General features: G+C 68.1%; 54 protein-coding genes, 3 tRNA genes and 1 pseudogene (1 of these 58 only partly in view). 45 read left to right on the top strand and 13 right to left on the bottom strand.

Features of this window, described 5'->3' with window-relative positions:
* Positions 1-190, bottom strand: a pseudogene (locus tag G554_RS0106465) (ISL3 family transposase); the annotation flags it as partial.
* A 220-nt stretch (positions 191-410) separates the two neighbouring features.
* Between G554_RS0106465 and G554_RS15080 the strand changes: the two are divergent.
* The 15 genes from G554_RS15080 (at position 411) to G554_RS15085 (ending at position 14542) form a co-directional block, all read left to right on the top strand.
* Complete coding sequence (locus G554_RS15080; RefSeq protein ID WP_245569978.1) at positions 411-1415, top strand: tetratricopeptide repeat protein; 1005 nt, start codon at positions 411-413, stop codon at positions 1413-1415.
* Complete coding sequence (locus G554_RS0106475) at positions 1412-2410, top strand: HAD-IIA family hydrolase (protein ID WP_027587276.1); 999 nt, start codon at positions 1412-1414, stop codon at positions 2408-2410. Before G554_RS15080 ends, G554_RS0106475 begins: the two co-directional genes overlap by 4 nt.
* Positions 2411-2490: 80 nt before the next feature.
* Positions 2491-3162: a biotin transporter BioY gene (locus tag G554_RS0106480; RefSeq protein WP_084648365.1), complete on the top strand. Its 672-nt coding sequence runs from the start codon at positions 2491-2493 to the stop codon at positions 3160-3162.
* Complete coding sequence (locus tag G554_RS0106485; protein WP_027587278.1) at positions 3159-3887, top strand: energy-coupling factor ABC transporter ATP-binding protein; 729 nt, start codon at positions 3159-3161, stop codon at positions 3885-3887. Before G554_RS0106480 ends, G554_RS0106485 begins: the two co-directional genes overlap by 4 nt.
* Positions 3884-4543 (top strand): energy-coupling factor transporter transmembrane component T family protein, encoded by a 660-nt coding sequence (locus G554_RS0106490; RefSeq protein ID WP_425393343.1) that lies wholly within the window; start codon positions 3884-3886, stop codon positions 4541-4543. Before G554_RS0106485 ends, G554_RS0106490 begins: the two co-directional genes overlap by 4 nt.
* Complete coding sequence (locus G554_RS0106495) at positions 4540-5268, top strand: TlyA family RNA methyltransferase (RefSeq protein ID WP_027587280.1); 729 nt, start codon at positions 4540-4542, stop codon at positions 5266-5268. The genes G554_RS0106490 and G554_RS0106495 overlap by 4 nt, the downstream gene beginning before the upstream one ends.
* A 59-nt stretch (positions 5269-5327) precedes the next feature.
* Positions 5328-6290: an NAD kinase gene (locus G554_RS0106500; RefSeq protein WP_051232616.1), complete on the top strand. Its 963-nt coding sequence runs from the start codon at positions 5328-5330 to the stop codon at positions 6288-6290.
* Positions 6287-8005, top strand: coding sequence for a DNA repair protein RecN (recN, locus tag G554_RS0106505; protein ID WP_027587282.1), 1719 nt, complete (start codon positions 6287-6289; stop codon positions 8003-8005). Before G554_RS0106500 ends, recN begins: the two co-directional genes overlap by 4 nt.
* 35 nt (positions 8006-8040) lie before the next feature.
* Positions 8041-9717 (top strand): CTP synthase, encoded by a 1677-nt coding sequence (locus tag G554_RS0106510; RefSeq protein WP_027587283.1) that lies wholly within the window; start codon positions 8041-8043, stop codon positions 9715-9717.
* An 11-nt stretch (positions 9718-9728) separates the two neighbouring features.
* Positions 9729-10409, top strand: coding sequence for an NUDIX domain-containing protein (locus G554_RS0106515; protein WP_027587284.1), 681 nt, complete (start codon positions 9729-9731; stop codon positions 10407-10409).
* Positions 10406-11341 carry a site-specific tyrosine recombinase XerD gene (gene xerD / locus G554_RS0106520; RefSeq protein WP_027587285.1) on the top strand — a complete coding sequence of 312 codons (936 nt, stop codon included), beginning with the start codon at positions 10406-10408 and terminating at the stop codon, positions 11339-11341. Before G554_RS0106515 ends, xerD begins: the two co-directional genes overlap by 4 nt.
* 34 nt (positions 11342-11375) lie before the next feature.
* Positions 11376-12317 carry a ParA family protein gene (locus G554_RS0106525; protein WP_036924911.1) on the top strand — a complete coding sequence of 314 codons (942 nt, stop codon included), beginning with the start codon at positions 11376-11378 and terminating at the stop codon, positions 12315-12317.
* Positions 12302-12673 (top strand): hypothetical protein, encoded by a 372-nt coding sequence (locus G554_RS0106530; protein WP_027587287.1) that lies wholly within the window; start codon positions 12302-12304, stop codon positions 12671-12673. Before G554_RS0106525 ends, G554_RS0106530 begins: the two co-directional genes overlap by 16 nt.
* Positions 12670-13413 carry a pseudouridine synthase gene (locus tag G554_RS0106535; RefSeq protein ID WP_027587288.1) on the top strand — a complete coding sequence of 248 codons (744 nt, stop codon included), beginning with the start codon at positions 12670-12672 and terminating at the stop codon, positions 13411-13413. The genes G554_RS0106530 and G554_RS0106535 overlap by 4 nt, the downstream gene beginning before the upstream one ends.
* Before the next feature lie 73 nt (positions 13414-13486).
* Positions 13487-14542: an FKBP-type peptidyl-prolyl cis-trans isomerase gene (locus tag G554_RS15085; protein ID WP_084648371.1), complete on the top strand. Its 1056-nt coding sequence runs from the start codon at positions 13487-13489 to the stop codon at positions 14540-14542.
* Between the two features lie 14 nt (positions 14543-14556).
* Here G554_RS15085 and gluQRS read toward each other — a convergent pair whose 3' ends face one another.
* A complete protein-coding gene (gene gluQRS / locus G554_RS0106545; protein ID WP_084648366.1) occupies positions 14557-15582 on the bottom strand; it encodes a tRNA glutamyl-Q(34) synthetase GluQRS in 1026 nt (341 codons plus the stop codon).
* 86 nt (positions 15583-15668) lie between these two features.
* On the opposite strand from gluQRS, the gene G554_RS15090 reads away from it, so the two are divergent.
* From G554_RS15090 to ilvC, 13 genes are all read left to right on the top strand, one after another.
* Positions 15669-16697 carry a helix-turn-helix transcriptional regulator gene (locus tag G554_RS15090; RefSeq protein ID WP_051232592.1) on the top strand — a complete coding sequence of 343 codons (1029 nt, stop codon included), beginning with the start codon at positions 15669-15671 and terminating at the stop codon, positions 16695-16697.
* Positions 16691-17662, top strand: coding sequence for a helix-turn-helix transcriptional regulator (locus G554_RS0106555; RefSeq protein ID WP_036924913.1), 972 nt, complete (start codon positions 16691-16693; stop codon positions 17660-17662). The genes G554_RS15090 and G554_RS0106555 overlap by 7 nt, the downstream gene beginning before the upstream one ends.
* Positions 17662-17883: a hypothetical protein gene (locus G554_RS15095; protein WP_245569979.1), complete on the top strand. Its 222-nt coding sequence runs from the start codon at positions 17662-17664 to the stop codon at positions 17881-17883. The genes G554_RS0106555 and G554_RS15095 overlap by 1 nt, the downstream gene beginning before the upstream one ends.
* A 75-nt stretch (positions 17884-17958) precedes the next feature.
* Positions 17959-18222 carry a twin-arginine translocase TatA/TatE family subunit gene (locus G554_RS15100; protein ID WP_071162164.1) on the top strand — a complete coding sequence of 88 codons (264 nt, stop codon included), beginning with the start codon at positions 17959-17961 and terminating at the stop codon, positions 18220-18222.
* A 29-nt stretch (positions 18223-18251) separates the two neighbouring features.
* The gene (tatC, locus tag G554_RS0106570) at positions 18252-19157 is read left to right on the top strand and encodes a twin-arginine translocase subunit TatC (protein WP_051232595.1); all 906 of its coding nucleotides are present in this window, start codon (positions 18252-18254) and stop codon (positions 19155-19157) included.
* Positions 19154-19516, top strand: coding sequence for a diacylglycerol/lipid kinase family protein (locus G554_RS18330; RefSeq protein ID WP_245569980.1), 363 nt, complete (start codon positions 19154-19156; stop codon positions 19514-19516). The genes tatC and G554_RS18330 overlap by 4 nt, the downstream gene beginning before the upstream one ends.
* A gap of 18 nt (positions 19517-19534) precedes the next feature.
* The gene (locus tag G554_RS18335) at positions 19535-20152 is read left to right on the top strand and encodes a hypothetical protein (protein WP_245569981.1); all 618 of its coding nucleotides are present in this window, start codon (positions 19535-19537) and stop codon (positions 20150-20152) included.
* A gap of 29 nt (positions 20153-20181) precedes the next feature.
* A complete protein-coding gene (locus G554_RS0106580; protein WP_027587293.1) occupies positions 20182-23010 on the top strand; it encodes a DEAD/DEAH box helicase in 2829 nt (942 codons plus the stop codon).
* A gap of 28 nt (positions 23011-23038) precedes the next feature.
* A complete protein-coding gene (hisF, locus tag G554_RS0106585; protein ID WP_027587294.1) occupies positions 23039-23800 on the top strand; it encodes an imidazole glycerol phosphate synthase subunit HisF in 762 nt (253 codons plus the stop codon).
* A 51-nt stretch (positions 23801-23851) separates the two neighbouring features.
* The gene (locus G554_RS0106590) at positions 23852-24247 is read left to right on the top strand and encodes an HIT family protein (RefSeq protein ID WP_027587295.1); all 396 of its coding nucleotides are present in this window, start codon (positions 23852-23854) and stop codon (positions 24245-24247) included.
* A 306-nt stretch (positions 24248-24553) separates the two neighbouring features.
* Positions 24554-26368 carry an acetolactate synthase large subunit gene (locus G554_RS15110; protein ID WP_051232597.1) on the top strand — a complete coding sequence of 605 codons (1815 nt, stop codon included), beginning with the start codon at positions 24554-24556 and terminating at the stop codon, positions 26366-26368.
* 3 nt (positions 26369-26371) lie between these two features.
* Complete coding sequence (ilvN, locus tag G554_RS0106600; protein ID WP_027587296.1) at positions 26372-26890, top strand: acetolactate synthase small subunit; 519 nt, start codon at positions 26372-26374, stop codon at positions 26888-26890.
* Between the two features lie 47 nt (positions 26891-26937).
* The gene (ilvC, locus tag G554_RS0106605; RefSeq protein WP_027587297.1) at positions 26938-27966 is read left to right on the top strand and encodes a ketol-acid reductoisomerase; all 1029 of its coding nucleotides are present in this window, start codon (positions 26938-26940) and stop codon (positions 27964-27966) included.
* A 107-nt stretch (positions 27967-28073) separates the two neighbouring features.
* On the opposite strand, the gene G554_RS0106610 is transcribed toward ilvC, so the two are convergent.
* A complete protein-coding gene (locus G554_RS0106610; RefSeq protein WP_027587298.1) occupies positions 28074-28640 on the bottom strand; it encodes an O-methyltransferase in 567 nt (188 codons plus the stop codon).
* 39 nt (positions 28641-28679) lie between these two features.
* Positions 28680-29753: a 3-isopropylmalate dehydrogenase gene (locus G554_RS0106615; RefSeq protein ID WP_027587299.1), complete on the bottom strand. Its 1074-nt coding sequence runs from the start codon at positions 29751-29753 to the stop codon at positions 28680-28682.
* Between the two features lie 88 nt (positions 29754-29841).
* Here G554_RS0106615 and G554_RS0106620 point away from each other — a divergent pair, with 88 nt between their 5' ends.
* A complete protein-coding gene (locus G554_RS0106620; RefSeq protein ID WP_027587300.1) occupies positions 29842-30933 on the top strand; it encodes a branched-chain amino acid aminotransferase in 1092 nt (363 codons plus the stop codon).
* A 9-nt stretch (positions 30934-30942) separates the two neighbouring features.
* Positions 30943-32577, top strand: coding sequence for a citramalate synthase (cimA, locus tag G554_RS0106625; protein ID WP_036924919.1), 1635 nt, complete (start codon positions 30943-30945; stop codon positions 32575-32577).
* Here the strand turns inward: cimA and G554_RS0106630 are convergent.
* Complete coding sequence (locus G554_RS0106630; protein ID WP_027587302.1) at positions 32564-33844, bottom strand: thymidine phosphorylase; 1281 nt, start codon at positions 33842-33844, stop codon at positions 32564-32566. The two genes, cimA and G554_RS0106630, sit on opposite strands and share 14 nt — an antisense overlap.
* A 35-nt stretch (positions 33845-33879) precedes the next feature.
* On the opposite strand from G554_RS0106630, the gene G554_RS0106635 reads away from it, so the two are divergent.
* From G554_RS0106635 to G554_RS0106650, 4 genes are all read left to right on the top strand, one after another.
* Positions 33880-34680, top strand: a complete 801-nt coding sequence (locus G554_RS0106635; protein WP_027587303.1) for a fumarylacetoacetate hydrolase family protein — start codon at positions 33880-33882, stop codon at positions 34678-34680.
* 80 nt (positions 34681-34760) lie between these two features.
* Positions 34761-35681 carry a CPBP family intramembrane glutamic endopeptidase gene (locus G554_RS0106640; RefSeq protein WP_027587304.1) on the top strand — a complete coding sequence of 307 codons (921 nt, stop codon included), beginning with the start codon at positions 34761-34763 and terminating at the stop codon, positions 35679-35681.
* A gap of 90 nt (positions 35682-35771) precedes the next feature.
* Positions 35772-35843, top strand: a tRNA-Gln gene (locus tag G554_RS0106645).
* Positions 35844-36015: 172 nt separating this feature from the next.
* Positions 36016-36091: transfer RNA gene (locus G554_RS0106650), tRNA-Glu, on the top strand.
* Positions 36092-36137: 46 nt separating this feature from the next.
* On the opposite strand, the gene G554_RS0106655 is transcribed toward G554_RS0106650, so the two are convergent.
* Positions 36138-36857: an IclR family transcriptional regulator gene (locus tag G554_RS0106655; protein ID WP_027587305.1), complete on the bottom strand. Its 720-nt coding sequence runs from the start codon at positions 36855-36857 to the stop codon at positions 36138-36140.
* 90 nt (positions 36858-36947) lie between these two features.
* Between G554_RS0106655 and leuC the strand changes: the two genes are divergently transcribed.
* The 4 genes from leuC (at position 36948) to G554_RS0106675 (ending at position 41031) form a co-directional block, all read left to right on the top strand.
* Positions 36948-38363 (top strand): 3-isopropylmalate dehydratase large subunit, encoded by a 1416-nt coding sequence (gene leuC / locus G554_RS0106660; RefSeq protein ID WP_027587306.1) that lies wholly within the window; start codon positions 36948-36950, stop codon positions 38361-38363.
* Between the two features lie 3 nt (positions 38364-38366).
* On the top strand, positions 38367-38972 hold the full coding sequence (gene leuD / locus G554_RS0106665) for a 3-isopropylmalate dehydratase small subunit (protein ID WP_027587307.1): 606 nt from the start codon (positions 38367-38369) through the stop codon (positions 38970-38972).
* 130 nt (positions 38973-39102) lie between these two features.
* Positions 39103-39849, top strand: a complete 747-nt coding sequence (locus G554_RS0106670; protein WP_373887154.1) for a lysophospholipid acyltransferase family protein — start codon at positions 39103-39105, stop codon at positions 39847-39849.
* A gap of 30 nt (positions 39850-39879) precedes the next feature.
* On the top strand, positions 39880-41031 hold the full coding sequence (locus tag G554_RS0106675) for a D-alanine--D-alanine ligase family protein (protein ID WP_051232599.1): 1152 nt from the start codon (positions 39880-39882) through the stop codon (positions 41029-41031).
* 25 nt (positions 41032-41056) lie between these two features.
* Here G554_RS0106675 and G554_RS0106680 read toward each other — a convergent pair whose 3' ends face one another.
* The gene (locus G554_RS0106680) at positions 41057-41530 is read right to left on the bottom strand and encodes a DUF3515 domain-containing protein (protein ID WP_084648368.1); all 474 of its coding nucleotides are present in this window, start codon (positions 41528-41530) and stop codon (positions 41057-41059) included.
* A gap of 52 nt (positions 41531-41582) precedes the next feature.
* Here G554_RS0106680 and G554_RS0106685 point away from each other — a divergent pair, with 52 nt between their 5' ends.
* Entirely contained in the window at positions 41583-42542 is a 960-nt protein-coding gene (locus tag G554_RS0106685; RefSeq protein WP_027587311.1) for a thiamine-phosphate kinase, read from the top strand.
* A 102-nt stretch (positions 42543-42644) separates the two neighbouring features.
* Entirely contained in the window at positions 42645-45152 is a 2508-nt protein-coding gene (locus G554_RS0106695; RefSeq protein WP_425393344.1) for an FtsK/SpoIIIE family DNA translocase, read from the top strand.
* A 7-nt stretch (positions 45153-45159) separates the two neighbouring features.
* Here G554_RS0106695 and G554_RS18505 read toward each other — a convergent pair whose 3' ends face one another.
* From G554_RS18505 to G554_RS0106735, 6 genes are all read right to left on the bottom strand, one after another.
* Positions 45160-45960, bottom strand: a complete 801-nt coding sequence (locus tag G554_RS18505; protein WP_051232603.1) for a DUF805 domain-containing protein — start codon at positions 45958-45960, stop codon at positions 45160-45162.
* A gap of 158 nt (positions 45961-46118) precedes the next feature.
* Positions 46119-46784, bottom strand: coding sequence for a DUF805 domain-containing protein (locus tag G554_RS15120; protein ID WP_051232606.1), 666 nt, complete (start codon positions 46782-46784; stop codon positions 46119-46121).
* Positions 46785-47626: 842 nt separating this feature from the next.
* Positions 47627-50323: a hypothetical protein gene (locus G554_RS0106715; protein WP_027587315.1), complete on the bottom strand. Its 2697-nt coding sequence runs from the start codon at positions 50321-50323 to the stop codon at positions 47627-47629.
* 15 nt (positions 50324-50338) lie between these two features.
* Positions 50339-50908, bottom strand: coding sequence for a hypothetical protein (locus G554_RS0106720; protein ID WP_154654205.1), 570 nt, complete (start codon positions 50906-50908; stop codon positions 50339-50341).
* A 13-nt stretch (positions 50909-50921) separates the two neighbouring features.
* Positions 50922-52913, bottom strand: a complete 1992-nt coding sequence (locus tag G554_RS15125; protein WP_245569983.1) for an AAA family ATPase — start codon at positions 52911-52913, stop codon at positions 50922-50924.
* A gap of 252 nt (positions 52914-53165) precedes the next feature.
* A tRNA-Val gene (locus tag G554_RS0106735) sits at positions 53166-53239 on the bottom strand.
* Between the two features lie 74 nt (positions 53240-53313).
* Between G554_RS0106735 and prfB the strand changes: the two genes are divergently transcribed.
* The 5 genes from prfB to argC all read left to right on the top strand — a co-directional run.
* Positions 53314-54420 carry a peptide chain release factor 2 gene (gene prfB / locus G554_RS0106740; protein WP_027587317.1) on the top strand — a complete coding sequence of 369 codons (1107 nt, stop codon included), beginning with the start codon at positions 53314-53316 and terminating at the stop codon, positions 54418-54420.
* A gap of 123 nt (positions 54421-54543) precedes the next feature.
* Complete coding sequence (ftsE, locus tag G554_RS0106745) at positions 54544-55230, top strand: cell division ATP-binding protein FtsE (RefSeq protein ID WP_027587318.1); 687 nt, start codon at positions 54544-54546, stop codon at positions 55228-55230.
* 66 nt (positions 55231-55296) lie between these two features.
* Positions 55297-56199, top strand: coding sequence for a permease-like cell division protein FtsX (gene ftsX / locus G554_RS0106750; protein WP_211220413.1), 903 nt, complete (start codon positions 55297-55299; stop codon positions 56197-56199).
* A 64-nt stretch (positions 56200-56263) separates the two neighbouring features.
* On the top strand, positions 56264-56746 hold the full coding sequence (smpB, locus tag G554_RS0106755) for an SsrA-binding protein SmpB (protein WP_027587320.1): 483 nt from the start codon (positions 56264-56266) through the stop codon (positions 56744-56746).
* A 100-nt stretch (positions 56747-56846) separates the two neighbouring features.
* A protein-coding gene (gene argC / locus G554_RS0106760) for an N-acetyl-gamma-glutamyl-phosphate reductase (RefSeq protein ID WP_027587321.1) crosses the window boundary here: on the top strand, positions 56847-57369 show its start. 575 nt of this gene lie beyond the right edge of the window; the window shows 523 of its 1098 coding nt (coding positions 1-523); the start codon lies at positions 56847-56849; its stop codon lies off the right edge, out of view.

Consider the following 57369-nt stretch of genomic DNA (forward strand, 5'->3'; position numbering starts at 1 on the left):
GTGGTCTCCCTTCGCAGCCGCAGCGCCGGCACCACTGGTCGGGCTCGACCACCTGGCAGGCCAATACGGCACGATCCGGCTCGAGTCGCTGCCCGGTGACAACGAGGCCGAGTTCGTCGAGGCGGCAGAAGGCAGTCAGGTCGGGGCTGGCGAACGCATCAGCGCGCCCGCCGACGGAAGCGTCGTGCACGTCGAGGTCTTTCGGGCTGAGTGTGTAGGAGCTCTCATCCTCGGGAGACCTCGACCCCTACCCGGCCACCGACGCGCCGGCCCGCCGCGCGACGTGCGCTACACCCTCATCTGGGAAGAGCCTGTATACCGACCCGTCTGTATACCCGCACACCACGAGGGGCCACGCGTCGGGGTATCCGCATTGGTGCCGGGGCTCCTGCTGCGGGAGACTGTTCCACATGGCAGATTCCACACATCGCGGCGGCTCGGGCCGCGGATTCTCGGGCGACCGTCGCCGTGGCGGTTCGGGGCGCTCGGGCGGCTACGGCAACAACTCGTCGCATCGAGGCGCAGGCCCGCGTGGCGCAGGAGACGGTGGCCGCAGAGGGGCCTGGAGCGGGCCCCGTCATCGCGATGACGATGATCAGGGTCGCGAGCACGACCGTCGGGGCGGTCGGCGCAATGACAGGTCGGACCGGCCCGGTTCCCGGCAGTCTGGTCGTGACCGCGGGCAGGATCACGATGTCGTGGACCGGCGCGGCTACGGCAAGTACGCCGATGAGCCGGTGGCACCGTTGGACTTCGACGAGGACGCCCTGCCGCCTGCGATCAAGGCCGAGCTGCGCAGTGTGCCGACCGATGTCGCCCATATCATCGAGGGTCACGTGGTTGCTGCTGCCGAACTGCTCGAGGAGGACCCCAAGCTGGCCCATCAGCACGCCCAGGCGGCACTGCGGCGGGCCGCTCGGCTGCCCGTGTTGCGCGAGGTCGCTGCGGAGACGGCCTATGCGGCCGGGGAGTACGCCTCGGCCCTCAATGAGTACCGGGCGCTACGAAGGATGACCGGCAACGACAATCTGTTGCCGGTGATGGCCGACTGCGAACGTGCTCTGGGTCGCCCGCAGGCGGCTCTGAAACTGATCCGCGAGGGTGAGGAGAGTGAGCGGCTCAGTTCCTCCCAGCGGGTGGAGCTGGTGCTGGTGAAGGCCGGGGCCCGGGAGGACATGGGGCAACAGGCCGAGGCCCGCAGGCTGCTGCGTGGCGCGATCGCCACCGTCAAGGCCTCCGACGAGGCCGAGGCGCGGCTGCACTACGCCTACGCCGAGTTGATGCTGACCTCCGGTGATGTCTCGACAGCCAGGAAGTACTTCGCGACCGCGGACTCCCTGGATGCCTCCGAACTGTTGGACGCCGCTGACCGGCTCAAGGAGCTGGAGGCCGGCGAGAAGGGTGATGACAAGTGAGTAGAGCGCTGATTGACGGTTTCGATGCGGCACTGTTCGACCTGGACGGCGTCATCTACCTGGGCCCCGAGCCGGTGCCCGCCGCCCCTGCCACCATTGCAGCCCTTCGGGCCGGCGGGGTGAAGGTGGGCTTCGTCACCAACAATGCGGCCCGCAGCACCACCACGGTTGCCGGGGTCCTGCAGGGAATGGGGATCCAGGTCGGTGCTGCCGACGTGGTCTCCTCCGCCCAGGCCATCACCGACCTGGCTGCCGCTCAGTTGCCGGCCGGAGCCAAGGTGCTCATCGTGGGCACCGAGGCGCTGGCGCAGGAGGCCAGGATCCGTGGTCTGGAGCCGGTGGCGGGGGCCGATGACGAGCCGGCCGCAGTGATCCAGGGATACCACCCGCAGATGCCCTGGTCGCTGCTGGTGGAGGCCGGGATCGCGGTACAGCACGGGGCCCGATGGTACGGCGCGAATCCCGACATGACCCGTCCCACCGACCGCGGCCTGGTCCCGGGTATCGGGGTGCAGCTGGCCGCGGTGGGTGCCACCGTGAACGTCAAGCCGGTGATTGCCGGCAAGCCGCACCGTCCGTTGCTGGACGCCACCGTCGCCCGGCTGGGCTGCACCTCGCCGATCTTCGTGGGGGACCGGCTCGACACCGACGTTCTCGGCGCCAACGGGGCCGGGATGGGGTCGCTGTTCGTCCTCTCGGGTGCCCACGGCAAGGATGACCTGCTGGACGCCGGACCGCAGTCCCGGCCGCAGTTCATCGCCAATGATGTCTCGGGCCTGCTGGCCGAGCCACGCCGGGCGGTCATCGACGGCGATCGTGCCCTCTGCCGAGCCGGTGAGGCGGTGGTCCGCGACGGGATCGCCCGGATCAGCAGTCCGGTGGTGTCGGATCTGGACGCTCAGCTGGACTGCCTGGCGGCTCTGCTGGCACTGGTCTGGAGCGGTCGCGGAACAGCCCCGCATCGGGACCTGGAGGTCCTGGACCTGGTCCACTGAACACTGTTCAAGGGAACTCGCTATGATTCGGATCGGTCCTGTCGGGTCGACTGGACCTCGATAGCGCCCAGGAGAGCATCATGGCTGAGACATCCACATCCGGATCGGCACCTGCCGGCATCGCCGAGCACAGCGTCGGCCCTTCCCCCAGCGCCGGCAGGCCGGCCAGGTCGGGCCTCGGGGCCACCGACCTGGCCCTCATCGCGGTCTTCGCGGCCCTCATCGCGGTCCTGGCGATCATTCCGCCGTTGTTCATGGTCGGGGCGGTGCCATTCGCACTGCAGATGATCGGGGTGATGGTCGCCCCGATGCTGCTGGGCTCGGTTCGCGGCGGCCTCTCGGTCGGGCTGTACATCCTGGTCGGGGTGCTCGGGCTGCCGGTCTTCGCCGGACAGGCCAGCGGTCCCGGGATCCTGCTCGGGGCGACCGGCGGGTTCCTCATCGGCTACCTGCTGGGCGCCTTCGCCGCCGGGGCGGTGGCCACCGCCGTGCTGCGGGCTCGTCCGAGGCGTCAGCTGCTGCCGGTGCTGCTGTTCGCCGTGGCACTGCTCGACATGGTGGTCATCTACGCTCTGGGAATCGCCGGCATGATGATCAACGCCGGGATGTCGCTGCGGGCGGCACTGGTCGGCAATGGCATCTTCTTCGCGATCGATCTCATCAAGGCCTGCCTGGTGGTGGCGATCGCGCTGGCCGTCCTCCGGGCCTTCCCGCGGATGCTGCCGGCCCCGGCAGCACGGGTTCGGGCGTGATCGAGTTCCGGGGTGCCGGCCTGAGGGTCGACGAGTACGACATCGACGGTGCCCACCGGCAGGTGACGATCCTGGACGGCATCGATCTGGTGCTGTCCGAGCGCAGGGTGGCGGTGATCGGACCCAATGGCGCCGGCAAGTCCACCCTGCTGCAGATGGTCAACGGGCTCGTGGAGCCGACATCCGGCGAGGTGATCGCCGACGGCGTCAACCCTGTCCAGGATCCTCGCCGAGCCCGTCGGCAGGCCGGCTACATCTTCACCGACCCGCGGTCGCAGCTGGTGATGTCCACCCCGCTGGCCGACGTCGAGCTGAGCCTGAGGCAACGGATCCGCAATCGCGCGCAGCGCCATCAGTGCGCCCTGGACCTGCTCACCCGACGAGGGCTGGGGGATATCGCGGCCCGCAGTGTCCATGACCTGTCGGGTGGTGAACGCCAGCTGGTGGCGCTGACGAGCGTGCTGGCCGTCGAACCCACCATCATCCTCGCCGACGAACCCACCACTCTGCTGGATCTGCGCAACCGGGAGCAGCTGCGACGGGCCTTCGAGGAGCTGGACCAGCAGATCCTGTGCTCGACCCACGACCTGGAACTGGCCGCCTCGATGGATCGGGCGATCGCCGTGGAGAGCGGTCAGATCGTCGATGACGGGCCGGCCGGCGAGGTCGTGTCGCGCTACCGCGAACGGATGACCCGCCAGGCCGACGCCGGGGCGTCCCGGTGAGCAGGGCGGCACGGGTCCAGGACTACCTGGGTGTCTACCTGCCGGGAGACACCCCGGCGCACCGGCTGCCGGTGGGTGCGAAGTACCTGATGCTGATGGCTTTGGGGGTGCTGCCCTTCCTGCTGCGGATCTGGTGGTTCTCGCTGGTCTGCCTGGCGGCCTCGGTGCTGGTCGCCCTGGTGGTGGCCAGGCTGCCGCCACGGCTCGGGCTGAGGATCGGTGCCCCGCTGTGGATCATGAACGGGCTGGTTCTCGGCTATCACCTGGTGCTGGGCGACTGGCGGCGAGGGGTGATCTACGTCGCCTCCCTGATGGCCTGTCTCTACGTCTCCCGGGTGCTCACCTGTACCACCTCCCCCGATGCGTTGATGGACGCCATTGCCGGTTCTGCGCGGATCCTCCGGCCGTTGGGGGCCAGCCCGGAGAAGTTCGCCCTGGCGGTCACCCTGATGTGGGCGACCATCCCCTATCTGCTCGGATCGGTGCTGTCGATCCGTCAGGCGGCCCGGGCGCGTGGACTGGAGAGGTCCTCGTGGCGGTTCGTCATCCCGGTGATGGTGGGCGTCGTCGGCCACGCCCTGGAGGTCGGGGACGCACTGCGGGCCCGGGGGCTCGGCGATGAGCCCGAGATCGAGGAGCAGGGACGGCTGCGGTGAGCGCGCAGCGACTCGACGTGGCGATGGTGACCCGCGGCCTGGCCCGGTCGCGCACACTGGCTGCCAGACTGGTACGCCAGGGCAGGGTGAGGGTGGATGGACAACCGGTCACCAGGCCCTCCCGGCGCATCGAGGACGCGCAGCTGGTGGAGGCCGAGGTCGAGCACTGGGTCTCCCGGGGAGCCGGCAAGCTGCTGGGGGCCCTCCAGGATCTCGACGTGACCGTTCCGCCGAGAGTTCTGGACGCCGGGGCCTCCACCGGCGGGTTCACCCAGGTGGTGCTGGAGAAGGGCGCAGAGCTGGTCTTCGCCGTCGACGTCGGCCATCACCAGCTCGCCGCCCAGATCGCCGACGATCCGAGGGTGCAGGTCCGCGAGGGGCTCAACCTGCGCGATCTCACCCTGGCCGATCTGGATGGCCGACCGGTGGATCTGGTGGTCGGCGACGTCTCCTTCATCTCTCTGACCCTGCTGCTGGCCCCGCTCACGTCGGTGTGCTCGACCACCGCCACGATGCTGCTGCTGGTCAAACCTCAGTTCGAGGTGGGCCGCCATGATCTGGGAGCCCATGGCGTGGTCGGCGACCAGGGTCTGCGCGACCGGGCGGTGCAGAAGGTGATGGACGCCGCAACCGGCTGCGGCTGGCGGGTCAGCGACCGGGCACCCGCCAGGATCACCGGCCAGGACGGCAACCAGGAGTACTTCATCCGGCTGGAGCGCGGCTGAGCCCCGGCCGTCCGGAAAGCTACGCTGGGTTCGTGACTTCCCCGATGGGCACAGCCCAGATGAGCTCCCCCGATCTCAGCGGTACCGAGCGGGCCGGCCGGTCGCGTGCCGTCGTGGTGCTCTCCCACGCCTACCGCCCCGATGCCTTCGACGCCGCGGCCGAGTTCATCGAGGCGATGGATGAACGCGGGATCACCTGCCTGGTCACCGAGGGGCAACTGGGTCAGCTCGGTTCCAGGCTGCCCGGGATCACCCTGGTGAGTCTGAGCCGGGCAGATCCCCAGCCGGATCGCTTTGACATCGAGGTGGTCGTCGTCTTCGGCGGGGACGGCACCATCCTGCGGGCAGCGGAGTGGTCCCTTCCCCATCAGGTGCCGATGCTGGGGGTGAATCTGGGCCATGTCGGTTTCCTGGCCGAGCTGGAGAGATCGGACATGGCCTCCCTGGTGCGTCAGGTCTGCACCCGTGACTACACGGTGGAGGATCGGTTGGTGCTCGACGTGCGGGTCCTCGACCACCATGGGAACCAGATGTGGCGCTCCTTCGCCGTCAACGAGCTCAGCCTGGAGAAAGCCGCTCGGCGCCGGATGCTGGACGTGCTGGCCTCGGTGGACGAGTTGCCGGTCCAGCGCTGGAGCTGCGACGGGATCCTGGTCTCCACACCCACCGGCTCCACCGCCTACGCCTTCTCGGCCGGCGGTCCGGTGATGTGGCCGGACCTGGACGCCATGCTGATGGTCCCGTTGTGCGCCCACGCACTGTTCGCCCGCCCGATGGTGCTCAGCCCGGAGGCCCGCGTCGACCTCGACATCCAGCCGGCCGGATCCGACTCCGGGGTGCTGTGGTGCGACGGACGGCGCAGCTACGATGTGCGCCCCGGACGCCGGGTCACCATCACCCGGCACGCCCAGCGGCTGCGGATCGCCCGACTGGCCGAACAGCCCTTCACCTCCCGGCTGGTGAAGAAGTTCGCCCTGCCGGTCGAGGGGTGGCGCCAGTCCGAGGGCGACCTGGACTCATGATCCGCGATTTCCTGATCCGCGACCTGGGCGTCATCGAGGACGCCCAGGTCGAGTTCGCACCGGGACTGACCGCCGTCACCGGGGAGACCGGCGCCGGAAAGACCATGGTGGTCAGTGGCCTGGGGCTGCTACTGGGGGCCAGGGCCGATCCGGGCCTGGTCCGGCAGGGGGCGTCCCGGGCCGTGGTGGAGGCCACCATCGGGACCGATGCCCGGATGGCCGAACAGATCGAGGAGCTGGGCGGTGAGACCGAGGACGGTGAGGTGATCTGCTCACGGTCGGTGCTGGCCTCCCACCGGTCGCGCTCGGCGATCGGGGGAGTCCAGGTGACCGCCGGGCGGCTGGGTCGGCTGACCGGCTCGACGATCACCATCCACGGGCAGTCCGAGCAGCTGCGACTCACCTCGGCCGATCACCAGCTCGACGTCCTGGACCGTGCCGCCGGCCCCCAGATGGCGCGACTGCTGGCGGCCCATCAGGAGATCTGGTCGGCTCACCGCAGGCTGGCGGAACGGCTCGTGGAGTTGCGCACCGGTGAGCAGGACCGCGCCGTGGAGATCGAGGTGCTGCGCCGTCGGCTGGCCGAGGTCCAGGCCGTCGACCCGCAACCCGGCGAGGACCAGGAGCTCATCGCCGAGGCGCGCCGGCTCGCCCGGGCCCAGGACTCCCGGGCCGGGCTGCTGCGCGCCGACAGATACCTCAACGGCGCCGAGACCGAGACCGGCCTGGAACCGGGGGCGGTCTCGCTGCTGGAACTGGCCCGTCGCGAGCTGGACGGGCTGGGCGGCGGAACCGGGGCGGACCGGAACGAGGAGGACCGCCGGGAGCTGGCCGCCCTGGCCGACGCCGCCCGCCGGATCGGCTACGACCTGGCCGAACTGGCCACCGACCTGGCGGCCCGCGCTGAGCACGCATGGGCCGATCCGGCCCGGATTGAACAGGTCAACTCCCGGCTGGCGGCCATCCAGCGGCTGCTGAGGGCACGGTCCACCACCCTGGAGAGGTTGCTGGAGGCCACCGCGAGGGACAGTCGGCGGCTCGATGAGCTGGCCGGCGACGCCGCCGATCCCGCCGAGCTGGAACAGCGGGTGGCGCAGCTGGCGGCCGAACTGGCCGACAGTGCCGAGCGGATCTCGGCGCTGCGCCGCTCCACGGCCGAGCGGCTGGCTACGGCCATCGAGCCCGAGCTGGCCGCCCTGGCGATGCCGACCGCCCGGCTGAGGTTTCAGCTCGAGTCCGCCTCGATGGGTCCCAGAGGAGCCGATCAGGTGGTCATCATGCTGGCCGCCAACCCGGGCGCCGACCCCGCCCCGCTGGCCTCGGCGGCATCCGGGGGCGAGCTGTCACGGGTCAGGCTGGCCCTGGAGGTCGTGCTGGCCGGCAGCGAGCAGGCCCGGACCTTCGTCTTCGACGAGATCGATGCCGGGGTGGGCGGTGCCGTCGGCATCGAGATCGGACGCCGACTGGCCCGGCTGGCACGGCGTCACCAGGTCATCGTGGTGACCCACCTGCCCCAGGTCGCCGCCTTCGCGGACTGCCACCTGGTGGTCACCAAGACCTCCGACGGCAGAATCACCCGATCCGGCGTCCACGCCGTCAGCGGCGCGGACAGGCGCAGCGAGCTGGCGCGCATGATGACCGGGATGTCCGGCTCCGAGCTGGCCGTCGAACATGCCCAGGAACTGCTCGATCTGGGAGAGGGTGTCCGCGGCTAGAGCAGAACCGCTCCCACCGGATAGGCTGGAACTCCGTGAGCACCGACAATCACTGCACCAAGCACGTATTCGTCACCGGCGGAGTCGTCTCGTCGCTGGGGAAGGGGCTCACCGCTTCTTCTCTGGGTTCCCTCCTGAAGAGCCGTGGCCTCAAGGTCACCATGCAGAAGCTCGATCCCTATCTCAATGTGGACCCGGGCACCATGAACCCCTTCCAGCACGGTGAGGTGTTCGTCACCGAGGACGGCGCCGAGACCGATCTGGACATCGGCCACTACGAGCGGTTCCTCAATGAGAACCTGTCGGGCGAGGCCAATGTCACCACCGGCAAGGTGTACTCCACGGTGATCGCCAAGGAGCGTCGCGGCGACTTCCTGGGCGATACCGTCCAGGTGATCCCTCACATCACCAACGAGATCAAGGCCCAGATGCTGGCGATGGAGGCCGGTGACCCCGACGTCGTCATCCACGAGATCGGCGGCACCGTCGGTGACATCGAGTCGCTGCCCTTCCTGGAGGCCGCCCGCCAGGTGCGCCACGAGATCGGCCGGGAGAACGTCTTCTTCCTGCACGTCTCGCTGGTGCCCTACATCCGCCCCGCCGGTGAGATGAAGACCAAGCCCACCCAGCACTCGGTGGCCGCGCTGCGCGAGGTCGGTATCCAGCCCGACGCCATCGTCTGCCGCTCCGAGCGGGCCCTGGCCAAGGGGATCAAGTCCAAGATCGCCCTGATGTGCGATGTCGAGGAGCAGGCGGTGGTCTCCTGCCCCGATGCCCCCTCCATCTACCTGATCCCCAAGGTGCTGCACCGTGAGGGGTTGGACGCCTATGTCGTCCAGCGACTGAGCCTGTTCTTCCGCGACGTCGACTGGACCACCTGGGATGATCTGCTCAACCGCGTCCAGCACCCCACCGAGGAGCTCACCGTCGGGCTGGTCGGCAAGTACATCGACCTGCCCGATGCCTACCTGTCGGTGACCGAGGCGTTGCACGCCGGTGGCTACGCCAACCGGGTGAAGGTCAACGTCAAGTGGATCGCCTCCGACACCTGCGCCACCCTCGACGGTGCTCGTCATGCCCTCGAGGGGGTCGACGCCATCTGCGTTCCCGGCGGATTCGGCATCCGTGGTGTGGAGGGCAAGGTCGGCGCCATCAGGTATGCCCGCGAGACCGGGCTGCCCTTCCTGGGGCTGTGCCTGGGCCTGCAGTGCGCGGTCATCGAGGTGGCCCGCGACCTGGCCGGGATCGAGGACGCCGCCTCCAGCGAGTTCGACCCCGACTCCGCCAACCCGGTGATTGCCACGATGGCGGAGCAGATCGAGATCGTCTCGGGCCACGCCGACCTGGGTGGCACCATGAGGCTGGGGGCCTACCCGGCCAAGCTGGACAAGGACAGCCAGGTGGCCAAGCTGTACGGCACCACCACCATCTCCGAGCGGCACCGCCACCGCTACGAGGTCAACAACGCCTACCGGGACGCACTGGAGGGCGCCGGACTGCACATCAGCGGCACCTCGCCCGACGGCTCCCTGGTGGAGTTCGTCGAACTGGACCAGGACCTGCACCCCTACTTCGTGGCCACCCAGGCCCACCCCGAGCTGAAGTCCCGGCCGACCCACGCGCATCCGCTGTTCCGAGGACTGGTCGCCGCCGCGGTGGCCCATCACCGCGGCGAGGACCGCTCGGCGCCGCTTCCCCAGGATGCCGAATGACCCAGCCGCCAATGAGCACACGATGGGACCACGACGAGAGCTGGCAGATCGACTCCCACCAGGTGCTGGCCACCGGGCGGGTCTGCGACTTCGTCAACGACACCGTGGTCACCCCGACCGGGGAACAGATCTCACGGCAGTACATCACCCATCCCGGTGCGGTCGGCATCATCGCCCTCGATGACCAGGACCGGGTGGCGGTGGTGCGCCAGTACCGTCAGCCGGTCCGGATGATCCTCGTGGAACCGCCGGCCGGGCTGCTGGACGTCGAGGGCGAGAACTATCTGCACGCGGCCCAGCGAGAGCTGGCCGAGGAGGCCCAGCTGGCCGCCGATGACTGGCGGATCCTGGTCGACATCCTCACCTCCCCCGGCGGCTCCCAGGAGTCCCTCCGGATCTTCCTGGCCCGAGGGCTGCATCCGGCAGAGCGGCCACAGGGTTTCGTCCTGGAGGGCGAGGAGGCCGCCATGAGCCACGACTGGGAACCTCTGGACGATCTGATCGACGCCGTCCTCGACGGATCCTGCCAGTCGCCCACCCTGGTGGCGGGACTGATGGCCCTGGAGGTGGCCCGGAGCCAGGACCGTATCGACCGGCTCCGGCCGGCAGACGCCGGCTGGCCGATCCGGGAACGCCCCGGCGGTCTGACCGGAGTACCCGCGGGGATCATCGGCCATCCGGAGCAGGATTGAGCGCTTCGCGGCTCGAGGATCTGGTGGCCGACTACCTGTCGCACCTGGCGGTGGAGCGGGGACTGTCGGGCAACACCATCGCCGCGTACCGGCGCGACCTGGCCAGGTACACCGATTTCCTGGCCGGACGCGGGCTCGAGGAGTTGTCCCAGGTCAGCGCCGTCGACATCTCCGAGTTCTCCCGGCAACTGACCGACAACCACCTCGCGCAGGCCTCGGTGGCCCGAGCGGTGGTGGCGGTGCGCAATCTGCACTCCTTCGCCCTGGCCGAGGGCAGGGTGGCCGCCGATGTGGCCCACGACGTCTCGCCGGGCAACCGGCCCCGCCGACTGCCCAAGGCGCTGTCGGTGGAGGCGGTCGAGGCACTGCTGAAGTCCTGCGACACCACGACCACCGAGGGGCTGCGGGACCGGGCCCTGCTGGAGCTGCTCTACGGAACCGGTGGCCGCGTCTCGGAGATCTGTGACCTGGACGTCGACGATCTCCATGGGGTGCTGGCCGATCCTCAGATCGGCCTGCGGCTGGTCGGCAAGGGGAACAAGGAGAGGGTCGTCCCATTGGGCAGCTATGCCGCCCGGGCCGTGACGGCCTGGCTGGTGCGGGGCCGACCGCAGTGGGCCGGACGCGGCGTCGTCACCCCCGCCCTGCTGCTCAACCAGCGCGGCGGCCGGCTCTCGCGGCAGAGTGCCTGGGCGGTGATGCAGCGCGCCGGCAAGCGGGCCGGACTCACCGAGAAGCTGTCCCCGCACAGTCTTCGGCACTCATTCGCCACCCATCTGCTCGATGGCGGAGCCGATGTCCGCGTGGTCCAGGAGCTGCTCGGCCACTCCTCGGTGACCACCACTCAGATCTACACCCTCGTCACCGCCGAGCACCTGCGCGAGGTGTACCGGTCGGCCCATCCACGGGCTCTTCGAGGTGGGAGCAGCTAGGGTTGTGCCAGCCCGGCCGTACCGGGCTCGACAGATGCGAGAGGAAGGGTTCCAGGTGCCCGAGGCGACCGATCAGGAGGAGCTCATCCACGTGCCGGCTCCCGGCAGGGAGGCCGCCGACGCCGCTGAGCACGACATCGGGCCCACCGGTCGGCCGTGGCCGGTGCTGCCCGAACCGGCACCGGTCCCCGATGGTCCCAAGCAGGCCATCGTCATCTCGATGTGCAACCAGAAGGGCGGGGTCGGCAAGACGACCACCACCATCAATCTCGGTGCCGCCCTGGCCGAGTGCGGCCGCAAGGTGCTGCTGGTCGACTTCGACCCGCAGGGCTCGCTGTCGGTCGGGCTCGGTATCAACCCCCACAATCTCCAGGTCAGCATCTACAACCTGCTGCTGTCGCGCCGCGACAAGGTCGAGGACGTCATCCAGCAGACCGTGATCAACGGGATGGACCTGCTGCCGGCCAATATCGACCTGTCGGCCGCCGAGGTCCAGCTGGTCTCCGAGGTGGCCCGCGAGCAGACCCTCAAGAGGGTCATCGACAAGGTGCGCGACCAGTACGACATGATCCTCATCGACTGCGCCCCCTCGCTGGGACTGCTCACCATCAACGCGCTGACCGCCTCGGACTACGTCATCATGCCGCTGGAGTGCGAGTTCTTCGCGCTGCGCGGGGTCGCCCTGCTGACCGACACCATCGAGAAGGTCCAGGACCGGCTCAATCCCGACCTCAAGATCATGGGCATCCTGGGCACCATGTTCGACCCGCGCACCCTGCATGCCCGGGAGGTGATGGAGAGGGTCGTCCAAGCCTTCGGTGAGGTGGTCTTCCACACTGTCATCAAGCGCACCGTCAAGTTCCCCGAGACCACCGTGGCCGGGGAGCCGATCACCACCTACGCCCCCTCCTCACCAGGGGCCAAGGCCTACCGCGACCTCGCCAAGGAGGTGCTGGTCAGATGTCACGCCGGGTGAGGCTCCCGGGCGCCGATGAGTTGTTCCGGCCCACCGCGGACCAGCCCCATCCCGGCCCCGAACGTGACCGGCCGGCCGCCGGCGGCGCAGGGTCGCAGCCCGCCAGCCCGGTGACCGGGCGGGTGCGTCACGACCAGAAGATCACCGTCTATGTCAGCACCGATGAGCTGATCTCCCTGGAGACCGCCCGGGTGACCCTGCGGGCCCACGGTGTCAACGCCGATCGCGGCCGCATCGTGCGGGAGGCGATCGCGCTGGCACTGGCCGATCTGGACTCCGCAGGCCCGGACTCGGCGCTGCTGGCCCGGTTGCGCGGCCGATCCAAGACCATCAGGACGACAGGAGAACAGCGATGAGCGACGAGCTGCACGAGGGCATACGACTTCAGAAGGTGCTCGCCCAGGCGGGAGTGGCCTCCCGGCGGGCGGCCGAGGAGATGATCGACGAGGGCCGGGTCGAGGTCAATGGCGAGATCATCATCACCCAGGGCCGCCGTGTCGACCCCGAGCACGATGAGATCCGCGTCGACGGGTCGCGGATCCCCACCGCACGGCGTCACCTCTACTACGTGCTCAACAAGCCCCGTGGTGTCGTCTCCACGATGGATGACCCCGACGGACGGCCCTGTCTGGCCGATCTGGAGGGGGTACCCCACAATGAGCGACTGTTCCATGTCGGGAGGCTGGACACCGAGACCGAGGGTCTCATCCTGCTCACCAATGACGGCGAGTTCGGCCATCGGATGTCCCACCCCTCCTACAAGGTGCTCAAGAGCTACCTGGCCGAGGTGGAGGGTCACGTCGACGACAAGGTGATCCGGCGGCTGGCCAAGGGGCTCACCCTGGATGACGGTCCGGTCAAGCCCGACTCGGTGCGGCTGGTGCAGGCCTCCGAGACGAAGTCCCTGGTGGAGGTGAGCCTGCACGAGGGCCGCAACCGGATCGTGAGGCGAATGATGGACTCGGTGGCCCATCCGGTGCGCAAGCTCTCGCGCACCGCGATCGGGCCTGTGCGGGTCGGACGGCTCGGGGTCGGCGACATGCGCCCGTTGAGCCGCGAGGAGCTGGGCAAGCTGTTCGACATCGTGGACCTGTGAGAGCGGTGGACCTGTGAGAGTTGTGGACCTGCCCGATGTGGACGCTCCCCGGGGCTCGGGTAACGTGCATCGGGTGATCTCTCGCGTTCTCCGTACCCGTGGCAACAGGGCAGCCGGGTTGGCTGCCGTGGCAGTGGTGGCCGCCCTCAGCCTGACCGCCTGCAACTCGACCGACTCCTCCAGTGGGTCGACGCCGTCCCCCTCGGTCAGCTCGGCCGCCCCCAGCTCGGCCACCCCGTCGGCCTCGGCGACCCCCAGCGCCTCGGCGACCCCGACCACTCCGGCCACCGTCATCACCAGCCTGGACGCGATCACCGTGACGGGGGCGGCCGGCAAGTCCCCGACCGTCACCGCGAAATGGCCCATCCGGATCGCCAAGACCACCTCCAAGGTGCTGACCGCGGGATCGGGCATCGCCCTGCAGGCCGATTCCACGGTGCGCATCAACTACGTGGGCATCAACGCCCGCACCGGAAAGACCTTCGACTCCAGCTTCACCCGCGGCGCCTCGGCGACCTTCTCGCTGAGCCAGGTCGTGGCCGGCTTCCAGAAGGGCCTGATCGGCCACAAGGTCGGCGACCGGGTGCTCATCATGATGCCCGGCTCCGACGCCTATGACTCACAGGGCGGCAACGAGCAGGCCGGCATCGCGAAGGGCGACTCGCTGGTCTTCGTGGTCGACATCCTGGCGGCCTCCTATCCCACCGCCACCGGCACCGCTGTGACTCCGGCGGCTGGACTGCCGACCGTCACCGTCAAGAACAACATCCCGACGGTGACCATCGGAAAAGCCGCCAAGCCCAGCACACTGGTCACCCAGACTCTCATCAAGGGCCCCGGAGCCAAGGTCACCGCCACTGACGGTATCCAGGTGCGGTATCGCAGCTGGGCCTGGTCCAACGGCAAGATGATCGAGGACGGGTTCAGCGGCGAGGCCGTCACCGGAGAGATGTCCGGTGTCATCGAGGGTTGGCGCAAGGGTCTGGTGGGTCAGACCGTCGGCTCCCGGGTGATGCTCATCGTGCCCCCCTCGATGGCCTATCCGCAGGGCAATGCAACGCCGTCGATCGCCAAGAACGAGACCCTGGTCTACGTCGTCGACATCCTGTACGCCGAGTCCGCCCAGTAGTCCCCCCGGGGGGCTCAGTGATCGGCGTGCAGTTCGGTGTCCGACCACCAACCCTGCGGGCCCGCCAGTGGTCCGGCGTCCAGCGGGGTCTGTGCGGCAGCCGGGTCCGGAGGGGTCAGCGCCAGGTCGATCCGGGGGTCGGGGGCCAGCAGTTCGTCGAGCCGGTCCACCTCGGGCAACCCCAGTGAGCGGCACAGCAGCCTTCTCAGCTGTGGGACGCCGATCCCGGCCTCGGCCAGCTCGGCCAACCCTGCGGAACCGAGTGACCCCGGGGTCCTGGCGGACTTGGCCAGCCGCCGGCCGGCCGGTCCGGTGACCAGGCCGGTGTGGGCATAGCCGGGCACCGGCATCCCCAGCAACCCTGCGATCACCGCCTGGCGCGGCGCCGAGGGCCACAGGTCGCGGGCCCGCACCACCTGATCAACCCCTTGGAGACCGTCGTCGACGACCACCGCCAAGTTGTAGGCCGGAGTCCCGTCATTGCGCCGCAGCACGACGTCGTCGACCCTGCCACGCTGGCGACCGCGGGCCAGATCGGTGACCGCACAGCTGTCGACAGTGGTCCTGAGTCGAAGGGCCGGCGGCCGGGAGGAGGATCGTGCGGTCCGCTCGGCGGCCGTCAGATCGCGGCAGGTGCCGGGGTAGGGCTGCCAGTCGCCCTCCCCGGACTGCGGATTGCCGTCAGGTGCCTGGCTGGCCGCGGCGATCTCCCGACGGGTGCAGAAACAGGGATAGCTGTCGAGCCGGGAGATCATCTCGGCGTAGATCTCCAGGCGCTGGGACTGCCGGATCACCGGGGGGTCCCAGTCCAGCCCCAGCGCCTCCAGATCGGCCAGCTGCCGGCCGGCGATATCGCCGGCGGCCGCCACCCTGGCCTGGTCGAGATCCTCGATGCGGACCACGAATCCGCGTCCGGACCTGCGGGCCAGCAGCCAGGCCGCCAGCGCGGTGCGCAGATTGCCCAGATGCAGGGCCGAGGTGGGGGAGGGGGCGAACCGGCCGCGTCCCGGATCGCCGGGGGTCCGATACGGGTAGTTCATGCTGGTCACTGTAGAGGCGCCGCTGGGCGGCTGGCAGTAGGCTGTGGGGTCGCGGCCACCATCGAGGCTCGTACCGGGAGGTGCTCATGTCGTCACGTCGTTCCGAACGGCTGGTGAACCTGGTCATCGCCCTGCTGGTGACCGATCGGCCGCTGACCCGTGCCGAGCTGCAGGCCACCATCGTCGACTATCGGGGTAAGTCGGTGGCCGCCTTCGAGCGGATCTTCGAGCGCGACAAGGACGAACTGCGCAACCAGGGCATCGACGTCCGTGCCGTCGACATCGACTCCTACTTCGGCCATGAGGTCGGCTACCGGATCCCCCGATCGGATTTCGAGCTGCCAGCGGTGCAGTTCAGCCAGGCCGAGGCCGACGCACTGGGGATGGCCGCCAGGGTCTGGCGGGACAAGGTTCTCGACGAGTCCTCCGCCTCGGCACTGACCAAGCTTCGGGCCGCCGGGGTCGAGCCCGATACCGAGGCCGGGATCTCCACCCAGGTGTCCTCGGGCCCCGACCAGACCGGCTTCCCGGAGTTGTGGCGTGCCACCTTGTCGGCGACTCCGGTGCGGTTCGGCTACCGGGATGCCATCGAACGTCACGTCGAGCCGTGGCGCCTGGTGCTGCGCAGGGGCCACTGGTATCTGCTGGGCTTCGACCGTGACAGGCGGGACGCCAGGATCTTCCGGCTCTCGCGGATCAGTTCGCCGGTCGTCGAGGAGGGCCAGCCAGGATCGGTGAGCAGACCCGACCCCGAGGTCGTCCAGGGTCATCTCAGCCGCCTGGAGCCCCCGCCGGCAGAACCGGTCCCCGCCCTGATCGCCCACCACCACGGCCTGCGGATGCCCGGCCCTGCGGTGCCGGCCGAGCTGCCGACGGATCTGCCCGAGGGGGTCGGGCTCCCGGCGGACTTCGTCGCCGAGACGGTGGTCTTCGCCGGGATGGATCAGCTGGTGACGTTCCTCCTGCAGTCCGGTGGCAGGGCCGTGCTGGTGGCCCCCGACCGGGCCCGCCAGGCGCTGGCGCAACGAGTCGTGGCGATCGACGCGAGGTCCTGGAGCCATCGGCGCTCACCGGCCGCCGGCCGGCCGGAGTCGGAAGGGGCCTCACCATGGTGACGCACTCCCAGGCCGAGGTCACCCGGCTGCTGTCACTGGTGCCCTATCTTCGCGCCCACCCCGGGGTGCCGCTGACCCGGGTCGCCGAGGTCTTCGGGGTGTCCCCCTCCCGGATCGTCGCAGATCTCAAGACGCTGTGGATGTGCGGACTTCCCGGCGGGTTGCCCGACGACCTCATCGACATCGACATGGATGCCGTCGACGACGAGGGGACCGTCACGATCGACAATGCCGATGTGCTGCCCCGTCCGATGCGCCTGACCCCCGACGAGGCCTGGTCCCTGCTGGCCGCACTCCAGGTGGTCGGCGACCTGGCCGACCCCTCGGTGCGCCCTGCCGTCGGCTCCGCCTCGGCCACCCTGCGCACCGTGATACCCCAGATCGGGCCCGATCCGATCCAGGCCAGCACCGGCGCGGGATCGGACCGGCGCAGGGAGTGGTTCGCCCGGGCGATCGCCGAGGTATGGCGGCTCAAACTGGTGCACCGGCGTCAGCAAGCCGCCCAGACCACCAACCCGACCGTCGACCCGGTGCGGGTCGAGGTCCGCGATGGTCACAGCTATCTGTTGGGCTGGTCCCTGGACCGCAAGGCCTGGCGGAGTTGGCGGCTGGATCGCATCGAGCGGGCCGATCAGGTCGGGACGGCGACCAGTCACGGGGAGCCGCCGGCGGAGCTCGACTGGTTCTCTGACCTGCCCGCCTCCGACGAGGTCACCCTGACGCTGGCGCCCTCGGCCGGGTGGGTGGCCGAGTACCATCCGACCCGCAAGGTCGAGAGGACCGCCGAGGGCTGGAGGGTGACCTTCGCCGTCGCCTCGCAGGGCTGGCTGGCCGACCTGCTGCTGGCCCTGGGTCCCGAGGTCTACGCGGTGGACCCCCCGCAGGCTGCCGGGCGGGCGGCCGAGCTGCTGCGCCGGGCTGCGACGGCCAATGGGCTGGCCACCCCGGCCGGGCAGGGTGAGTGATGATGTGGTGGCTGTGGGTGCTGATCCTGGCCCTGGTGGGCGGTCTGGTGCTGACCTGCTGGGGGCTGTGGTGGCTGTGGCACAAGGTGACCGGTCTCGGATCTGATCTGGACGGCGTCCTGAAGCGCCTGGACGACCTCGGTGAGGTGCTCGACCAGCTCGACCTGGAGCCCCTGGACGAGGGCACTTCGCCCCGGGGTGGCAAGGGTCGGGCGTGGTAGCCTGAACTGCGATGTCGACCCGCGATGAAGGTCAACGCGGGCCCCAGACGTCCAATGCCAGAAAGGTTGTCAGCAATGGCTCCAGAGCTGATTCTCATCAATGAGATATCAATCATCATCGTCATCGTTCTCGCCCTGGTGCTGTTCGGCGGATCGCGGATCGCCGGCGTCGGCAAGGGTGCCGGTCGAGCCATTCGCGAGTTCAAGGAGGAGACCAAGAGCCTGGACGGGGACAAGAAGTCCGACCAGACCACGACCTCCACTCCTGCGGTGGCCGATCCGGTCGTCACCGACCCGCCCGTCAGCAATCCCACCGACGCCCAGACCAAGGCGGAGTGACGCTCCGGGTCTGAACCGGACAGGTCTTCATGAGCATCGACACCAGTCGCAGTGTCACCGAGGGTGACCTCGCACAGGCGCAGCAGCCCCGTCAGCCGGGGCGCTTCGCCTGGCTCCGTCCGCCCCAGGGCGGCGAGGGCGGGACGATGTCGCTGCTGGACCATCTCGCAGAGTTGCGCTACCGGGTGGTCTTCTCCCTGGTGGCGGTGATCGTCACCAGCTCGATCGCCTTCGTCTTCTACCGGCCTCTGGTCGAAGTGGTGATGTGGCCCTACCAGCGGGCCAGCGAGGCCATCATGGCCAAGAACCCGGAGGCCCATCTGCAGGTCGTCAACACCGGCGTCACCGCGCCGTTCATGTTGAACCTGCGGATCGCGGTGCTGGTCGGGCTGATCGCCGCCTGTCCGATCTGGCTCTACCAGCTGTGGGCCTTCATCGTCCCCGGTCTGGTCGTCAAGGAGAAGCGCTGGGCGATCCGTTTCCTGGGGGCAGCGGTGCCACTGTTCCTGATCGGCTCGGCGCTGGGCTACTGGGTGATGCCGAAGGCCATCGCGATGATGCTGAACTTCACCCCCAACGGGATGGGCATCACCAACCTGCTCGACATGAATGCCTTCCTCGATCTGGAGCTGAGGCTCATCCTGCTGTTCGGTTGCAGCTTCCTGCTGCCCGTGGTGCTGGTGATCCTCAACATGGTCGGGGTCCTCAAGGCCACCCAGTTGGCGTCCGCCCGGAAGTGGGCGATCTTCGGCTTCTTCGTGCTGGGGGCGTTCGCCAACCCGGCTGGCGACCCGATCTCGATGTCGGCTCTGGCAGTGCCGCTGACGGTGATGTACTTCGTCGCCGAGCTGATCTGCCGGGCCCACGACAAGAAGGCCGCTGCCAACGAGTCGCTGGGCATCAACCCCGACGAGTTCAAACTCGACATCGAGTGAGCGAGACCGGCCGGTGGCCGGTGCCCGCACGGGAGCGGCCCGGCACCCTCACCCTGGTCGTCAATCCCACCTCCGGTGGTGGTGCTGCCCGCAGGCTGGCCCCGCTGGTCGCCGGGCGGCTGTCGGCACAGCTGCCCGACACCGCGCTACGCACCATCCTCAGCGAATCGATGGGCCACGCGCACCAGGTGATGGTCGAGGCGGTCGCGCGCGCCCGTGCCGACCCCAACTCCGGGCCCCACAACCTGGTCGTGATGGGTGGTGACGGGATGAGCCACCTCGGCCTGAACGCTGCGGCCGACAGCCCGGTGCGGCTCGGCATCGTGCCGGCCGGCACCGGAAATGACTTCTGCCGTTGAGTCGGACTGCCGCGCCGGATGGACCGCGCCATCGAGGCCATCGTCTCGGGCCGGGTCGCCGACATTGATCTGGCCCAGGCGACAGGACCTCTGCACCACGTCTGCGGAACGGGGCAGGCCGAGGCCAGGTGGTTGGGATCGGTGCTGTCGAGTGGGTACGACGCCCGGGTCAACCGGCGTGCCAACGCGTTGCCGGTCCGCTTCGGGGCGGCCTCCTACGGTTATGTCGCGCTGGCGGAGCTGGCCCGCTTCACCCCGCTGCGCTACCGACTGGTCATCGACGGCCGGGCCCGCGAGCTGGACGCCATGCTGGTGGCGGTGGGCAATGCCGGCTGGATCGGGGGCGGGATGCGGATCTGTCCGCGTGCCCAGGTACGGGACGGAATGCTCGACATCACCATCATTCATCCGGTGAGCCGCAAGATCCTGCTGGCCGCCCTGGCCACTGTGTACACCGGTGCTTTCGCCAGGCTGCCCTTCGTGGAGCTGCTGCGAGCCCGCACCGTCACCATCGACGGGGAGAGCCCGGCAGACGGGCAGGAACTGTTCGCGATGGCCGACGGCGAGGAGTTCGGCGACCTGCCGATCACCGTGACCTGCCGGCCCCGGGCCCTGCACCTGCTCGGCGTCTCCTGAACATCGCCTCCTGAACTAGGTTGGGGCCCATGGACTCTGCCGATACCCGGGCCAACTCCCGCGCCTTCTCCCGGTTCGCCGAGGGCTACGACTTCCCCCTCGACGAGTACCAGGTGACGGCCTGCCGAGATCTCGACGATGGGGCCGGGGTGCTGGTGGCCGCCCCCACCGGGGCCGGCAAGACGGTGGTCGGGGAGTACGCCACCTTCCTGGCTCTGGAGACCGGCCGCAAGTGCTTCTACACCACTCCCATCAAGGCACTGTCCAACCAGAAGTTCCATGACCTGGCGGCCCGATACGGCGCCGACCAGGTCGGGTTGCTCACCGGCGACGTCTCGGTGAACTCCGAGGCGCCCATCGTGGTGATGACCACCGAGGTGCTGCGCAACATGATCTACGCCAACTCCCGGACCCTGCAGGGACTCGGCTGGGTGGTGATGGACGAGGTGCACTACCTGGCCGACCGGTTCCGCGGCCCGGTCTGGGAGGAGGTCATCCTCGGTCTGGACCCCGGGGTCCGGCTGGTGTGCCTGTCGGCGACCGTCTCCAATGCCGAGGAGTTCGGCGAGTGGCTGGCGGAGGTGCGCGGGGACATCCGGGTCATCGTCTCGGAGACCCGACCGGTGCCGCTGGACCAGCACGTCGCGGTGGCCCGCAGGCTGATCGACCTGTTCGCACCCGAGGCCCCCGGCGACGTCAACCCCGAACTGGTGAGGATCGCCCGGGAGGAGGCCAGATTCCAGCGCGACGACTCCCGGCGTCCCCGCGGCCGCAATGGCAGGGGCCGCAAGAGCGTGTCCTACGGATCGGGACGGTTCGGCGGGGCCAGTGCCGGTGGGGACCGGGACCGCGGTGACCGTCGCGGCCCCCGCAACAGCCCGAGCCGCTCCCAGGTGGTGCGCTCGCTGCGGCAGGCCGGTCTGCTGCCGGCCATCATCTTCGTCTTCTCGCGCACTGGCTGCGACGCGGCGGTGAGCCAGCTGATGAACTCCGATGTGGTGCTCACCAGCCCCGCTGAGGCCGCCGAACTGCGCCGGATCGCCGAACGCCACGGCGCCGCACTGACCGCTGAGGAACGCGCCGCACTGGGATGGGACCGCTTCCTGGCCGCCTTCTGCCGCGGCATCGCAGCCCACCATGCCGGCCTGCTGCCGGTGATCAAGGACATCGTCGAGGAGGGATTCGTCACCGGACTGGTCAAGGTGGTGGTGGCCACCGAGACCCTGGCCCTGGGCATCAACATGCCGGCCCGCACCGTCGTCATCGAGAAGCTCGTCAAGTACAACGGCCAGACCCATGCCGACATCACACCTGGCGAGTACACCCAGCTCACCGGTCGGGCCGGGCGGCGCGGCATCGATGACCAGGGCCATGCGGTGGTCTGCTGGCAGCCCGGGATGGACCCCCGGGCGGTCGCCGGGCTGGCCTCCCGACGCACCTATCCGCTGCGATCGGCCTTCACACCGACCTACAACATGGCGGTCAACCTGGTGGCATCGATGGGGCGACGCCGGGCCGCCCAGGTGCTGGAGCACAGCTTCGCCCAGTTCCAGACCGAACGGCGGCTCGGCGGTGCCAACTCCTCCCAGCGCCGCCATGATGACCGGACCATCGAGCAGCTGCTGGCCTCGGCGCACTGCGAGCGGGGTGACTTCACCGAGTATGCCGGGCTGCGCGAGCAGGTCTCCCAGGCCGAGGCGGAGCAGGCCAGGCTGCGCCGCGGGGCGCGCGACGCGGAGATCGCGGACTCGCTGTCGGCACTGGATCCCGGCGACATCATCGCGGTGCCGGCCGGCCCGCACGCCGGATGGGCTGTGGTCATCGATCCGGGCACCCACGGCGGTCATCGTGGAGGTGGCGGATCGGCGAGGAAGGGGGCACACCGTGGTGGCGACAGTCGCCCCCACCCGCTGGCGATGGTCGAGGGCAGGAAGGTGATGAGACTGGGAGAGGCCGACATCGACTCCCCGGTACGCCGCTACGGCGGGGTGCGGCTGCCGGCCCACTTCCATCCCGGTGACGCCACCGCCCGCCGCAACCTGGGCAGGGCATTCGACGACGCCCGAGCCCGCCTGCCCGAGCTTCCCGAGCGACCCGACAAGGCCGCCATCGACGCCGAACTGGGCGCCCGGATCGCCGAGCTGCGGGCTGAGATCCGCCAGCATCCCTGTCACCACTGCCCCGACCGGGAGAAGCACGCCCGGTTCGCCGAGAAGGCGATGGCGATGCGACGCAAGGCTGACGCCGCTGCCGAGAAGGCACGGCGCCAGTCGGGCTCGATAGCCGCCAAGTTCGACCGGATCTGTCTGGTGCTCAGCGAGCTCGGCTATCTCACCGACGCCGGTTCTGCCATCAGCGACCAGGGCCGGATGCTCACCCGGATCTTCTCCGAGCTCGACCTGGTCACCGCGGAGGCCGTCCGGGAAGGGGTCCTCGACGACCTGGACGTCCCCCAGTTGACCGCCGTGCTGTCGACCCTGGTCTTCGAGTCCAGGCCGGCCGACCGGCGCCGGGGAGCCTGGCTTCCCGACGACTCCTGTGAGCAGGCGGTGAGCAGGCTGCGATCAGTGCGGGCCCGGGTCGGCCGACTGGAGAGGGAGCACCGGCTGGAGCCGCCGCGGGACCTGGACGTCGGATTCGCCGAGCAGATCTACGCCTGGGCTGCCGGTGCGGGCCTGGAGGTGCTGCTGGCCGATGGCATGAGTGCCGGGGACTTCGTCCGTCAGGCTCGGCAGGTCGCCGACCTGGCCGGTCAGATCGCCGCTGCCGGGGTGGACGAGGAGCTGGCCCGGAACTGCCGGCGGGCCGTCAATGCCATCCAGCGCGGCGTCGTCTCGATGTCGGGAGAGGATGCCTGAGCGGGTCGGGGATGGCTAGGCTCGCCCCATGGGTGTTGCGCTGCGGGTCATCCCGTGTCTGGATGTCAAGGACGGCCGGGTCGTCAAGGGAGTCAACTTCACCGGTCTGCGGGACGCCGGGGATCCGGTCGAGCTGGCCCAGGCCTATGGCGAGCTGGGGGCCGATGAACTCACCTTCCTCGACATCTCCGCCTCCACCGAGGGCCGTGCCACCACCCGCGAGATGGTCACCAGGTGCGCCCAGACGGTCTTCATCCCGCTGACCGTCGGCGGGGGAGTGCGCTCGGTCGCCGACGTCGACTCCCTGCTGCGCTGCGGGGCCGACAAGGTCGGCATCAACACCGGGGCGATCGCCCGGCCCGAGGTGATCGGCGAGATCGCCGACCGGTTCGGCAACCAGGTGATGGTGCTGTCCCTGGACGCCCGCCGGGAGCCCGGACATCCTTCGGGATTCGGCGTCACCACCTTCGGGGGCACCCGCTCGGCCGGGCTGGACGCCATCGCCTGGTGCAAGGAGGCCGTCGAGCGGGGAGCCGGCGAGGTGCTGCTCAACTCGATGGACGCCGACGGCACCACCGACGGCTTCGACATCGAGATGATCGAGGCGGTCCGCGCCGAGATCGACGTCCCCCTGATCGCCTCTGGAGGTGCCGGCACCGTCGAGCACTTCGTGGCCGCGGCCCGGGCCGGGGCCGACGCCGTGCTGGCGGCCTCCGTCTTCCACTACCGCACACTCACCATCGCGGCCGTCAAGGACGGCCTGCGCGCCGCCGGCTTCGAGGTGCGCTGAGACCCTGCGGCATCGGCCCCGGCCGCCGGCAGTTCATGGTAGGCATGGCTCATGGACTGCCTCTTCTGCTCAATCATCGCCGGTGACATCCCCTCCCGCAGGGTGGCCGAGGACCAGGTCGGCGTCGCCTTCCTGGACGTCTCCCCCTTCCAGGACGGCCACACTCTGGTGGTGCCTCGCCGCCACGTCCCCGACATCTGCGGCAATGATGGCGAGCTGGCCCGGATCGCCCCGCTCATCACCCGCGTCTCCAGCCTGCTGATCGAGAAGCTCGGCGCGCAGGGGATGAACGTCGTCTCCAACATCGGTGAGGTATCGGGTCAGTCGGTCTTCCACCTGCACGTGCACCTCATCCCGCGCTACGAGGCCGAGCCCGGGTTCGATGCCATCAGGTCCCAGCGCCCGCTGCGAGATCCCGAGGAGGTGCTGGCCCTCATTCGGGGCTGAGATGAGCCGGTACCGAAGAAACCTGTCCAACATGTGGGATTACCGTCCCATTTTTTTGACATGGTGGGTCGGATACGGAATTGTTCCTCCCATGAACGGCCTCGTTGTTCTTAGTTAGCGTCTTGACCCCGGTCAGGACGCTCCCTCGCATGCCACTCGGCATCGAGGGTTTTTTCTTGTCAGGGGCCGATGTCGCCAGCATCCGGGAACGCGGCTCCTGATGAGCCCGGCCGTCTCGATGACGACGTAGATGGTGCACAGTTCGCGACGCAAGGTTCGCGACACGGAGGGAATGGAGGATCAGCGATGGCTGACAATCCCCGGCAACCGAAGCAGATGACAGGCGCGCAGATGATTGTCGCCAGCCTCGAGAAGCTCGGTGTCGACGTGGTCTTCGGGCTTCCCGGTGGTGCGATCATGCCCACCTACGACCCGCTGATGGACTCCTCCAAGGTGCGCCACATCCTGGTGCGCCACGAGCAGGGGGCCGGGCACGCCGCCGAGGGATACGCAGTGGTCACCGGACGGGTCGGGGTGTGCATGGCGACCTCGGGTCCCGGTGCCACCAATCTGGTCACCTCGCTGTACGACGCCTACCTGGACTCGGTGCCGATGGTGGCCATCACCGGCCAGGTCGGCAGCTCACTGATCGGAACCGACGGCTTCCAGGAGGCCGACATCCGCGGCATCACGATGCCGATCACCAAGCACAACTTCCTGGTCACCGAGGCCTCGGCGATCCCGCTGGCGCTGGCCGAGGCCTTCCACATCGCCTCCACCGGGCGTCCCGGCCCGGTACTGGTCGACATCGCCAAGAACGCCCAGCAGGACACCGCCCCCTTCGTGTGGCCCAAGCAGTACGACCTGCCCGGCTACAAGCCGACCACCCGGCCGCACTCTCGCCAGATCAAGGAGGCCAGCACCCTGATCCGCCAGGCCAGCCGACCGGTGCTCTACATCGGCGGGGGAGTGGCCAGGGCCAACGCCGCCCCGGAGCTGATGAAGCTGGTCGAGGTGACCGGCATCCCGGTCACCACCACCCTGATGGCCCGCGACGTCTTCCCCGACTCCCACCCCAGGGCACTGGGGATGCCCGGGATGCACGGTTCGGTGGCCGCCGTCGGCGCCCTGCAGCGCGCCGACCTCATCATCGCGGTGGGCACTCGCTTCGACGACCGGGTCACCGGACGCCTGGACACCTTCGCCCCGCAGGCCAAGGTCATCCACGCCGATGTGGATCCCGCCGAGATCGGCAAGAACCGGCACGCCGACGTCCCGATCGTCGGTGATGCCAAGCTCACCCTGGCCAAGCTCATCGATGCGCTGGAGGGCAAGATGCTGCCCGACATCTCGGCCTGGAACGACCAGCTGGACGCCATGAAGCAGGTCTACGCACCCTCCTGGGAGGAGCCGCCGGCCGGCAAGATCTCCCCGCAGTGGGTGATCTCGAGGATCGGGGCAATGGCTCCCGACAACTCGATCTTCGTCACCGGGGTGGGTCAGCACCAGATGTGGGCCTCCCACTTCCTGCCCCACAACAGGCCGCACTCCTGGCTCACCTCGGGCGGAGCCGGCACGATGGGCTACTGCGTGCCTGCCGCGATGGGTGCCCAGGTGGGCGCCCCCGATGCCACTGTGTGGGGGATCGACGGTGACGGTTGCTTCCAGATGACCAACCAGGAGCTGGTCACCTGCGCCCTCAACGGCATCCCGGTCAAGATCGCCATCATCAACAACAACGTGCTGGGCATGGTGCGGCAGTGGCAGAACCTGTTCTACAACAAGCGGTTCTCCCAGACCGACCTGCACTCCGACGCGCTGCCCGACTTCGTCAAGCTCGCCGAGGCGCTGGGCTGCGCGGCCTTCCGGGTCACCGAGGCAGACGACGTCGACGCCGCCATCGAGAGGGCCAATGCCATCAACGACCGTCCGGTGGTCGTGGAGTTCGTGGTCCACAAGGACGCCATGGTCTGGCCGATGGTGGCCTCCGGCACCAGCAATGACGAGATCAAGATCGCCCGCGGACTGGCCCCCGACTGGGGTGAGCAGGCCGCCGATGAGGACTCGGCCGAACCCGCCGTCCCGGTCGGCACGGTTGCCGCCACGACAGGAGAGAACTGAATCATGAGCAGCACTCACATCCTGTCCATGTCGGTGGTCAACCACCCCGGCGTCCTCACCCGGGTGGCCGGGTTGTTCGCCCGCCGCGGTTTCAACATCGAGTCGCTGACCGTCTCACCGACCACTGACCCCGACGAGTCGCGGATGACCATCGGCGTCGGCGTCGACTCCCCCCAGACCCTCGAGCAGATCGTCAAACAGCTCAACAAGCTCATCGAGGTGCACAAGATCATCGAGCTGGAGGACGGCGCGGTGGCCCGCGAACTGGTGCTGGTGAAGGTGCGCTCCACCCCCCAGACGCGCTCCCAGGTGATCGACACCGTCTCGCTGTTCCGCGGCAAGGCGGTCGACGTCTCACCGGAGTCGCTCACCGTCGAGGCCACCGGGGGCCGTGAGAAGCTGGACGCACTGGTGAAGATGCTCGAGCCCTTCGGCATCATCGAACTCGTCCAGTCGGGCCGGGTGGCCCTCAACCGCGGGGCAGCGGCGCTGACCTCCCGCGGATCACGCAGCGGCACCTGACCCGCTACGGCAACAGACCTCTTTTCCATCAACTAGGAGAGAATTTCATGGCAAAGATCTATTACGACGACGACGCGGATCTGTCGATCATCCAGAACCGCCAGGTGGCGATCATCGGGTACGGCTCCCAGGGCCACGCCCATGCGCTCAACCTGCGCGATTCCGGCGTTGACGTCCGGGTCGGGCTTCGTCCCGGATCCAAGTCCATCGCCAAGGCGGAGGCCCAGGGGTTGCGCGTGGTCGGTATCGAGGAGGCCTGCGAGGAGGCCGACGTCATCATGGTGCTGGCCCCCGACCAGAACCAGCGTCAGCTGTACGCCGAGCAGATCGCCCCGCACCTGAAGCCCGGCGATGCGCTGTTCTTCGCCCACGGCTTCAACATCCACTTCGGCTACATCAAGGCCCCGGCTGATGTCGACGTCTGCATGGTCGCCCCCAAGGGCCCCGGCCACATCGTCCGTCGTGAGTACGAGGACGGCCGCGGGGTCCCGGTGCTGGTGTGCGTCGAGCAGGACGCCACCGGACACGCCTGGGAGCTCACCAGGTCCTACGCCAAGGCGCTGGGCGGGCTGCGTGCCGGCGGTATCGAGACCAGCTTCCGCGAGGAGACCGAGACCGACCTGTTCGGTGAGCAGAACGTCCTGTGCGGCGGCCTGTCCCACCTCATCGAGACCGGCTTCGAGGTGCTGACCGAGGCCGGCTACCAGCCGGAGATGGCCTACTTCGAGGTCTGTCACGAGATGAAGATGATCGTCGACCTCATCATTGAGGGCGGCATCTCCAAGCAGCGCTGGTCGATCTCCGATACCGCCGAGTACGGCGACTACGTCTCCGGTCCGCGGGTCATCGACGGTCATGTCAAGGAGAACATGAAGGCGGTGCTGGCCGACATCCAGTCCGGTGCCTTCGCCAAGCGGTTCATCGCCGATCAGGACGCCGGCGCCCCGGAGTTCAAGAAGATGCGCGCTGCCGAGGCCGGCCACCCGATCGAGGCCACCGGCAAGGAGCTGCGCAAGATGTTCTCCTGGATCGAGAACGAGGACGAGGACTACACCGAGGGCTCGGCCGCTCGCTGATCCCCGTCTGCGCCCCTGCCGGCCAGATCCTGATATGACGGAGCCCGTCACCCCCGCGGTGACGGGCTCCGTCACGTGTCGGGACCAGGATGCCCGGATGGCGGCTGCTACAGCTTGCAGGCGATGATGACCGCCAGGTCCTCGGCGAGCTGGATCTCGGTGCAGTTGACCGAGGGATCGGAGCGCCAGGCCAGCCGGGTGTGGTCGACGTCGCCGTCGATGGTGCGTGGCGGGAAGCCGAAGCTGGGGGGCATGTCGTCGATGACGATGAGTCCCGACTTGCGCACCGCCTTGACGATGGTCGGGATCGGGGTGATCCGGGCGATCCGGATGGGCAGCGAGAGCAACCCGAAGGGGCCGTGCTCGGTGAGTTCCTGCCAGCCGCCATGGATCACCTCGACATCCTGGCCGGCCAGGATGGTGCGGACCCGTCGGCAGCGCTCCTCGTCCTCGTCGACGGTCACCACATGGGTGTGCGGTCGCGCTCCCAGCCGAAGCCAGCAGACGCCGGCTCCCGAGCCCGCCTCGCACTCGCCGATCGGACCACGTACCGAGCTGGCCAGGGTGGCCAGCAGCCGGCCGGTCTCGTTGCGGGTGGTGGTGAGGTACCCCTGCTCCAGGGCGTTGTGCAGCGCGGCAGCGACCAGGTCGGGAGTCTCAGGCAGGGGTATCACCCGGGCATTGTCCCATGAACCGGGTGATACCTCGGACCCTCAGATCAACGCGGCGATGGCATCGCCGATCTCGGTGGTGGAGCGTGCCGGGGCGCCGAGCCGGGAGGCGATGTCGGCGCTCACCGCGGTGCGGATCCGCTCGGCATCGGCCGGCCGGCCCAGGTGGTCGAGGAGCAGGGCCATCGAGGAGATCGCGGCGGTCGGGTCCGCCCTGCCGGTCCCGGCGATGTCGGGGGCCGACCCGTGCACCGGCTCGAACATCGAGGGGTATTGGCCGCTGGTGTTGATATTGGCGCTGGGTGCCAGCCCGATGCCACCGGTGACCGCACCTGCCAGGTCGGTGATGATGTCGCCGAACAGATTGTCGGTGACGATCACGTCGAACCGCTGGGGCTCCTTGACCAGGGCGATGGTCACGGCATCGACATGCAGGTAGTCGTGCTCGACCTCGCTGAAGTCGGCGGCGACCTCATCGACCACCCGGCGCCACAGCGACCCGGCGTTGACCAGCACATTGTGCTTGTGGACCAGGGTGAGGTGCCTGCGGCGGGCCCGGGCGCGGGTGAAGGCGTCACGCACCACCCGCTCGACACCGAAGGCGGTGTTGAGGCTCACCTCGGTGGCGATCTCCTGGGGGGTGCCGACGCGCACCGCACCGCCGTTGCCGCAGTACAGACCCTCGGTGCCCTCACGGCACACCACGAAGTCGATCGGGCCGGCGCCGGTGACCGCCTCGGACAGCGGAGTCGGGGTGCCCGGGTACCAGGTCGAGGGCCGCAGGTTGACCCCCTGGTCGAGGGAGAACCGCAGCTTGAGCAGCAGGCCGCGCTCCAGCAGCCCCGAGGGCACCTCGGTGGACCCCGGAGCCGCACCGACCGCGCCCAGCACGATGGCGTCGGCGGTGGCGATCTCGGCCAGGGTGTCGTCATTGAGCACCTCGCCGGTGGCCTTCCAGTGCTCGGCACCCAGCGAGTAGTCCCGGGTGGTGAAGGCGTCGTCGCCGATGGTGGCGGTCAGCACCTTGAGGGCCTCGGCGGTGACCTCGGGGCCGATCCCGTCGCCACCGATGACAGCCAGAGTGGGCACAGCGGAGGAGGAAGCGTCATTCGTCATGGCCTCACGGTATCGACTGGTCCACAATGTGACATTCGAATGTCAGCCTGTGAACAATTCTGGTCGCTGCCGGTGTAGCGTGTCGGCCATGAGTCTGAGCTTTGCAGCCACCGATGATCTGACCTGGTCCTCCGATGAGGCCATTGCCGCGATCCACGCCGACCCCAGGTTCGGAGAGGCCTTCTCCGACCACATGGCCGAGGCCATCTGGACCGTTGACGGCGGCTGGGGCCAGGACGGGGTCGTCGACTATGGCCCGCTCGCCGTCAACCCCGGCAGTGCGGTGCTGCACTATGCCCAGGAGATCTTCGAGGGCCTCAAGGCCTACCGCCACGCCGACGGAACGGTCTGGCTGTTCCGTCCCGACGCCAATGCCGAGCGGTTCGCCAACTCGGCACGGCGTCTGGCCCTTCCGGTGCTGCCGGAGGAGGACTTCGTCACCAGTTGCCTGCAGGTCGCCAGGACCGAGGCCCGCTGGGTCCCCGACCCCGGTGAGAGCGGCGAGAAGAGCCTCTACCTACGTCCCTTCATGATCGCCTACGAGGACTTCCTCGGCGTCGCCCCGGCCAAGCGGGTGCTCTACTCGGTGATCTGCTCCCCGGTCGGCGCCTACTTCTCCGGCGGCGTCTCGGCGGTGCGGATCTGGCTGGAGCGTCACAACTCGCGGACCGCCCCCGGCGGCACCGGTGCGGCCAAGTGCGGTGGCAACTATGCCGCCTCCCTGCTGGCCCAGGAGGAGGCCTATGCCAAGGGTTGCTCCCAGGTGCTGTTCGCCGACGCCGTGGAGCACGCCTGGGTGGAGGAGCTTGGCGGCATGAACATCATGGCCGTCAGCAACGACGGTGAGCTGGTCACTCCCGAGCTGACCGGCACCATCCTGCCCGGTGTCACCCGCCGGTCCATCCTCGAGATGGCCCCCGACATGGGCCTGAAGCCGGTGGCCCGCCGGCTCGGCGTCGACGAGTTGCTCGACGGGATCCGCTCGGGTCGCTTCCCCGAGGTCTTCGCCTGCGGCACCGCCGCGGTCGTCACCCCGATCGGCTCGTTGGTCGACGAGGCGGGGGAGACCACGGTCAAGGAGCAGGCCGGGGAGGTCACGATGGCCATCCGCAACCGCCTCCTCGACATCCAGTACGGCCGTGTGGAGGACACCCACGGCTGGCTGCACCAGGTCTGCTGAGGCCGGGCCATGGCGTCGACCCCCCGCACCCTCGCCGGTAGCGCAGCAGTGTCGGACGGGCCCAGCCTGTTCGACACCACGCTGCGCGACGGAGCCCAGCAGGAGGGGCTGCGATTCAGCGTCGAGGACAAGCTGAAGCTGGCCCGGCTGCTGGACGGACTGGGGCTGGGCTATATCGAGGGGGGCTGGCCCGGCGCCAACCCCAACGACACCGCCTTCTTCCAGCGCGCTCGCACCGAACTGGACCTGGAGCACTCCCAGCTGGTGGCCTTCGGGTCGACCCGGCGTGCCGAGGCTCGGGTCGAGGAGGACTCCCTGGTGGCAGCCCTGCACGACTCCGGGGCACCGGTGATCTGTGTCGTCGGCAAGGCCGACTCCCGCCACGTCGAGAAGGCGCTGCGCACCACCCTGGACGAGAATCTGGCGATGGTCCGCGACACGGTGAGCCATCTGGTGGGTCTGGGCCATCAGGTGATGGTCGACTGCGAGCACTACTTCGACGGCTACCAGTTCGATCCCGAGTACTCGCTGTCGGTGGTCCGGGCTGCCGCCGAGGCCGGCGCCTCGATCGCGGTGCTGTGCGACACCAATGGCGGGATGGTGCCCTCGATGATCTCCCGGATCGTGGCGGACACCGCCGAGATCGGCCTGCCGCTGGGAATCCACTGCCACAATGACACCGGCTGCGCGGTGGCCAACTCGTTGGCCGCCATGGAGGCCGGCGCCGTCCAGATCCAGGGCACCATGAACGGCTACGGGGAGCGCACCGGCAATGCCGATCTGGTGACCCTGATCGGCAACCTGGAGACCAAGTACGATCTGCGGGTGCTGCCCGCAGGTCAGCTGGCGAATCTGTCGGGGGTGGCGCACGCGATCGGCGAGATCGCCAACCAGCTGCCCCAGGCCCGCCAGCCCTATGCCGGACGCTCCAGCTTCGCCCACAAGGCGGGGCTGCACGCCTCGGCGATCCGGATCGACCCGGACCTGTACCAGCACATCGACCCGGCAGTGGTCGGCAATGACATGAGGATGCTGGTCTCGGGCATGTCGGGACGGGCCAACATCCTGCTCAAGGCCAGCGAACTGGGATTCGGTGCCCTCACCCGCGACCAGGCCGGTGAGCTGGTCGAGCTGGTCAAGGCCCGGGAGGTCGACGGGTACTCCTACGAGGCCGCCGATGGCAGCTTCGAGTTGCTGCTGCGCGAGCACCTGGGGCTGGCCACCACCGCCTTCGAGGTGCTGTTCTGGCAGGCCAGCTCCCACCAGACCGGACAGGGAGAGGTGATCACCACCGCGGTGGTCTCCATCCACCCCACCGGGCAGGGATCAGGGGCGACCACTGTGGAGGCGACCGGCAATGGCCCGGTGCACGCCCTGGACCAGGCCCTGCGAGGTGCCCTCATCGACTACTTCCCGCAGATCGCGGCCTGTCATCTCACCGACTACCGGGTCCGCATCCTCGATGACGGTCACGGCACCGACGCCACCGTGCGAGTGCTCATCGACACCGAGATCGACCAGCGGATCACCGCGACGGTGGGGGTCGGCACCGACATCATCGAGGCCAGCTGGGAGGCGCTGTCGGACGCCTACCGGCACGCCCTGGTCTGTGGTGGTGCGACCGCCCCGGTCAGCCTCCGATGACGTCGATCACCCGCGAGGTGCTGGCTGCCCCGGCGCCGAAGGTGAAGGCTCCGGCCAGCGCCTCCTCGGCCCCTCCGATCGCGTCGGCGGTGTCGGTGAACAGGGTGGCCAGCGGCTGACCGGCCGTCACCGTGTCGCCGATCACGGCCTCCAGCCGGACCCCGGCGGCGGCCTGCACCGGGTCCTCCTTGCGGGCCCGCCCGGCACCCAGCCGCCAGGACGCCAGACCCACCGACATGGCGTCGATGCCGGTGAGGACGCCGTCCCGGTCGGCCAGCACCTGCTGGCTGTGATGGGCCACCGGCAGCGCGGCGTCGGGGTCACCGCCCTGGGCGCGCACCATCTGGCGCCAGACGTCCATCGCTCTGCCGTTGCGCAGGTTCTCCTGCGGATCGGCGTCCAGGCCGACCGCCGAGACCATCTGGCGGGCTAGCGCCAGGGTCAGTTCGACGATGTCGGCCGGTCCACCTCCGGCCAGCACCTCGACCGACTCGGCCACCTCGATGCCGTTGCCGATCGCCCGCCCCAGCGGCGATGACATGTCGGTGAGCAGCGCGCTGGTGGCCACCCCGGCGTCGGTTCCCAGACTCACCAGCCGGGCCGCCAGCTCGCGGGCGTCGGCCTGGGTCTTCATGAACGCTCCCGAACCGCACTTGACGTCGAGGACCAGGGCGGAGGTGCCCTCGGCGATCTTCTTGCTCATGATCGAGGAGGCGATCAGCGGGATCGACTCGACGGTGCCGGTGACATCGCGCAGGGCATAGAGCTTCTTGTCGGCGGGCGCCAGCCCCGGTCCGGCCGCGCAGATCACCGCGCCGACACTGTCCAGCTGGGCCATCATCTCGTCATTGGACAGATCGGCCCGCCATCCGGGGATGGCCTCCATCTTGTCCAGGGTGCCGCCGGTGTGGCCCAGACCCCGCCCCGACAGCTGGGGGACAGCCGCCCCGCAGGAGGCCACCAGAGGCGCCAGCGGGAGGGTGATCTTGTCACCGACCCCGCCGGTGGAGTGCTTGTCGACGGTCGGGCGAGACAGCTTCGAGAAGTCCAGCCGGTGGCCCGAGGCGATCATCGCCGCCGTCCAGCGGGACAGCTCGGCGTCATCCAGGCCTTGGAAGAAGACCGCCATCGCCATCGCCGACATCTGCTCGTCGGCCACCACGCCGCGGGTGTAGGCGTCGATGAGCCAGTCGATCTGCTCCGGTTCCAGACGGCGACCCGATCTCTTGGCACGAATGAGATCCACCACTGAGAACTGAGCTGTCATGGCGGCCAGTATTCCAGCACCGATATTCTGTGGCCATGCGCATTGCCCGTTTCGTCCCCACTGGTGGGGATCCCGCCTTCGGAATCGTCGAACTGGCCGCCGATCAGGGGGAGCATCCCGACACCATCGCTGAGATCACCGGGGACCCGGTGGCCGCCCCGGTGCAGTACACCGGAGCCCGCCACGAGTTGTCCCAGGTGAGGCTGGTCTCCCCGGTGATCCCCCGTTCCAAGGTGGTGGGGGTGGGGCGCAACTACGCCGAGCACGCCGCCGAACTGGGTAACGAGGTGCCGGCCGAGCCGCTGATCTTCCTCAAACCGAATACCGCGGTGATCGGCCATGACGAGCCGGTGATCCGTCCCTCCTTCACCCACGACCTGCAGTACGAGGGGGAACTGGCGGTCGTGATCGGTCGGATCTGCAAGGAGGTTCCCCCCGAGCGCGCCCAGGAGGTGATCTTCGGGTTCACCGTCGGCAATGACATCACGGCCCGCGATCTGCAGGGTCCTGACAAGCAGTGGGCACGTGCCAAGGGATCCGACACCTTCTGCCCGCTGGGGCCCTGGATGGTCACCCACCTGTCGGTGGCGGAGGCCTCGAACCTGTCGATCACCACCCGGCTGGACGGACAGGTCGTCCAGCAGGGCAACACCAGGCAGATGATCCGGGCGATCCCCGAGCTGATCAGTTACATCTCCTCCTTCACCACCCTGCTGCCCGGAGACGTCATCCTCACCGGCACCCCAGCCGGGGTGGGGCCGATGGAGCCCGGCCAGCGGGTCGAGGTCGAGATCGACGGCATCGGCACCCTGGCCAACACCATCGCAGGGGCCTGAGAGCCATCATGGCGGTGCAGCGAAGGCCCGGTTCCCCGATCAGCCGGCCCTCATCGGAGGGCGGGACGCCGGAGCGGCCGGTGCGCGATCCGCAATCGGGGGTGGACTACTCCCAGGTACTGGTCGACCGCGCCGATGGCCCCCTCAAGAGCCTGGTCGGGATCTGCGGGGCGCTGCTGGGCTACGCCCTGATCATCCCGCTGGTGCTCCAGGCGCTGCTGGGGATCGGATGGCTGGTCTCGGGCAGGCCCGGCAGCTACGCGGAGTACCTGAGGCGCGGCCAGACCTTCGAGACCATCTGGGGGTTGGTCTCGACCCATCTGGCGCTGGCCTGCCTCATGGTGGTGGTCCTCCTGCTGGCCCGTTACCTGCACCGACGCTCGCCGGCCTGGGTGTGGTCGGTTCAACCCGGGTTGCGCTGGAGATTCCTGGCGGTGGTGATGGTGGTGGCCGTCATCGTGCTCAATCTCACCCAGATCCTGGCTCGTGGCTCCGGGCAACCGGAGTTCCACGTGCCCCATCTGTGGTGGGCCTGGTTGCTGGCGATCCTGCTCACCTCTCCCCTCCAGGCAGCCGCCGAGGAGGTCTTCTTCCGCGGCTACCTGATGAACTGCCTGGGCGGTCTGGGGGCCAACCGGTGGCTGGCGGTGGTCGGATCGGCCCTGATCTTCGCGCTGTTCCACGGCACCCAGAATCTGTGGCTGTTCATCGACCGGTTCTCCTTCGGACTGGCGGCCGGGGCACTGGTGCTGCTCACCGGAGGCCTGGAGGCCGGGATCGCCGCCCATGTCGTCAACAATCTGTTCGCCTTCGGCTACGCCGTCTTCCTCGGTGGCGCCGCCCAGGCCCGCGGCGTCACCGAGATGACTGCAGCCGACGCCCTGTGGGACGTCGGAGGGTTCGTCGGGGTGGCGGTGGCGGCCTGGTGGATCGGCGGGTTGATGCGTCTGGCGCGGCGCACACCGCGGCCCGCTCAGCCCGGTGCGCCCGCCAGGCCCTGAGGCCGATCCAGGGCGAGGGATTTGCGTGGCAGGGGGGCAGGCTGATACCGTTCATCGTCGTTGCGACGCCCGGCCAACCGGGTGGAACAATGGGGTATGGGGTAATTGGCAGCCCGGCTGATTCTGGTTCAGTTAGTCCAGGTTCGAGTCCTGGTACCCCAGCTCTGGAGAGCGTGGAAAGGTTATTGGCGGTGACGTCAATAAACCTGATAGGCTTTTCAGGCTGGGTTCACCGAGATGACAGATGTTATCGCCGACAAGCGATGATGTTTTCTCAAATGGGTGACAACCCGCACAGTTGAATACAGACACATCGGTGAGAAATCGATGACGTGGCCCCGTGGTGCAGCGGCCTAGCACGCGGCCCTCTCAAGGCTGAAACGGCGGTTCGAATCCGCTCGGGGCTACCACGACAAAAGCCCGGACCTGATCGGTCCGGGCTTTTTCACGCGCTGCTCACTCGGCCGAGCGGCGCAGCACCTCCGAGAGCCGGTCGGCCGCTGCCATCACGGCAGGGGCGTGGATCCGGCCCGGCTGACGGGTGAGCCTCTCGATCGGCCCGGAGACCGACACCGCGGCGATCACCTTGCCCGAGGGGGAGTGCACCGGCGCCGAGACCGAGGCCACCCCGGCCTCCCGTTCCCCGACCGACTGGGACCAGCCACGCTTGCGCAGCGCCGCCAGCGTCACCGAGGAGAAGGCCGAGTGGGACAGCGAGCGCTGGATCCGGTCCGAGTCCTCCCAGGCCAGCAGCACCTGAGCCGCCGAACCGGCGTCCATCGACAGCACGCTGCCCACCGGGATGGTGTCGCGCAACCCGGTGGGCCGCTCGGCGGCGGCCACGCAGACCCGGGAGTCCCCCTGGCGCCGGTAGAGCTGGGCCGACTCCCCGGTGATGTCGCGCAGCCTGGCCAGGATCGGCCCGGAGGCAGCCAGTAGCCTGTCCTCACCGGCCGCAGCGGCCAGCTCGGCCAGCCGGGGCCCCAGGATGAAGCGCCCCTGGAGGTCACGGCTGACGAAGCGGTGATGCTCGAGGGCACGGGCCAGACGATGCGCGGTGGGCCGGGCCAGGCCGGTCGCCTGGACCAGACCCGCCAGGCTGGCCGGCCCGGTCTCCAGTGCCGACATCACCAGGGCCGCCTTGTCGAGGACACCGACCCCACTTGATTCGTCCATATTTCAAGATTAGCGTCTCACCTCGTGATCGGCCAGCCACAATGGCCGTGACCCTCGCAGGGAGGGCCGCCAACGCAGGGAGGGAGTGAGATGGGTCGCACACTCAGCGAGAAGCTGTGGGACGCCCACGTCGTGCACAAGGGAGAGGGAGGCGAGCCGGACCTGCTCTACATCGACCTGCACCTGGTGCACGAGGTCACCAGCCCCCAGGCCTTCGAGGGACTGCGGTTGGCCGGGCGCACGGTTCGCCGACCCGATCTCACGATGGCCACTGAGGACCACAACATCCCGACTCTGCACCCCGAGCTCCCGATCGCCGACCCGGTCTCCCGCGCCCAGGTCGAGACGCTGCGCAGGAATGCCAAGGACTTCGGCGTCCCGATCCACTCCCTGGGTGACGTCGATCAGGGTGTCGTCCACATCATCGGTCCTCAGCTCGGCGTCACCGAGCCCGGCATGACGATCGTCTGCGGGGACTCCCACACCTCCACCCATGGCGCCTTCGGAGCGCTGGCCTTCGGTATCGGGACCTCCGAGGTCGAGCACGTGCTGGCCACCCAGACACTGCCCCAGGCCCGCCCCAAGACGATGGCGGTGACGGTCGACGGCACGCTGCCCGACGGCGTCACCCCCAAGGATCTGGTCCTCACCCTGATCTCCGAGGTCGGCACCGGCGGTGGCCAGGGGTACATGGTCGAGTACCGCGGCCAGGTCTTCGAGGAGATGTCGATGGAGGGCCGCATGACGGTCTGCAATATGTCCATCGAATGGGGTGCCAAGGCCGGAATGGTCGCTCCCGACCAGACCACCTTCGACTACGTCAAGGGTCGCCCGCTCGCTCCCAGCGGAGCCGACTGGGATGCCGCGGTGGACTACTGGAAGACGCTGCGCACCGACGAGGACGCCGTCTTCGACCGTGAGATCCACCTGGACGGCTCCGCCATCACGCCGTTCGTCACCTGGGGCACCAACCCGGGCCAGGGGGTTCCGCTGGACTCCTCGGTGCCGGCCGCCGAGTCCTTCACCGATGAGGTGGCGCGCAGCTCGGCCGAGCGTGCGCTGAACTACATGGACCTGAAGCCGGGGACCCCGATGCGCGACATCAGGATCGACACCGTCTTCCTCGGCTCGTGCACCAACGGCCGGATCGAGGACCTGCGACTGGCCGCCAGCGTCATCAAGGGCCACAAGGTCGCCGAGGGCACCCGGATGCTGGTGGTCCCCGGTTCTGCCCGAGTGCGGCTGCAGGCCATGGAGGAGGGCCTGGACAAGGTCTTCCTGGGCGCCGGTGCCGAGTGGCGAGGCGCCGGTTGCTCGATGTGCCTGGGCATGAACCCCGACCAGCTGGCCCCCGGCGAGCGCTCGGCCTCGACCTCGAACCGCAACTTCGAGGGACGCCAGGGTCGCGGTGGTCGCACCCATCTGGTCTCCCCGCCGGTGGCCGCCGCCACCGCCATCACCGGACATCTGTCGGCACCTGCCGACCTGGCAGCAGTGGAGGTCTGAGCCATGGACAAGTTCACCAGTCACACCGGAGTCGCCGTCCCGCTGCGTCGCAGCAACGTCGACACCGATCAGATCATCCCCGCCGTCTACCTCAAGCGGATCACCCGCACCGGATTCGAGGACGGGCTGTTCGCCGCCTGGCGCAAGGATCCCGGGTTCGTGCTCAACCAGCCGGCCTGGGCCAACGGCTCGATCCTCATCCCCGGCCCCGATTTCGGCACCGGATCCTCCCGCGAGCACGCCGTCTGGGCACTGCAGAACTACGGCTTCAAGGTCGTCATCGGGTCGCGTTTCGGAGACATCTTCCGCAACAACTCCGGCAAGGCCGGGCTGCTCATCGCCACCGTCGACCAGGCGGTCGTCGAGCAGCTGTGGGCCGACGCCGAGGCTGCTCCCGGCGCGGACTTCACGGTGGATCTGAAGACCCGGACCATCACCACCCCGCAGCGGGTGGTCGAGTTCGCCGTCGACGAGTTCACCCGGCACCGCCTGCTGGAGGGCCTCGACGACATCTCCTCGACCCTGCAGCTGGCCGACGAGATCTCCGCCTACGAAGCAGACCGGCCGTCCTTCAAGCCCACTACCATGTCGGTGGAGGTCCCGGCCTGAGGATTGCTGGAACCCGGGCCCCCGACCGGCGGCCCGGGGCCATGGGGCGTCCTGGAACCCGCATCGCCGCCGAACAGGAGATCTCGTGCACCGCGCCACACTCACAGGCCTGAACCTCTCGCGCCTGAGGTTGCGCAGCCCCGCCGACCGGCCGGGACCGATCTTCATCGCCGGAGTGGCGCTGCTGCTGCCGGCGGCCCGGCTGCTGACCCGTTTCGACCACCACGGCGAGCAGAATCTGCCGGCCAGCGGCGGAGCGCTGATCGTCAGCAACCACGTGTCGAACTACGACCCGGTGGTGCTCGGCGCCTTCCTGGTCGTCAATGGGCGCTGGCCGCACTGGATGGCCAAGAAGGAACTCTTCGACGTTCCGATCGTGGGCTTCGTGGCCCGCCACGCCGACCAGATCCCGGTCGACCGCAAGGCCCCGGGTCCCGAGATCCTGGCAGCGGCGCGCCGTGAGCTGGCACGTGGCATGACGGTGATCATCTATCCCGAGGGGACCATCACCGCCGATCCCCTGCACTGGCCGATGACCGGCCACACCGGGGCCGCCAGACTGGCCATCGAGACCGGCGTACCGGTCATCCCGGTGGGCCAGTGGGGCCCCAACGAGGTGATGGGTTTCAAGCAGATGACCTTCCCGAGGCTCTTCCCCCGCAAGACCATGCACCTGCATGTCGGCCCGGCGGTCGACCTGACGGAGTTCGCCGGCCGCAGCCACGACCTGAAGGCGGTACGGGCCGCCACCGACCGCATCATGGACGCCATCGACACCCAGGTCGAGCTGGCCCGAGGTGAGAAGGCCCCCGCCACCCGATACGACATCCGCACCGGCGAGCGTGTGCCCAGGAGCAGGGCATCCCGACCCCGGTAGGGTGTGGCCGGTCTGAAAGGAAGGACATCGATGACAGACACCACCCAGTCAGCGGCCCACGGATCTGCTTCCAGTGGGCGCGGGGACTCCCGAAGCCATGTCGCCGTGGTGTTCGGAGGGGTCAGTTCGGAGCACTCGATCTCCTGCCTGACAGCGGCCAATGTGCTGGCGGCGATGGACCCTCAGAGGTTCAGCGTGGTCGGTATCGGGATCACCAAGGATGGCAGGTGGACCCGGTGGAGCCCCGCCGAGATCGCCGGACTCCCCGACCAGGGCGAGCTGCCCGAGGTGACCGGGGAGCATCCCGGTGCCGGGCTGAAGAGGTTGGACGAGGGCTGCTTCCTGGTCGACAACGACGGCCAGGCGGCCGAACCGGTCGATGTGGTCTTCCCCCTGCTGCACGGTCCCTTCGGCGAGGACGGCACGATCCAGGGGCTGTTCGAGATGAACGGCGTCCGATACGTCGGCTGCGGGGTGGCCGCCAGCGCCAACTGCATGGACAAGCAGCTCACCAAGGTGGTGCTGAGCCAGGCCGGCATCCCGGTGGGGCCCTATGCCGAGATCCTTCCCCACGAGTGGACCCAGGACCGGGCCGGATGCCTGGAGCGGATCGCCGAACTGGAGTACCCGCTGTTCATCAAGCCGGCCCGCGGCGGATCCTCGGTGGGGATCAGCCGGGTGGCATCCTCCGAGGGGGTCGAGGCGGCCGTCGAGGAGGCTCGCCGCTGGGACCCGAAGGTCATCGTCGAGCAGGGCCTGACCGGCCGTGAGATCGAGTGCTCGGTGCTGGACGGTCACCACGGCCAGCAGCCTCGGGCCTCGCTGCCCGGCGAGATCATCGTCCACGACCCCGACGGGTTCTACGACTTCGACGCCAAGTACCTCACCGCCGACACGCTGGCCACCGTCTCGGTACCGGCGGATCTGGACCAGGCGACCACCGAGAAGGTCCAGCAGACTGCGGTGCGTGCCTTCCAGGCGCTGGGATGCGAGGGGTTGGCGCGGGTGGACTGCTTCGTGACGGCCGAGGGGGAGGTCCTCGTCAACGAGCCCAACACCCTGCCGGGATTCACCAAGACCTCCGGATACCCCCTGATGTGGCAGGCGAGCGGATTCAGCTACCGGGATCTGGTCACCGAGCTGCTCGACCTCGCCCTGGAGCGCCCGCTCGGGCTGCGCTGAGTGAGGGGCCGGACGGGTCGACCGGCTACTGGCAGGGATGGACCGAGGCCATCCTGCTGACCGCTGGGGCCAGATCCACCAGGGCGTCGGAGGCCGGAGCATGAACCGCCGGCACGGTCACCTCGATATAACCCACCCGGCCGATGGTGGTGAACCGCCAGGCCTCCGTGAACTCCTCGGAGTACCAGCCCACCCGGTCCACCTCGTCGCACCGGGAGGTCGGCGTCAAGCCCTCGGGCCGGTCGACGCCGCAGCGCAGGGTGATCGCCGGATCCCCCCAGGAGGCCGTCAGCGGGGTCGATGCGGTGCGTGCCAGCCCGGCGACCTGCTGGGGCAGAGCCGCCATCACGGCCTGACAGGAGCTGGCCGCCGAGCCGGTGGGGGAGGGTTCGGCGAGGAGCGGGGAGGCGGTGGAGCCGCAGCCGGTGAGGATGACGCAGCCGGTCACCAGCGCTGACCGGATGGTCCGCAGTGCCCACCTGGCCGGCCTGGAAGTCATGGCTGCACGCTAGCGTTACGGTGACCCACTTCGCACCAGCCCAGGAGACGCCATGAGCCCTACGGGACCGACCATCGCCGATGTCGGCGAGTTCCCCCTGATCTCCTCGCTGGTGCGCGATCTGCCCTCGGACCCGGCGGTGTCGGTGGGTCCCGGGGACGATGGAGCGGTCTTCCTGGTCGACGGCTCGGCGGTGGTCTCCACCGATGTGCTGGTCGAGGGGGTGCACTTCCGGCGCAGCTGGTCATCGGCCCAGGACATCGGACGCAAGTCGGTGGCCGTCAATGTCGCCGACATCGAGGCGATGGGCGCACTGCCGGTGGCCCTGGTGGTGGGGTTCAGTGCGCCGCCTGACCTTCCGGTCGCCTGGGCCAGGGAGTTCATGACCGGGTTGCGGGAGGAGTCGGCGGCGGCCCGGGTGAGTGTGGTCGGTGGGGACACCACTGCCGGACCTGTCGTCACGATCTCCATCACGGTGATCGGTCAGACCGCCGGAATGGCCCCGGTGCGCCGTGACGGAGCGGTTCCAGGAGATCTCCTGGCAATCCGCGGAAGGCTCGGCTGGGCGGCGGCCGGGCTGGTCGTGCTGGGGCGGGGGTTCCGCTCACCACGTGCCGTCGTCGATGCCCAGCGCTGCCCCCAGGTGGCCTACGGGGCCGGACGCCAGGCAGCGACGGCCGGAGCCCACGCGATGATCGACGTCTCCGACGGGCTGGTCGCCGATCTCGGTCATATCGCCACCGCCTCCGGTTTCGCGATCAACATCGAGACCGCACGGCTGGAGGTCGCCGACCCCATCACCACGGTCGGAATGGCCACCGGGCTGGACCCGATGATCTGGGTGCTGGCCGGGGGGGAGGACCACGCCCTGGCGGCCGCCTTCGCCGCCGGTGATGTTCCCGAGGACTGGCAGGTGATCGGCTCGGTGCTGGACCCCCAGGACAATCCCGAGCCCACCGTGCTGGTTGATGGACAGCCCTGGGAGCACCCGGCAGGCTGGGTGCACTTCTGAGACCGGCGGCCGACTCCGGCTGCGCCGACCGGAGCGACCGACTTGGCCGGTCACGGCGCGGGCTGGCGGGGTCCGACGCTCGGGCTTGCTAGCCTTCGTGGCATGGCGACCCGTGTGTCTTCCCCGACGCGGTCCCGCAGGAGCCCGGCGAAGAAGACGTCGGGCAGCAGCGGCACGCGATCAGCTGGAAGCAGGAAGAAGAAGACGTCAGCCCCCCTCAGCAAGGGCCGGCCGGCGACCTCGACGACCTCTGAGAACCCGGTGGCCCGCGCACTCGCGGCCACCTGGGCAGGAATCGCACACCTCATCGGCGGCATGGTGCGCCGGATCGGCAACCGGGTCGCCGATCCGCAACGGCGCCGTGACGGCTCCGGACTGGGCCTGCTGCTGGTCACCGCCCTGGTCGCCATCGTCTTCTGGTTCCAGCTGCCCGGATCGTTCGGTCATGGGCTGAGGATCGGCATCTCCACGATCTTCGGCTCGCTGTCCTACGCCCTGCCGCTGTTCGGAGTGGTGATGTGCTGGCGGATCTTCCGCCACCCCGACCGCAACGGCCCGGCCGGGCGTCAGCTGATCGGCTGGGCGCTGCTGTTCCTCGGGATCCTGGGCGTCATCAACATCTCCGACGGTCTGCCCCGGCCGGACCGGATGGACCAGCTGCGGGCCTCCGGCGGGATGCTCGGATTCATCTCCTCCAGTTTCTTCGCCGATCTGCTGACCACCTGGGCCGCCGTACCGCTGCTCCTCGCGCTGTGCCTGCTGGGTGTGGTCATCGTCGTGGGTCGGCCCTTGCTGAGTGGGATGGCCCGGCTGCGCAGCGCCCGCAGGCAGCAGCTGGAACGACGCCACCAGGCCGAGTTCGAGTCCCGGGAGGCCTACGAGACGCCGTTGCTGGCCGATGAGACGCCGACCGAGGACCTGCCGGCCCAGAAGCCCTCATCGCCGCCTCCCGCCGCGGCCGATGAGGTCTTCGACTACGACTCCCTGGTGGCCGGCGACAAGCCTGAACCGGCGACCGCGGTGCCCGCCGAGAGGACCACCGCCGGTCTGCCTCAGGGATTCACCGTCCACGAGCCCGCCGGCAGTGCGGCATCCGTGCCTGCTGAGGCCGTCTCCGAGCCCCAGCAGATGACTCTGTCGGGAGACATCTGCTACATGCTCCCGCCGGCCGATCTGCTGGTGCCCGGATCGGTGCCGAAGGCTCGTACCGAGGCCTCCGACGCGGTGGTGGCCAAGTTGCAGAGCGTCTTCGCCGAGTTCGGCATCGACGCCCAGGTGACCGGTTACTCCCGGGGGCCGACGGTGACCCGCTACGAGGTCGAGCTGGGAGCCGGCATCAAGGTGGAGAAGGTCACCGCGCTGAGCCGCAACATCGCCTACGCGGTCGCCTCCCCGGACGTCAGGATCCTCTCCCCGATTCCCGGCAAGTCGGCGATCGGCGTCGAGATCCCCAATACCGACAAGGAGATCGTCTCGCTGGGCGATGTGCTGCGCTCCCCGAAGGCCCGCAATGACCACAATCCGCTGGTGGTGGGCCTGGGAAAGGACGTCGAGGGCGGCTATGTCATCGCCAACGTCGCCAAGATGCCCCATCTGCTGGTGGCCGGAGCGACCGGTTCGGGAAAGTCGAGCTTCGTCAACTCGCTCATCACCTCGGTGATGATGCGCGCCACCCCCGAGGACGTCCGGATGATGCTGGTGGATCCCAAGCGGGTCGAGCTCAACCAGTACGAGGGCATCCCGCACCTGGTGACACCGATCATCACCAATGCCAAGAAGGCCGCCGAGGCCCTGCAGTGGGTGGTCCGCGAGATGGACCAGCGCTACGACGACCTGGCAGCCTTCGGGTTCCGTCACGTCAAGGACTTCAACAAGGCGGTCCGGGCCGGCCAGGTGACCCTGCCCGAGGGGTCCCAGCGGGTACTGGCCCCCTATCCGTACCTGCTGGTGGTCGTCGACGAACTGGCCGACCTGATGCTGGTCGCTCCTCGCGACGTCGAGGACTCCATCGTGCGCATCACCCAGCTGGCCCGCGCCGCCGGCATCCACCTGGTACTGGCCACCCAGCGCCCCTCCACCGACGTCGTCACCGGCCTCATCAAGGCCAATGTGCCCTCCCGGCTGGCATTCGCGACCTCCTCGATGACCGATTCGAGGGTCATTCTGGATCAGCCCGGGGCCGAGAAGCTGGTCGGTCAGGGCGACGGACTGTTCCTGCCGATGGGCGTCTCCAAGCCGATCAGGGTCCAGGGGTCCTGGGTCTCCGACAAGGAGATCCACGCCGTGGTCGAACACGTCAAGGAGCAGATGTCGGCTCACTACCGCGACGACGTCGCCGCCCCGGTGGCCGAGAAGAAGGTGGCCGAGGACATCGGCGATGACCTCGAGCTGGTGCTGGAGGCGGCGAAGCTGGTCGTGGAGCTGCAGCTCGGATCCACCTCGATGCTGCAGCGCAAGCTGCGCGTCGGCTTCGCGAAGGCCGGCCGGCTGATGGACATCCTGGAGACCCGTCAGGTGGTGGGACCCTCCGAGGGTTCCAAGCCCCGCGATGTGCTGGTCAAGCCCGACGACCTGGACGACGTGCTGGCCAACCTCCAGACCGAGGGCTGATCGTCAATCAGTTCTCGGCAGGCAGCCTGCCGTGGTCCCAACGCTGCCAGGCGGTGGGCACCGACGGCAGCGCCAGCAGCACGATCACGATGATCCCCCCCACATAGGGGATGAGAGACAGGAAGTAGAAGCCACCGGACCTGTCGGTGTCGTGCAGACGCCGCCAGACGATCGCATAGGACGGCACGATGGTGGCCAGCGCGTAGCCGAACACCAGGAGGGTGAGGAAGGTCAGGCTCGCGGGCAGAGCTGGTTCGCTCCCGTACGGATCCGATGCAGCGGTCAGCCAGGCAGCTCCGCCGGCCACCATGAACAGCACACCCCAGAGCACTCCGATCAGGGCGTTGAAGAGGTACACCCACCAGAGCTCCGAACGTGAGGCCCGTCCGCTGAAGACGGCGTAGTTCTTGAAGAACAGCCTGATCGCGGTGAGGAAACCCACTGAGGGCCGCGGGCGTCCGGCACCGGCAGCGAGGTAGGGGGAGTAGGGGTTCGGGGCGTACGGGTTCTGGCCGTAGGCGCTCTGCCCGTACGGGTCCTGTCCGTAGGGGCCCTGTCCATAGGACTGGCCATAAGGAGGTTGGCCGTACGGGTCCTGGCCATAGGAAGGCTGGCCGTAGGGAGCCTGGCCGTAGGGAGCCTGGCCGTAGGCGTTCTGGTCATAGGGGTTCTGATCGCCGGGACCCTGCTGATACGGGGCCTGCCACTGGCCCTGATCTCCCTGATTCAGTGGCTCGGTCGGTTCGGAGGGACCGCTTGGCGGGAGGGAACGGTCGGGATCGTAGGGGCCCCAGGGCTGGTTCGACATGTCCGTTTCCTTCTGGTGGGTCTGGTGCGGCGATGCCACTGGCACGGTCGCACGGGAAGTGGGTCGGCGTCGGGTGGATGACAGATCAGGGATTGCGGCATGGTCGCAATCCCTGATCCGAGGTGATCTGGTCGGTCTCGCCAGGAGGACGGGCCGACTCAGCTCTCAGCAGGCAGCTGCCCATTGTCCCATCGCTGCCAGGCTGCGGGGACGGAGGGCATAGCCATCAGAATGATGAGGATGATTCCCCCGACCCAAGGGATCCAACTCAAGAAATAGAAACCTCCGGACTTGTCGGTGTCGTGGAGACGCCGCCAGGTGATCGCCAAGCTGGGCACGAGGACCGCAAGTCCCATCAGCACACCGACCACCCAGAGGAGCACCACCCCGGCCCCTAGACTCGTGCTGGTGGCGCTGGCCCCATAGGGATCGATACTCGCCGTCATCGAGGCGAACCCACCGGCCACTCCGAATGCAATCGTCCAGAGCAGGTAGACCAGGACGAGGAAGAGACACACCCACCAGTACTCCGACCGGGAGGCCCGGCCGTTGAAGACCGCGTAGTTCTTGAAGAACAGCGTGACGGCCCGCTTCATATCGACCTTGGGGCGGGGCCGGCCACCGGTCGGTGCGCCGTATCCGCCCTGCTGGTAGGGGTTCTGGGCGTACGGGTTCTGGGCGTACGGGTTCTGGGCGTACTGGTCCTGCGGGTAGGGCTGGTCCTGAGGGTAGGGCTGGCCCTGGGGGTACCGGTTCTGATCGAACGGACCACCGGGCTGCTGTGCGCCAGTGGGATCGTTGGGGTCCATCGGGGGGTTGGTCATGTCACTCCAATTTGATCGGGCACCGTGCTTGACCGTCAGCATATGGGCATCGGCGCGCCGTGGTCGACAGAACTGCCGCAACTTCCGGCAGCGGAGAAATGCCGCCGTGGCGGCGTGCCGGGGGCGAGGTTCTGACAGATACCGGGTCGGGGTGGGCCTTCCTGGACGATTCTCAAACCCTCGTCCGGCGTTGAGAACCCTGATTTCCCGTGTACTTCGGGGGCCTGAGGGGCGAGGTCCGCGAGCGCGGCCGCCTGAGAGGCAGGATACGCGGGCTCGGTGGTCAGGAAATCGGTGAAGCCTCAAACCCGGTTGAGTCCTGCCAAGCGTGCCGAGTTGATCTCTGACTACCTGGCGGGCATGCCGGTTCAGATGATCGCCGCAGAGTATGGCGTTCATCGCGGCACGATCCCGACGCTTGCCCTTCGGGCTGGCGCGCCGCTCAGGACGCCTGACTTGGAGGACGCGGTCCGGCGTCGCGCGGCCGCTCTCTACGCCGGTGGGTTGACGTTGCAGGAGGTTGCCGAACGACTTGCCATCGATGGCAGGACCGTGCGCAACGCCGTTGTTGCTGTCGGTGGCAGTCTTCGTCCGCGCGGAAGGAGACCACGGAGGATCGGAGAGCCCGAGTAGAGGACCTGCAAGGAAGACCCCCTCGGGATTGCTTCGTCGCCGCCTGAAGGACATCGCTGGCGGGCAGTGCCGCCTTGACGCCGAGACGAGGACGGGCCGGTGGCGGTCTTGCACGGGAGGGATTTTCGTGAGTCGTGGCCGCATCTCGGCCCCGATGTAGCGGTGCTCAAGGGGGTCGGGTGTTAAGTCGGCTCCTAGTGAGTTGGCGGTTAGGAGTGGGGCGAAGGTTGTGTCACGGTCTCGGCGAAGGGAGAGGATGACGTCTTGTTGCTGACGGCTTCGCGGACACTGTGGGCCGGGTCATTGGCAAGTTGCTCGCGCACGGCCGGGTGCGTTGGACCCGACTGCTCCGAGAGCGCGCGAGCGAGGGCGCGCCGGACTCGGACGTCGGGGTCAGCCGCCAGGCGGGCTCCGAGATGGGCCGGCTGGCCGTGCTCGGGCCAGAGGCTGGCTGCGAGGCTGCGAATGGCCCAGCCCTGGGTGGCGAGGAACGCGAGGTCGTCGTTGAGGGTGTCACCGAGTTGTTGCAATGCTCTGGTGGGCCAGTAGTCGGAGTCTGTGCCGAGCAGTGAGTAGGCCAGGCGTCGGGCTTCGCTGCGTTGTGCGTCGGTGGTCGCGAGCGCGGCGGCCAATGTGGTTGCTTCGCCGCGAGCGTCGTGGAGGGCGCCGTTCATGCGGAAGGCGCCGAGTTTGTGGGTGAACTGTTCGTTGAGCTTGTCGTGGTCCGAGGGTGTCGGCGAGGTGGCCAGACGTGCTGCAGTGGCGAAATAGTCGGCGCGCTTGGCTGGCGTGATGTGGCGCGCGAGGTTGCTGGCGGCGATGAGGTACTGCCCGCGATCACCGGAGCCGACGTGGGGATCGTCGGCGCGTTGGAGGAGTTCGGTGACGGCGGCGTCAACATCCGTGGCGGGAAGGTGTCGAATGAGGAGGGAGTCACCGACCGCGCCGGTGCCGACGGAGTAGACACCATCGACGTGGTGGAGTGGGGTGGCTAGCCTGCTTAGCGCTGCAGTGGCCGCCATGGGATCGACCTCGTCGGTGTCATGGAATGCGAGCATCTCCTGTGCCCATCGGTTGTCTGTGGTTGCGAGCGCGGCTAACGCGTCATGGGCGATGGGGTGGTTGCTCTCGATGGCGTCGATGGTGGTGGAAGTGCGTGAGGGCTGCGAGCGGCCGAGCAGGGTCACGAGGTGCGCGATGGCGCGGGTGGTCAGTTGGGGGTGAGTGTTTGCGATCTTGGCCACGGTGGTGGCTTCGTCTTCGTCGTGGTAGCGGTAGTGGTTCGGCTCGACCGGCGGTTGTTTCTCGAAGTGGTGGAGCACCTCGTCGGCGGCCGGCGCTTGGAGGCGGTCGGCGATGCCAGCCAGGAGTTTGATGGCGTTGTTGTATCGGGAGGTTGTGAAGGAGCGTAGGTCGGTCCTGGTGCCGGTCTCGGCTGCGGTCAGTTCGTCGACGAGGTGGGTGGTGATGGCGCCTATGAGGTCGTCGGGGATGAGATCGGCTTGGGCGGCCAGGAGCCGATACGTGGTGCCGACGGTCCAGTAGTTGGGCTCGTCAAGGTCCTCGACGATGTTGATGAATTCGAGCGGATGAGATGCGCCCAGGGCTTCGATCGCTTTGGTGGCTCCGGCGCGGGCCAGGTGGCGGGCGGCCCGGACTGGCTCGTCGGACTCGATGAGGATCGCGGCGAGCGCGCGGCGTGCGCGGTTTTCGCCGGCCCAGTCGCCGGTCGTGATGGCGTCGCGTAGCGCGCGTTGTGCTGATATCGCGGCCGATCGCAGCTTCTGATCGCTCAGGCTGGCCAGCGCGTCTTCGTAGGCGTGCTCGGCGTTGGGGATGAGCGGCGTGGAGGTTCCCATTTGCTGCAGCGCGGTTTGCATGGGGAGCAGGTCGTTGCTGGTGAACGGGTTCCAATGCGATCGGAAGGCGCGGCGGCTCAGGACCCAGGTCGATGCTTCGCCCCATTGTCGTGCCAGTGACGCAGCGGCGGATGCTTCGTCCCAGGCGAGGTCGGCTTCGCTGAATCGTTGGTGGAGGGCGAGGTCGCGCGCGTAACGAGCGGTGACCAGTCCGAGGAGGGCGTAGCCGAGCTTCACTTGTCGTACGTCAGCCAGCAGGTCTGCCCATTCTGCGGTCGTCTCAGCCAGCATGAGTCGTAGCCGGGTGCGCAGTACCGGGTCTGCTGAGGAGACTCCCGCGAGTTTGGTGAGGGCGGGGACAGCGCTGGTCAGCCATTCGCGGTCGTCCTTGGCGAGCGCTGCCTCGCCGGCGAGCAGAAGGAGTCGGATCTGGTCGAGGGGCTCCCCGATCCGCAGTGTCTCGATACCGGGAAGCTGGGCCAGCGGGTTGGAATACAGCGCCGTCGCAGCTTCGGCGACGCGCTGGCACAGCTTGATCTGTTCGCTGACGCTCGCGCCGTCTGCGGCGTTAGTCGTCTCATTGGGCGCGGCGAGCTTGGCTAGCTCTGCGAATTGGGTCTGGGTGAGTTGTGCGGTGGTGGATAGGCCCTGGTCCAGGGCGGTCCAGAACTGCTCCAGGACATGGCGTGCTGCCTCATCTGCACGGCCGACGGCCGCCAGGAGTCGGTATCGGTCTTTGTCGTGCTGTGCAGCGTGGGGGCCGAAGCCGGCATCGCGGAGTTTCACCTGTCCGGCCTCGACGAGCTCCAAAGCCTGCGGGGAATCCTCTGTCCCGGCCGCTTGGTCGAAGAGGGCTTGGGCGCCGGTGGCGACTTCGGGGGTGCGGGCTAGTGCCTCGCGCACGGCAACAGCGTCTGCTGTCGGAACCAGTGGGGTGTCGAGCTTGAACGGAAGGCAGAAGGCTTCGGCCGTCGGCATCCCGAAGTACTCGATGACGATGTCGGGCCGGCCTCGGAGGAGGTAGGACAGTTCCTGCGCATCCCACATCTCCAAGTTGATCGGCTAAATCGCTCGGCGCTGGGCGGCGAGTTCATCGACCGCGGCCGTGGTCTTGACTGGGCGGGCCACCCCAATGATGAACGTCTCGACGGTGAACGGACGGGTGGTGGTCAGGAACTTCTTCACCGCGGCCTTGATGTTGCTGGCGCCGAAGCTGGTGTACTTCTTGCTCTGAAGCGCAACACCGGTGCCATCAGGCGCGAGAGCCACGATGTCCAGACCCTTCTGCGCCTGACCGCGATCACCATATAGCTGCGCGTGCCGTAAACCCTTCACGTCACGCATCACGCGCCATTGCAGGCGCTCGAAGTCCTCCCAAGACAAGCCGTTGAAAGGCAGCAGGTCGAGCTTGCCGATTACCGGTGCCCCCACAGGAGTCGACGGTGCGGTATTGAGTGTCGAGCCGAGCTGGATCGGCTGCCAATCTGACATATAGCTCACCTCGCTCCCTCGTTGCTCATCTTGCTTTGGCTTGCCCGTCGGCTGGCAGCGACGTTCCCATGATCTCAGGAGCTGAGGTTCTTCGACGATCTGAACGGCGCGAAGATCGGCAGGCTCGTCGGGATTCGCCACAGAGGCGTGACAATCAGGGTATCGAGGTGACCAGCGCGCGAGCGGCATCGATCACCTCGGTCAGCACACCACTGGGGTCAACAGGGCACTCCTGAGCGGCAAGGGCGTAAGTCGCTGCGTTCTTCCCCGCTGCGCCACGACTGCTGTTCACGATCGACTGTCGAGTCTTGTTCCAGTCACCCCATTCGTTCTCGATCACGTCCTCCAGCCGGTCTGCCCACACGTGAACGTTGGCGCTTACCTGTCCCTCGGGGTTGTCGACAATGGTCTCTCCCAGGTAGGCAAGTAGCCGTCGGTTCGTGCCGATCTCGTTCGCCTCGGTGGCAGCGGCCTCGTTCTCGGGCTTCCCGTCAGCTCGCTGCCGCGACCCGCAACCCTTGTCATTGTCGAACACGACGAGCGTCGGGATGGACAGCTCGGCGAGGATTGCGTGAGGCGTGAACAGGTGTTGTTTCCCACCGGAGTAGGCGACAGTCACGCCCTCCACCTCCAGGGCGGTCTGCCCCTTTCGTGCCGCGATGCCATCGAGGATGCCCTTGTCAGTGTCCCCCTCCACCAAGACCACGGCGGCCGCGAAGAAGGCTTCGGCTAGGTTCTTGGTACAGACCTGATCCCACCTTGACCGGAGAGATGCGTCAGTCACTCCGGAGCCATCGAGCCGCTTTGCGACGGCATCGATAGACGCGAAGTGGACGGTGACCGACGGATGTTCGCTCGGCGCATGCTGACGGCGAGTGACGCGGCGAACCTGGTCGAAGAATCTTGGGTCGACAAAATACGGCGAATGTGTCGCGTACATGACCTGGAGCCCGCCCTCGGCGTCGTCTGATAGATCACGCAGCACCTTCGAGAAGACTCGCGCCTGGGTGGGATGCTGAAACAGCTCAGGCTCCTCAATGGCGAGGCAAATGACGCTGCCGTCGTTGTCTTGTGCACCGCGGGCAGCGAGCAACTTGAGCGAGGAGATCAGGAGCGCGCGCTGGAAGCCGTGTCCCTGCCGATCCACGCTGGTCTCGCTCAGAGCGTCGCTGATGGCGACGCTGATCGACGCCGGGCTGGGACGTACGTCGGGAGTTCGCGGGTGGAGTCGAACACCACGACCAGCGGCGAAGGCACTCACCTCGGCGGTCAGCGCGTCAGCCAGGTCCTTGAGTTGCTGGCCCAGGTGTTCTTCGTTGATCGCAGCCTGCTTCTCGCTGACCTCTCGAGCGAGAGCCTCGAACGCTGCATTGGCGCCGTCGCGGTTGATCGCGCGTTCAAGGATGCGCCCGATAATCGTCTTCTTGCCCTCCACGCTCTCTTCACTGGCGCGAAGATCAGCCGTCACGAGCACGTAGTCGAAAAGTCCCGACAACTTGTTTTGCCCGTTGAAGCCGAACAGGTGGGTGACGCCGCTCTCCGTCTCTTCGAGGCGATCAGAGTTGTCGCTCTCCCATAGCGTCATCGCTTGGTCGGCAGCGCCGAGGTTCGTCCACTTCGGCAGCCCGGGCACTTCACCGTTTGAGATCAGGGCGTCCCAAAGGGCTTTCTTGTCCTTCGCTGCTCCAGCATTCCGGATCTCCTCGAACGCTGGGAACGACCGGGCTCGCGCGGTCATCTTGTCGCTACCGTCGTCCCAAATCCGCCAGGCTGTGAAGATCGTGGAGTCGGGAGGAGCGTAAGTCGGGCCCAGGGCTTCGCGATCCGCAACGGTGAGGTCAGTGAAGTTGACCTCGACGCTGATCCGGCGGTCGTTGGCGGCCCCGGAGTAGACGTCCTCATCGGCCAGGCGTGTTTCACCGTTGAAGAACCAGTCCAGTGCGCGGAGAACTGTCGATTTTCCTGCCCCGTTTGGCCCGACGAACGACGTCAGCGCCTCCATGTCGACGCGCACGTCTTCTAGACATCGGAAGTTCTTGATCCTGACGGACTTGATGCGCATCTCTACATCCTTGATCGCGGTTGCGTTGCCGATGCCATCCTCGCAGTGGGTGTGTCCGCAGCCCGCGTACGACACGGGCGACATCTCGCTCACGTCGAGGGAGTGAAGGGACTGCTACACAGATAGGTCGGCTCCCAGACAGCTGACCGGTCGGAGACCTCGACACCTACCTATCAGGTACCCCACCTCCCCTACGCCGACGGTCAGCGTTACCTGACCCAAGCCAGCGCACTAGGGAGCGGGTTGCCAACGCGCTACGGCTCCTCGCCTGCACCCATTCTGGATGCAGTACACGTACCGCGTGTTTGAACATCGTTGCTCAGATCCGGGTCGGGGTGGGCACAGCCGGGCTCGAACCGGCGACCTCCAGCGTGTAAGGCAGGCGCTCTGACCAACTGAGCTATGTGCCCGGGTCCATCTCGGGACGCAGACACCCTATCCTCACCCCCGCGCCGCACCCGCTGGCACGGTAGAATGGTGCGTCGTGGCACTTGTAGACCTTCAGCAGACAGCCGACGACCTCGATCACTCCCTGAAATCCATCGAGTCGGTGCTCGACCCAGACGCCAAGCGTGCAGAGATCGCCAAGCTCGAGAAGGAGGTCGCCGCACCCGACCTGTGGGACGACCAGGAGCACGCCCAGCAGACCACATCGCGGCTGTCGGCCCTGCAGTCCGAGGTCGACCGGCTCCAGCACCTGCGGTCCAGGATCGACGACGTCCAGGTCCTGCTGCAGTTCGCAGCCGAGGACGGCGACGAGGACTCCGCCACCGAGGCCGATCAGGAACTGTCCTCGCTGCGCACCGAGATCGATGCCCTGGAGGTCCGCACCCTGCTGTCGGGCCCCTATGACGAGCGCGAGGCCGTCGTGACGATCCGTTCGGAGGCCGGCGGCGTGGATGCCGCGGACTTCGCCGAGATGCTGCTGCGGATGTACCTGCGCTGGGCCGAGCGCCATGAGTACAAGGTGGAGGTGCTCGACACCTCCTACGCCGAGGAGGCCGGTATCAAGTCCGCCACCTTCATCGTCCATGCGCCCTTCGGCTACGGAACCCTGTCGGTCGAGCAGGGCACCCACCGGCTGGTGCGGATCAGTCCCTTCGACAATCAGGGACGCCGTCAGACCTCCTTCGCGGGGGTCGAGGTGCTGCCGGTGGTCGAGGAGACCGACCACGTGGACATCCCCGAGACTGATCTGCGCGTCGACGTCTTCCACGCCTCGGGCCCCGGCGGTCAGGGCGTCAACACCACCGACTCCGCCGTCCGCCTCACCCACCTGCCGACCGGCATCGTGGTGAGCTGTCAGAACGAGCGCTCCCAGATCCAGAACAAGGCCGCCGCCCTGCGGGTCCTCCAGGCGAAGCTGCTGGAGAAGGCCCGCGCCGATCAGGAGGCCGAGATGAACTCGCTGAAGTCGGAGGGCAACTCCTGGGGAGCCCAGATGCGCTCCTATGTGCTGCACCCCTATCAGATGGTCAAGGACCTGCGGACCAACTACGAGGTCGGCAACACCGATGCCGTCTTCGACGGTGACATTGACAACTTCATCGACGCCGGGATCCGCTGGCGTCGTAGCCAGGCCCAGCAGTGATCGGGGATCTGAGGATCTCGCTGGCGAGTCCGACTTGCGTGTGAGCCGGCGTCTCATAGACTCGTCTCGACAGGTCTGAGAAATTCTCAGGAACTCGTACACGAATCAACCAAGGACGGTCCGTTGATCACCTTCGACAATGTCACCAAGGTCTACGAGGGCCAGGCTAAGCCCGCCCTCAAGGGTGTCAACGTCGACATCGACAAGGGGGAGTTCGTCTTCCTGGTCGGTCAGTCGGGGTCGGGCAAGTCGACCTTCATCAGGCTCATCCTTCGCGAGTACCGCCCCACCAGGGGCACCATCTATGTCGCCGGCAAGGACCTGTCCACCCTGCACAGCTGGAAGGTCCCGGCTCTGCGGCGCCAGATCGGCACCGTGTTCCAGGACTTCCGGCTGCTGCCGGGCAAGACCGTCTACGAGAACGTCGCCTTCGCCCTCCAGGTGATCGGCCGTCCCACCCGCGAGATCAAGAAGGTCGTCCCGCAGACCCTGGAACTGGTGGGGCTGGCCGAGAAGGGCAAGCGGATGCCCGATGAGCTGTCGGGCGGTGAGCAGCAGCGGGTCGCAGTGGCCAGGGCCTTCGTCAACCGCCCCAAGATCCTGATCGCCGATGAGCCGACCGGCAACCTCGACCCGGCCACCAGCGTCGGCATCATGAAGTTGCTGGACCGGATCAACCGGACCGGTACCACGGTCATCATGGCCACCCATGACTCCACCATCGTCGACCAGATGCGCCGGCGCGTCATCGAGCTGGACAGCGGCGCGGTCATCCGCGACCAGCGTGAGGGCGTCTACGGCACCGCCTGAGATTCCGACCAGCCCTCATTTCCCGGATTCACCACTGACTTCGAACCACCCTGAGGAAGCCCATTCATGCGTCACACCCTGAGAGAGACCTGGACGGGTCTACGCCGAAACCTCACCATGACGCTCGCGGTGATCGTCACGATGTGGGTCTCCTTGTCCCTGTTCGGTGCGGCGCTGCTGGCCAACCAGCAGGTCGATCTGGTCAAGGGGAAGTGGTACGACAAGATCGAGGTCTCGGTCTTCCTGTGCGTGCCGAACGTCTCGGGCGGCCAGTGCACCTCCGGGGATGGAGCGACCCAGGCCCAGAAGGACAACATCCGCAAGGTCCTGGAGGCCAACCCGCAAGTCCAGGAGGTCTACTACGAGTCCAAGCACGAGGCCTACCAGGAGTACCAGCGGGTCTATCGGGACTCCCCGGTCAAGGACGTCCTGACCGAGGCGACCATCCAGGACTCCTTCCGGGTCAAGCTGCGCGACCCGCAGCAGTACCTGGGCGTGGTCGAACAGGCCAAGGGGCTACCCGGGGTGCAAGCAGTCCTGGATCTCCACCCGGTGCTCGACCCACTCTTCATGTGGCTCAACGCCCTGAAATGGGGAACCCTCGGGATGTCGGTGCTGCTGCTGATCGCAGCCGCCCTCCAGATCGGCAACACCATCAGGATGGCGGCATTCTCACGACGCCGGGAACTGGGGATCATGAGACTGGTCGGCGCCTCGAATGCCTATATTCTCACGCCCTTCCTGCTGGAGTCCCTGGTCGCCGGGGTGATCGGCGGTCTGCTCGCCAGTGGCACCCTGGCGCTGGGGGTCTACTTCGTCATCATCAAGAAGGCCGCCACCTCCATCACCACCATCGTGTGGATCGGATGGCACCAGGCACTGCTGGCGATGGCGGCGATGCTGGTGGTGTCCATCGTGCTGTCGGTGCTGCCCGCCTTCGTCGCCACCAGGCGATATCTGAAGGTCTAGCCGGGTAGCATGGGGCGCCGCGTCGCAATGAGCTGTGTCACCGGCGGCGCCCAAGGAGGTCGGTATGCCCAGGGAGAAGGGCGAGCGCATCGTCGCACGCAACAAGAAGGCCCTTCATGACTATGCCATCGGCGAGCGCTGGGAGGCCGGGATGGTGCTCCAGGGCACCGAGGTGAAGTCGCTCCGCGCCGGGAAGGCATCACTGGGGGACGCCTTCGCCCAGGTGGATGACCACGGCGAGGTGTGGCTGTACAACCTGCACATTCCCGAGTACGCCTTCGGCACCTGGCGCAACCATGAGGTGATGCGCAAGCGCAAGCTGCTGCTGTCGAAGCGCGAGATCGCGAAGCTGTCACGGGAGTCGGCCGATTCCGGCAGGACCATCGTCCCGCTGTCGCTGTACTTCAAGGACGGCTACGCCAAGGTCGAGATCGCGGTGGCCACCGGAAAGCGGGACTGGGACAAGCGCCAGGCCATCAAGCAGCGCGATGCCGACCGCGAGGCCCGCCGCGCCATATCGGCCAGGATCAAGCACGGCCGTCGGTGAGTCGACGAGGGCCGCTCTGAAGCTGCTCGAGGTCCGGCGCGGCAGCCGCGATGCGGGTTGTCCGGGTGAGTTGTGGGCCCCCCGGCCATGATGTATAAATATGCACATGACTGCAAAGCCATTCAGTGTGGCGGTGGCCGGCGCGTCCGGCTATGCGGGGTCAGAGGCGGCCCGGCTCATTGTTGGGCACCCCCATATGCACCTGGGTGCGCTCGCCGCGCACACCAATGCCGGCCAGCCGGTGGCCATTGTGCTGCCGCAACTGGCGGGGACTCCCGACGTGGCCGAGACCTTCACGGAGATGGACCCGGAGCTGCTCGCCGGACATGACGCCGTGGTCCTGGGGCTGCCGCACGGAGCCTCGGCCGAGCTGGCCGGCCGGCTCATCGAGCTCAATCCGGATCTGGTGATCGTCGACGCCGGGGCCGACTTCCGGCTGGTCTCGGCCGCCGACTGGCAGTCCTTCTACGGCGGCGAGCATGCCGGGACATGGCCCTACGGACTGCCCGAGCTGCCGCTGGCAGCAGATCCCGCCCATCCGGGCGGTCACAAGCAGCGCGATGAGCTGCTGGGCCACAAGCACATCGCCGGACCCGGTTGCAATGCCTCGGCAGTGGCCCTGG

It is taken from the genome of Acidipropionibacterium thoenii DSM 20276, from assembly GCF_000423445.1.
Taxonomy (GTDB): domain Bacteria; phylum Actinomycetota; class Actinomycetes; order Propionibacteriales; family Propionibacteriaceae; genus Acidipropionibacterium; species Acidipropionibacterium thoenii.

Coding starts and splice junctions, on each gene's coding strand:
- G554_RS15090 (WP_051232592.1), top strand. CDS start 15,669: ATGTCGTCACGTCGTTCCGAACGGCTGGTGAACCTGGTCATCGCCCTG.
- gluQRS (WP_084648366.1), bottom strand. CDS start 15,582: ATGAACTACCCGTATCGGACCCCCGGCGATCCGGGACGCGGCCGGTTC.
- G554_RS0106680 (WP_084648368.1), bottom strand. CDS start 41,530: ATGACTTCCAGGCCGGCCAGGTGGGCACTGCGGACCATCCGGTCAGCG.
- G554_RS18505 (WP_051232603.1), bottom strand. CDS start 45,960: ATGTCGAACCAGCCCTGGGGCCCCTACGATCCCGACCGTTCCCTCCCG.
- G554_RS15110 (WP_051232597.1), top strand. CDS start 24,554: ATGGCTGACAATCCCCGGCAACCGAAGCAGATGACAGGCGCGCAGATG.
- tatC (WP_051232595.1), top strand. CDS start 18,252: ATGAGCATCGACACCAGTCGCAGTGTCACCGAGGGTGACCTCGCACAG.
- G554_RS15125 (WP_245569983.1), bottom strand. CDS start 52,913: ATGTCGCCCGTGTCGTACGCGGGCTGCGGACACACCCACTGCGAGGAT.
- G554_RS0106615 (WP_027587299.1), bottom strand. CDS start 29,753: ATGACGAATGACGCTTCCTCCTCCGCTGTGCCCACTCTGGCTGTCATC.
- G554_RS0106675 (WP_051232599.1), top strand. CDS start 39,880: ATGACAGACACCACCCAGTCAGCGGCCCACGGATCTGCTTCCAGTGGG.
- G554_RS18335 (WP_245569981.1), top strand. CDS start 19,535: ATGGACCGCGCCATCGAGGCCATCGTCTCGGGCCGGGTCGCCGACATT.
- G554_RS0106715 (WP_027587315.1), bottom strand. CDS start 50,323: ATGTGGGATGCGCAGGAACTGTCCTACCTCCTCCGAGGCCGGCCCGAC.
- recN (WP_027587282.1), top strand. CDS start 6,287: ATGATCCGCGATTTCCTGATCCGCGACCTGGGCGTCATCGAGGACGCC.
- G554_RS15095 (WP_245569979.1), top strand. CDS start 17,662: ATGATGTGGTGGCTGTGGGTGCTGATCCTGGCCCTGGTGGGCGGTCTG.
- G554_RS0106685 (WP_027587311.1), top strand. CDS start 41,583: ATGAGCCCTACGGGACCGACCATCGCCGATGTCGGCGAGTTCCCCCTG.
- G554_RS0106580 (WP_027587293.1), top strand. CDS start 20,182: ATGGACTCTGCCGATACCCGGGCCAACTCCCGCGCCTTCTCCCGGTTC.
- G554_RS0106655 (WP_027587305.1), bottom strand. CDS start 36,857: ATGGACGAATCAAGTGGGGTCGGTGTCCTCGACAAGGCGGCCCTGGTG.
- hisF (WP_027587294.1), top strand. CDS start 23,039: ATGGGTGTTGCGCTGCGGGTCATCCCGTGTCTGGATGTCAAGGACGGC.
- smpB (WP_027587320.1), top strand. CDS start 56,264: ATGCCCAGGGAGAAGGGCGAGCGCATCGTCGCACGCAACAAGAAGGCC.
- G554_RS0106635 (WP_027587303.1), top strand. CDS start 33,880: ATGCGCATTGCCCGTTTCGTCCCCACTGGTGGGGATCCCGCCTTCGGA.
- G554_RS0106525 (WP_036924911.1), top strand. CDS start 11,376: ATGCGAGAGGAAGGGTTCCAGGTGCCCGAGGCGACCGATCAGGAGGAG.
- G554_RS0106500 (WP_051232616.1), top strand. CDS start 5,328: ATGAGCTCCCCCGATCTCAGCGGTACCGAGCGGGCCGGCCGGTCGCGT.
- G554_RS0106620 (WP_027587300.1), top strand. CDS start 29,842: ATGAGTCTGAGCTTTGCAGCCACCGATGATCTGACCTGGTCCTCCGAT.
- G554_RS15100 (WP_071162164.1), top strand. CDS start 17,959: ATGGCTCCAGAGCTGATTCTCATCAATGAGATATCAATCATCATCGTC.
- ilvC (WP_027587297.1), top strand. CDS start 26,938: ATGGCAAAGATCTATTACGACGACGACGCGGATCTGTCGATCATCCAG.
- cimA (WP_036924919.1), top strand. CDS start 30,943: ATGGCGTCGACCCCCCGCACCCTCGCCGGTAGCGCAGCAGTGTCGGAC.
- G554_RS0106695 (WP_425393344.1), top strand. CDS start 42,645: ATGGCGACCCGTGTGTCTTCCCCGACGCGGTCCCGCAGGAGCCCGGCG.
- G554_RS0106480 (WP_084648365.1), top strand. CDS start 2,491: ATGGCTGAGACATCCACATCCGGATCGGCACCTGCCGGCATCGCCGAG.
- G554_RS0106515 (WP_027587284.1), top strand. CDS start 9,729: ATGAGCACACGATGGGACCACGACGAGAGCTGGCAGATCGACTCCCAC.
- G554_RS0106530 (WP_027587287.1), top strand. CDS start 12,302: ATGTCACGCCGGGTGAGGCTCCCGGGCGCCGATGAGTTGTTCCGGCCC.
- ilvN (WP_027587296.1), top strand. CDS start 26,372: ATGAGCAGCACTCACATCCTGTCCATGTCGGTGGTCAACCACCCCGGC.
- G554_RS0106555 (WP_036924913.1), top strand. CDS start 16,691: ATGGTGACGCACTCCCAGGCCGAGGTCACCCGGCTGCTGTCACTGGTG.
- G554_RS15080 (WP_245569978.1), top strand. CDS start 411: ATGGCAGATTCCACACATCGCGGCGGCTCGGGCCGCGGATTCTCGGGC.
- G554_RS0106535 (WP_027587288.1), top strand. CDS start 12,670: ATGAGCGACGAGCTGCACGAGGGCATACGACTTCAGAAGGTGCTCGCC.
- G554_RS0106630 (WP_027587302.1), bottom strand. CDS start 33,844: ATGACAGCTCAGTTCTCAGTGGTGGATCTCATTCGTGCCAAGAGATCG.
- leuD (WP_027587307.1), top strand. CDS start 38,367: ATGGACAAGTTCACCAGTCACACCGGAGTCGCCGTCCCGCTGCGTCGC.
- leuC (WP_027587306.1), top strand. CDS start 36,948: ATGGGTCGCACACTCAGCGAGAAGCTGTGGGACGCCCACGTCGTGCAC.
- ftsX (WP_211220413.1), top strand. CDS start 55,297: ATGCGTCACACCCTGAGAGAGACCTGGACGGGTCTACGCCGAAACCTC.
- G554_RS15120 (WP_051232606.1), bottom strand. CDS start 46,784: ATGACCAACCCCCCGATGGACCCCAACGATCCCACTGGCGCACAGCAG.
- G554_RS0106590 (WP_027587295.1), top strand. CDS start 23,852: ATGGACTGCCTCTTCTGCTCAATCATCGCCGGTGACATCCCCTCCCGC.